Below are 57,671 nucleotides of genomic sequence, written 5' to 3'. Positions count from 1 at the left end.
AAAGCCGACTTTTACCATCACGGCTTAAACTACTGTTGTTGCGCAATGCCACAAAACTCGGATCCGTACTCGAACCGTGTTGGCTCAAAGTAGGTATTATGAATCCAGTAAGCGTTGTGGTTGACGCAAATAAAGTTAGTAGAAACGCTTTATACCGAAAGCGGATTTTTTTAGTCTGTTTAAAATTGGATAAAAAGAAACTAACTAAATTACTTAATTAACTATTACGAAAAGGTGGATCTTTGACTAAACAACCTAACAACTACAACCAACAAAGAAAATTTAATGTTTGGAAAATTTTAAAAAGATTGGTGCTAACAATCATTTTAGCGATCCGAAACTAAGTCAATAAAAGCAATCCTTAGTAACCACTAACGGTTTTTTGAGGTGCATTAACCGTAAACCTGAATTAGGTTGGGGTTATCAAATCGTCCCCCTATGGACTGCTTGGTGGGATCGGTTATGGGACTCTTGGTAACATCATGTCAGGTATTACCCTTTTTGATGGCTGTCAACTTATACACAAATCCCAACGTATCACGGTTAAGGTTTTGGTAAGTTGTACTACCAACCCCAAAGACAATGTTGGAAGAACAAAACCCACGTTGTTTGAGCTGTTCCAAAATGTACTCAATCCGCTCATAGGTAATGCCATCGCCATAAACAATACCCAACTTTTGGTTCAAAACCTTATAACCTTTTTGGTTAACAGTGGAACCAAAGTGGTAATCTAAGTAATCAATTACTCCCCAGGTAGTTTTGTCCTCGGGGTTAAACCGTTTGCCCTGACAAATAAGGGTTTCAAAGTTGCCCGAGTCAGGTCGGAGGTACAGCTTCTCCTGTCGTTGTAAAACTAAGTCCTTGAGTTGGGGTAAGATGTTATCTAGAACATGCCACATGTCATAAGAATCAATCACTAAGGACAGATTTTTGTTAGGAAACTGCTCCAATAAACGTTTAAAGGTATTCAATTCACCCTCTTGACCATCAGCACACATCACCGAGTGTTCACTAGCTAAGATCGATTTAGCAGCTACACCGCCTAAAATGGTGTCACTGCCACTAAAGTACTGCAGGTGAGCATTAGCTACATATAAAGCACTTTGAAGACTACTCATACCACGCATACTAAAATCATGACACTGAAAGTGGGTAAATTCAGTATTATCCGCGGTTTCGTTAGCATAGCGTTCCAACAGCAGCTTTAAGCTTTGGGCGACAGTTAAAGTAGTTTGGTACAATCAGATGTTTTCCAATAATACGGTTTCAAAATAGTTGACTAACCAAACTAACTCGGGAACCATTTGGTCCGAACCTGTAATAGTTACTAAGGGTGTACGGAAGGCTAAACCCTCAGAACTCTGGTGAATCTTTACCGTTAAGGGTAACTGGTGGTGTTGTTTTAAAAAGTTAGCTAAATAACAGATGTGCTGGGTAAACTCCAACCCAAACTGGGGATCACCAAAAACAGTGGTCACCTTGTCAGTGAGCGCTTGGGCCAACCCAGGATCGTTTTGGACTGCTAACACACTATCACAAAAGTTACCAAACACTTCAAGAATAATCTTTTTGGCAAACTCGTGGTTTCACACAAAATTTGGAAAACCACCACGACCACCCCGGGCTGTTAAACAACTGTATAAGTTGGTCGTGTCATTAGGATACATTAAGCGGTGTGATAGCTTATAAGCATCACAGGCCAAGAGGTGTTTAAGGTGGGTATTTATTTCACTGGGTGTTTGGACCATATTGTTGTTATGTCTTTAATGTCAACCTGATCAGGGGCATTAGTGTGCATCTCTATCCCTTGGGCATTTTTCGGAAAGGCCATCACTTCCCTAATGTTGTCCACATTGTTAATGATCATCATTAAGCGGTCTAATCCCAAACCCATGCCAGCGTGTACAGGAGCACCGTACTGGTAAGCCTCCATCACAAAGCCAAACTGTTGGGGATCCACCCCTAAAGATTGCATTAAACGGGTTTGTACTTCTGGGTCATGGATCCGAATTGAACCACTACCCAGTTCAAACCCATTTAAAACTAGGTCGTACTGTTCACTCAACGCCTCAGCCTTGTGGTTTTCAAAGTTAACCAACCACTGCGGTTGGGGATTGGAGAACATGTTGTGCGCCGAAACCCACTTCTGTTCCTTTTCGTCAAACTCGTATAAAGGAAAGTCTACAATTCAACAAAAGCTGTACTGGTTGGGTTTCACTAAGTTGAGGTGGTACTTCAACTCATTGCGAATGGCGCCTAATGCCGTTCAAGCTTGCGTTTTACTTTTGTGTGCTACCAGTAAGATGGTGCCTGCTAACGGTAAATCCAGGGGTTGTTTTAGGGAACTAGCTTTATCAGAGTAAAACTCTAAGGAAACCCCGTTGTCCTTAGCTAGTTTCCTCAATGCTTTAAAAGAAACTTCGTCTAAATAAAGATTCGGTAATTGGATCCCACCGACTATGCCGCCAGCATTAATTAAGTTAGTGAATTGGTTCGGACTGTCTTGGAATAAATCAGTGCAGTCTTCCAGTTCGAAACCATAACGTAAATCCGGTTTGTCACTGCCAAAACGGTTAAAGGCTTCAGCAAACTTTAACACTGGAAACGGTTTTTTGAGCTTAATGTTTAACACTTGGCGAAAGACATCGACAAATAACCTTTGGATTAAATCCATCACCATTTCCTTGGTGTAAAAGGCCACCTCTAAGTCAATTTGGGTGTGTTCAGGTTGACGGTCTTTGCGGCTGTCTTCATCGCGGTAAACATGGGCAATTTGGAAGTACTTTTCCGTACCACCAACCATTAATAACTGTTTATAAATTTGTGGACTTTGGGGCAAAGCGTAAAAGCTATGTTCCCTAATTCTGGCCGGTACCAAAAAGTCCCTAGCACCCTCCGGTGTGGACTTCGTGAGCGTAGGTGTTTCTACTTCAATAAACCCCATTTGATCTAGTCAGTTCCGGACGGCTAAAGTTACCTTATGGCGTAACGCCAAGCGCTTTTGCATCACCGGACGGCGTAAGTCTAAGTAGCGGTAACGCAAACGCACTTCTTCTAAAGCATCAGTTTTGTCCTCAATGATAAGAGGGGGTGTTTTGGACTTGGCAAATAAGGTAATAGTAGGATTGGTAATTTCAAACCGAACACTGTCTAAGCGTTTCAGTTTGCCCTTGACAATCACCAAGTCTTCTCTGGTTAAGTACTTGACCTGTTCCTTATTTTTACAGGTAACCTGAATAGTATTAGTCTTGTCCCCGACAATAACAAAGTTAAGTTCACCTAACTTCTTAATCCGTTTGACCCATCCGGCAATAGTAACGGTTTTATTGAGGTGCTCGGAAGTTAAATTGCCAATAAAAACCCGTTGCTTAAAGCACTTGGCGTTGTCTAAATTCATCTCAAGTGTATGTTGTTTGCTGTTCAGTAGCCAGGTCTTTAACGGTAATGGTTTGCTGTTCTAAATTATTACCACCAATGACCCCTAAAAAGCGGTAACCTAACCGTTGCGCGGCTCTGATGCCATTGATAATTCTAATAACTTTAGGATAAATAGTCACAGGATGATACGCCCTTCAACCCAATGAAAGTTGTAACAGCTTTTCCAACGCTGCTTCGGTGAGACCTATAACCAGTAATCGTGGGGGTTGATTGGCCAAAATTGCTTGCTTTTTAACCGCACTTAAACAATTAATTGAGCGTTCAATGCCACAAGCAAAACCCAGCGCTTTAGTAGGTGTACCACCTAACTCTTCCACTAGGTTATCATACACCCCACCAGCTAGTACCGTGGTGTCATCCTTAACAAATTCAAACACTACCCCAGTATAGTAGTCCAAGCCCCGGACTAGGGTTGGATTCCACTCAAACGGCACCTGTTGTTGGGTTAACTGTTGCTGCAGTCAAGTATTCAGTGCCTGCTGCTCAGCATCCAAGAACTGCTCAATTTGGGGAGCATCACTGATAAAGGGTAGTTGACCATCAACCTTGTCGTCCAAGATCCTTAGAGGATTGGTCGATAAACGGCTTTGTGATAACTCGGTTAACTGCGCCTTAAACTGGGTTAAGTAAGCTTGCAGCGCTTGGTTTCATTGTTGAATGGTAGCACTGTTACCTAAGTTGTTAAGTTTGAGGATCACTCCTTCAATTCCCAATTGCTGGATAATGGCATGACCCAACAGTAAAGTGTCGAGTAACACGGTTGGATTAGTGTCACCTATCACTTCACAACTAAACTGGTAGTGCTCGCGGTAACGGTTACTTTGGGGGCGTTCATACCGGTACATGGTGCCAATGGTAAACAACCTTAACGGGTAGTTTTGTGGTTGGAGTAGTTTGTTCTCACAGACCAAGCGCACTATCCCAGCAGTAGCCTCGGGACGCAGGGCTAACAGCCGGTTCGATTTGTCATGGAATTCATACAACTCCTTCTTGACAATATCGGCGTTGGCATTGGTGCGCTTAAAGGCTTCAGCGTATTCCAACAGGGGTGTTTTGACCTCACTAAAGCCTCATTTTCAGGCCAAATTAGTGATCTGGTGCACCGTTCAATTGAAGTAGATTAACTCCTCACCATACCAGTCTTTAACCCCGCGCGGTTTTTGCAACACACTCATCTTTGTTTAATTATAATTGGGCAACTATGAGCTTTTCCCAAGTTTTCCACCAATCCCCACGTGGTTGAATCGAAGTGATTTGTGGGCCGATGTTTTCCGGTAAAACCGAAGAATTATTGCGCAAAATTAAGCGCTGAAAGCTCGCCAAGATTCCCGTTATTATCTTTAAACCAAAGATTGATACGCGCCAACAACACCTCGTGAAATCCCGTAACGGTCACAGTGATGAAGCCATTGAAATTAATTCACCTTTAGAAATCTATGACTACCTCACTAAAGATCGTTTTGATGTGGTTGCCATTGATGAAGCCCAATTCTTTTCGAGTGAAATTGTCGAAGTGGTTAAATCACTCAATGATCTCGGCATTAACGTCATTGTTTCTGGTTTAGACACGGACTTCCGCGCTGAACCCTTTGGTAGCATTCCCCAACTGTTAGCGATTGCCGACAAGATTTGTAAGTTAGATGCCGTTTGTAATGTCTGTGGTCAGTTAGCCCAACGCACCCAGCGCATAGTGTCCAAGAGCAACGAAACCGTTTTAATTGGTGATATTGAAGCTTATGAACCACGTTGTAAGTTGCACCACCACGTGCAGGGTAAGCCAGTTACAGTTAAGACCAAGCAGTTTAAAGAACGCTTTAAGGAACTAAACGATAACAGCCACAAGCACACCTAAGATAACACTAGCACTTAGAGGTGCAGCTACCGGAATCCAACTGTACTTTAAGTTAGGATCCTTATTTTTAATTGGACTCAATCAGTAAACAATTCTCGGACCTAAATCACGGGCTGGGTTAATTGCAGTACCAGTAGCGGCACCAAAAGACATAATTAAGCCAGTAACCACTAACATTGGTACAACCCCTCGTGGTGACTGGTCAAATCGGTTGGCACCAAAACTACCAGCCACCAGTAAACTAGCAATTAAAACGCTAGTTGCTACAAACTCAGTTGCAAAGTTGCGAGGAATGTTAAAGATTGCTGGGTTAGTACAATGGGTAACCAAAACCGATTGTGGATCAGTTTGTTCAATATGCTTTCAGAACAAGAAGTTTAACAATGCTTGTGCCAACATTGCCCCAGCAAACTGTGCTACTCAAGCAAGTAGGAGTGCTACTCAAAGTAATGGAATGCTGAAGTTTACATGCAATGGATATAAAGCTTTTTGAATAGTTCCCGAAACAGCATAGAACAAACTCACTGCCGGGTTAATATTACCCGCACCCTCAAACAAAGAGTTAGCTATTAAAACACCAACTAATACAGCAATACCTCAAGCAAAAGCAGCAGTTAGTAACTTTGCTTTCGATTCTTTAACAAACATCTTATTGAGTGTTAGCTGCGAACCAGCACCGTTACCTAAAAGAATTAAAAAGAATGTGCCTAAAAATTCGGCACCAATCCAACGTGGTAATTCACTAAAATCACTTAAATTAAACATATTAGTAAAAAGAATTTTCGCCCTCTCAAAAAGTTATTTTTTAAGAAAAGCTATCAGTAAAATTATATCTCTTATTTAGAATTTTTCAAAATAAAACTGAAAACAGTAGGTGTTTTTTAAACGCTATTTTGCGCTTTTTAAAGCTTGCTTATCCTCCCATTAATTAACTTTTTAACGGGTCAATTTTCAAATAAAGCCCTTGATTTAGCACTTTTGTAAAATGGGCAAATGCAGTTGTTTGTAAATTTATCAACCAAGAAAAAGCTGTAATAAATGAAAAAAGCCTAGAAGCTCTTATTTCTATTAATTATCCCACTAGGCAACTATGATCTCGTGGTTATTGCGTATAACAGATAAGCTACTAAATCTAATGGTTTAGTTAAATCTGGGTGGTAGTGCTCAAATTCATCTAATTTTTGATCCTTTAAGAATGGATTAATTAAATCTAAGTTGCTACCTTCAGCAGCAATCTTTTGGATAGCATGGGGTACAAACAGAATCTTTTGTTCCTGCTTATTAAAGCTGTATTGTGGCGTACGCACTTGGATGTGACCATACTTCCAAGAAGGTACGACACCATCAAAGGAATAGGTAACCTTGAATTTACCCCTCCAATATCCTGGAATACTACCCCGAAAGGCTCAAGTTCATCATTTAGCACTTACCTCTACATCATAATCCACTGTTACATCAAACTTAAAACGATAAGCTGAATATTTAAATTTTTCACCAGCACCCCATTCGTGGTTTTGTCTAAAGTTATGGGAAGCAATTCAGATCTTACCCTCTTCATTATCACCAACAGTACCTGGTAAAGAAACCTTAACGTTTTTAGGTTCAGACACCGTCGAATCAGAGTACTTAGCAATTCCATCACGCAGGGAATCCTTTATGTAAATCCCTTGATAACCATAACCTGGATTGGTTACTTTACCAACATCTTTTTCGGTGGCTTTTGGACTTAAACCAAAGGCCTTACGGAATTTTTCATCATCCCTAATGTCTTGCCATTTAGCTTTCTTAAAGATCTTTTCAGTAGTATCCTTTCAACCTAATAATGTAATGTAGAAGGTTCAAGCGCGGTAATTACCAAAGGAAACTTCTAGTGCTCTAAAAAGTCCAGCGCGGGTTCTAACGTTGTCTTCTTTGGTGTAACCTAGTTTAAGACGTAAATCATTATTCGTAAAGAATTCAACAAAGGAGTCGATGCCACCAAGCGCCTTCTTCAATTCAGTTTGCGCTTTACGTAACTGTTCGTCATTTTTCGCTTTTTCTGCTTGAATTCTTTGTTGTTCTTCAAGCTCCTTTTGGTGTTTTTCCTCTTCTTCCTTACGGATACGTTCCGCTTCTTCCCACTCTGCTTTTTGTCTTTGCTTTTTCTCAATTAAAGGATCAACGTATTTTTGTTGGAACTCTGCTTCTAATCTAGGTAGTTCCAAGTCATAGATGGACTTTTCTAAATCAAGATTTAACGCATTGAACTGGTCTTGTAACAACGTGTTAGCTAAATGAGTAGCGTCAGTTTGATCGTAGTGCAATTTATCTACTTTAACCCTACTAAAGAATTGCCAGTTAACGGGGCCAATGCATTTATTGAACAGCTCGTTAAAAGTTTCTTGGGTAGAGAAATTATTGGTTCTCAAATCAACCGTAATGTTGAAAGTAACTTTTTGGTTGTTAACAAGCAGCTCTAAGTTGAGTGGTATTTGCACCGCGTAAGAAAAACGGACTTTGTCGTTTTTAATAATGTCACGTTCGCCCACCAAACTTACTTGGAAGTCATGAATTTTATGACTAACAACTTTGAAATCAGTGAAGTTTTCAAAGATTTGTTGTGGTAGGTTCAACCCGTTTTTACCCAATGCAGGAAAGAACCCTTCACCACCATATGAGCCCAAAACGTTTAGCACATTGGGATTTTCATCTTCGGGTAAATCAATTTGGTTGCCAATATTAGTGTTGAAAATTTTATTAGCTTCTTCGATCTTTTTCTGTAGCTCAACAACCTTATCTAAAAAGGATGAAATGGCATCCTTTCAACCACTTAGTAAGTTGTAGACATCAATTGGTTGAAAACCTTTAACAAAACTTTCCTTATTGGGAAACTTTTGTTTGAAACTGGCAAAACTAGTTTCTGGGGTACGCTTTTGTGCCTCTTTAATTTCTTCAGTTAAACTTTCCCCTAAATTAAGCAGGTGAATGGATTGTGTACCTTTAATTTCAGTGCTAGACTTCTTTAGTGAAAACTGTGAGTTATCAGCATCAGTACTAATAAACCCAGATAAGGGCGCCAAAGATGCGGGCAAAGATAAACCCAATAAAATTTTGTGGAGTTTTTTCATTACTAATAATTAATTGAGAAATGGATAAGAGTCGCTACAACTGTCAGACAAAATGTTTTTGTTATTTCACCTTGTCAGCGATGGCATACATTAGGTATGACACCATGTCTAAAGGCTGCGTTAAATCTGGGTGGTAGTGTTCAAAAAAATCTAAATGTTGATCTTTTAAGAACGGATTAATTATTTCAAGGTGTTTACCTTCAGCTTCAATTTTTTGTACATGACGTGGTACAAATAAAAGTTGTTTTTCTTGTTCCTTAAAACTGTATTGTGGTGGACGCACTTGCTTGTCACCATAGTTTCAAGAAGGTACTTCAACATTAAAGGAGTAAGTAACTTTAAATTTACCTTTTCAATACCCTGGGATGCTACCTCGGAAAAGAGCAGTTCATCAAGCAGCTTTTACCTCTACATCATATTCAACTTTGACATCAAAATTAAAGCGATATGCTTTATCTTTAAAATGTGCACCATTACCCCATTCCCGATTCACTTGAAAGTTGTTTGGCGAAATTCAAATTTGATCTTTTCCACTTCCATCAACTTTGCCAGGTAAATAAGTTGTGACGTTATTTGGTCGAGAAACGCTGTAAGTAGCGTATTTATCAATCGCCTCACGCAACGATTGTTTTAAGTGAATACCTTGGTAACCATAACCCGGAGTAATGACCCTGGAAGCCTCTTTTTCGTTGGCACTTTCTTTTAAACCGAAGGCCTTGCGTAAATTAGCGTCACTTCTTATATCTTTTCAATTAGCTTTTGTAAGTATCTTTGCGGTAGTTTCCTTCCAACCTAATAAAGTTAGATAGAAGGTTCAAGCACGGTAGTTACTAAAAGAAACTTTCAGTGCCTTGTATAACCCTGCACGGGTTTTAATGTCATCTGTCTTTTCAAAACCTAATTTAAAGCGACCTTCGTTTGATGTAAAGAATTTAACAAAACCGTCAAGACTATTAAGCGCAACTTTGAGATCATCTTGTGCTTTTTTGAGCTCAGCATCGTTTTTTGCTTGTTCTCTTTGTTTCTTTTGTTGTTCTTCAATTTCTTTTTGCAGTTTAGCATCTTCCTCTGCCCGTCTTCGCTATTCCTCTTCCCATTCTTTCTTTTGCTGAGTTCTTTTTTCACGAAGTGGCTTAGCGTATTCCTCTTCAAACCTTTCTTCTAAACCATCAAGGTTAAGGTCGTAAATCGATTTTTGTAAATCAAGGTTTAACGCATTAAACTGGTCTTGTAGTAGGGTGTTAGCTAAATGGGTGGCATCAGTTTGGTCATAGTGCAACTTATTTACCTTTATTCGACTAAAAAACTGTCAGTTGGTTGGTGCAGTTCCATTGTTGAATAAATCATTGAAAGTCTCTTGGGTAGAAAAGTTATTGGTTCTCAAATCAACCGTAATATTGAAAGTAACCTTTTGGTTGTTAACAAGCAGTTCTAAGTTGAGTGGTATTTGCACCGCGTAAGAAAAACGGACTTTGTCGTTTTTAATAATGTCACGCTCGCCCACTAGACTTACCTTGAAATCGTTAATTTGGTAACTCTCTACTTTAAAGTCAGTAAAGTTTTCAAAGATTTGCTGTGGTAGGTTTAATCCGTTTTTACCCAATGTAGGGAAGAAACCAAAACCGTTATACTCGCCCAATACTTCCAAAACATTCGGGTTTTCCTTTTTAGGTAAAACTATTTGATCACCTACATTTGGATTAAAAATTTCATTTGCTTCCTTAACCTTGCCTTGTAATTTAATTACTCTATCCAAGAAAGAGACCAAAGCACCTTGTCAACCACTTAAAAAATTGTAAACATCAACTGGACTTAACTCACTTTGACTGAGTAATTTTTGGTTGGGAAATTTCTTTTTAAATTGGGTAAAGCGCTGCGCTGGCGTAAATTGTTGGAGCTGTTCAATTTGCTCCATTAAACTTTGACCTAAAGTAATAGTTTGAAAACTACCTTCATGAATGGCAGAGGCGCCAGTGCGTTGTAAGGCAGTTGGAACCGGTTGCTTATTGACATCAGTACTAGTAATAAGCAAACTAGAAAACGGTATAAGTGAGACAGAAAAGGTTAACCCCAGTAACAATTTAGGGAGTTTTGTCATTAATTATTAGCAATCTCAAATAAAAAATCTGACAACTAAAACTGTTGGCAAAACCAACCAAAAGGATATTTAACTGAGGAAACCTCGCCCCAAAGTTTAACCCAAAATTTTTATTTTTGCCGGTTTAACTGTTGTTAATTTTTGAGACAAAGTTCTACCAGTTAAAAAAGACACTTTTAAACTCGTAAAATTTGCACACTAATTTTTGGCGTCTTTTTGTTTTTTGGGTAATTTAAATGATGTATGCGTAATAAAATGACAGTTTTAAAAAATCATTTATTTTATTTGGGCAGTCAACTCGCTCAGTGACCTGTTGGTGCCTACCTCTTTAAACACTTTCACCTTTTTCCAATCAATAAATAAAGGAGGTCTTTGCCATTAAACGCAAAATTTCCCTTACTTTGTTTAAGAAAAGACTAAATAAAGATAAGATTAATGATTGTTATACATGGGAAGAAGAACTACCTGATGGTAGCTACGACATGGGATTTCATGGCAATTTAAACCATATGGAAAAAGGTAAAAGTGGATACGTCACCCATAAACAACTGGATAAAAAACTAGAAGTGTTCAAACAAGATCTTCTAGTTGAACTTAGTGAAAAATTTGTAACTAAGGAAGAATTCAGAGCTCAGGGCAAGCAAATCAAAGAACTTCAAATTGAGCAAAAGGCTCAAGGCAAGACACTTCAATTAATACTCGAAGCTCTCCAGGGTATAAACAAACGTTTAGACAAATTGGAATCTAAGTAGATAAAGCACAAAGTAAAAGTACCAGCAGTTAATCTTTATTGGTTAGCTGCTGGTACTTTTACTCCTTTAAAAATCCTTAAAAACTTTTTGATTTAATTTTTGGCACCTTTTTAAAGTCTGGTCAATTTATTTAGTGGAGACAATATTATGCACAGAAATAATTTTGCATATTGATCAATCAAGCAGTTGATCCTCGTTGACAACAAAGTTGCAATTAGTAGTTACTTTTTAAATTTCACTGAAAAGAAAGGAGGTATGGCTTAATGAAAGAGAAAATTCCGTTTTATAACGAAAAAGAATTTCATGACATGGTGAAAAAGACCAAAAGGGTACTTTTTCAGGTTGATATATTATCGACAAAGACAACAACAGTGTGGAATTCTCTGGCAATTTCAACAGACAATTTAAACTTAACAAACCGGTTATACCAGTGAACACTGAATACGTAACGCGTAAAGAGTTTAACGAGTACAAAAAATCAAAAGACCAACGACTTACAAAGATTGAAACTGAGTTAAAGAGTCAGGGTCAAAGGATTCAAGTTGTTGAGGACAAAGTTGATCGACTAACTGAAGTTGTTATCGTTCAAGGCCAACAAATTAAAGAGCTTCAAGTTGAACAAAAAAATCAAGGAGAAACACTTAGATTAATTTTGAAAGCACTTGAAGGCATAAACAGACGTCTAGACAATTTGGAATCTAAATAATTCCAAATAACAATAAAAATACCAACAGTGCCTATATTGATTAGGTTTTGCTGTTAGTATTTTTATTCACACTTAGACTTTTTTTGAAATCTAAATAGTGCTAGATAAAGCGCTAATTATATACAGCAAAGAACTACCAGTTATTTGTTGGTTCTTTAGCAATCGCAAACATCAAATAGGAAACTAGATCAATTGGTGCTGTAACCTCATAAGACTGACGTTCGAGATTATGTAAGTTTTGTGATTTCAACAAGCCGTTGACACCATTACTATCACCACCAACAGCGGTAATCTTTTGAATGGAGTGCGGTACAAATAATAGCTTGTTATCTTCAGTAAAACGGTATTCAGGAGCGTGGGTATGTACCGAACCGTAGTACCAGGAAGGTACATCACCATCAAAAGTGTGGGTTACTTGGAGTTTACCCTTTCAGTAGCCCGGGATGTTACCACGTAAGGCTAAAGTTCACCAGTGGGCTGCAATCGAGCCTTCTAATTCAAAACTAACTTCAAACTTAAACTTGTAAGCCTTACCTTTGAAGTGTTCCCCCACACCAATGTGTACACCCTGTTTAAAGTCTTCTGGTGCAATCCATACTTTGGTGGTATCACTTGGATTACCATCAATGGTGGCTTTCACATTTTGTGGACTACCCGCATGGGTATTAGCATAGTAACCTAATGCCCAACGGAGTCAGTTACTCATGCGAATTCCATAGTAACCATAACCTGGTAATGATGTTTTACCAACTTGTTCTTCCGATGCTGTATTTTTTAAGCCAAAAGCATTTTGGAAGTTAACGTCACTTAATAGGTTAGTTCAGCTAGTCTTCCGAAGTAACTTTTCACTACCTGCTTTTCAACCAAGCAAGGTAATGTAGAAGGTTCAAGCGCGGTAGTTAGCAAACGAAATTTTGAGTGCTTTCACTAAACCTGCACGGGTATAAAGGTTGTCCTCCTTCGTGAAACCCAACTTAATGCGGTCTTCACCTTCAGTTCAGAATTTCACAAAGCCTTCCACACTACTTAGAGCAGTTTTTAAGTTAGTTTGAGCTTGTTTAACCGCCGCATCCTTCTCAGCCTTTTCTTTAAGTTCACGCTGAATTTGTGCTAGCTCTGCTTCTTTTTGTTTCCGTTCTGCTTCAATTCGTTTTTGTTCTTCATCCCAAAGTCGTTTTTCCTCTCTACGTTTAGCTAGTAAAAGTTCCACATATTCTTGCTGGAACTTAGTTTCCATTTCGGTTAATGGCAACTCATAGATCGACTTTTGCAAGTTTAAGTTTAAGGTATTGAACTGATCTTGTAAGAGGGTATTGGCTAAATGGGTACTGTCATTACCATCATAGTTCAACTGTTTCACTTTAATCTTGCTGAAGAACTGTCAGTTAGTAGCTGCGTTACCAGGCGCATTAAAGATTTCGTTAAAACCGGCTTGGTTGGAGAAGTTATTGGTCCGCAGATCCAAGCTAAAGTTAAAGTAAACCGGACGCTTATTGACTAAAAGTGCTAACTCTAAACCAATGTTAACGACATAACTAAAACGGAACTTGTCGTGTTGGACAATGTCACGTTCACTGGCAATGTCCACCTTAAAGTCACTAATCTTATAGTTCTCAATTTGGAAGTTATTAAAGGATTGGAAAACTTGGTCCGGGATGTTTAAACCGTTATTACCTAATGTAGGAAAGAAACCATCTCCACCGTATTCACCTAACACTTCTAAAACATTTGGGTTATCTTTCTTGTCGGGATTTTTCTTTTGGTTCGGGAAAATATCGTCAGCTGCTTTAATCTTCTTTTGCAGTTCAACTACCTTAGCCAAGAAGTTTTCTAAAGCACCTTTTCAACCACTTAAAAAGTTGTAAACATCAATTGGTTGAAAACCGTTTCTTAAACTGGCCTTATCAGGAAACTTTTGTTGAAAGCTAGCAAAGCTAACTTCTGGTGTTTGTTGTTGTACCTTAGCTAGTTGTTCCTCAATATCCTCGCCCACAAATAAGGCGCGGAAACTATCTAAGTTTTTGCTAAAAGATTTCGATTTATGTAATGCTGCAACTGGTGATTCAGCATCAGTTTTTGTAACTAGTAGACCAAACAACGGACCGAGGATTGCTGGTAAGGAAAGCCCCAACAGCAACTTGTGCAGTGTTTTCATTTAATGGTGTTTGACGAATGTTGAAGTGGCTAAAACTGTTGGCGAACCAACCAGAGAGAAAATTTAAATTGAGTTGTAACTCGCTTAGATTTTAGAAAAAGATCTTTTTTTAGGAACGGTTTTTGATCTTAATCGTTAACTTTACACCTGAACTTTAACTGCTGAAAGTGACTAAACCTTAATGTACTGGATCGCGTACAAGAGGTAAGAAATGAGGTCAATTGGGTTAGTTGATTCGTATGACAAGCGCTCTAGGTTATGGAGGTTTTGGGTTTTTAAAAGATCGTTTATACCTTTGTCCGCACCAATCGCTTCAATCTTTTGAATGGAGTGGGGTACAAACAACAGTTGTTGCTGATCGGTAAAGCTGTATTGGGGTAAATGGGTATTGACTGGGCCCAATTCCCACACTGGTACCATACCATCAAACAGATGGGTTACTTTGAGTTTGCCTTTTCAGTTCCCAGGAATTGAACCCTTAAAGGCTCATGCTCACCACTTAACAGCAATTCAACCCTCTAGTTCAAAACTAATTTCCATGTTAAAGCGGTAGGCCTTATCCTTGTATTTAGGACCAACACCGTAATGTTTGTTCCATTCAAACGGTTCGTTAGCAATCCAGACTTGTTGTTCATTATCTGGGGTGCCCGTAAACTTGGTCTGTACATTTTGCGGTACGCCCATATGGATATAGGAGTAATAGCCCAAAGCCCAGCGCAACCAGTCACTCATGCGTAAGCCATAGTAACCATAACCTGGTAGGGTAGCTGCACCCAGGGTTTGTTCTGATACGGTGTTCTTTAAGTTAAAGGCCTTTTGGAAGTGGATATCACTTAATAAGTTAGTTCAACTAGGTCTTTTTAACAACAACTCCGAACCATTCTTCCAACCTTGTAGGGTTAGATAAAAGGTTCACTGCGGATAGTTAGCGTAAGCAATTTGTAACGCCTTGTAAACCCCAGCACGAGTAGTAATGTCGTCCTGTTTGTTAAAGCCAACTAATAAACGGTCCGGACTCTTTCAGAACTTGACAAAATCAGTAATACTCTTTAAGCCCTTTAGCATGTTTTCCCGTGCTTGCTTGATCTTTTGGTAATGCTCAGCTTTGGCTTTCAATTCTGCTAACAGCTTTTGCCGTTCTAGTTCCTTGCGTTTGTTCTCGGCCGCAATCCGTGCTTGTTCCGCTTCGTAAGCAATTTTGGCCTGCGTGCGTTTGGCATACAACGGTTGTACCCAGTCGTGTTCAAAGCGCTGTGCCATTGCGTTTAAGTTCAAGCGGTAAATTGACTTATTTAAATCAAGTTGTAAGACATTAAACTGGCTTTGTAATAAGGTATTAGCTAACTGAGTTATGTCATTGCCTTCATACACTAAATGGTTAACTTTAAGCTTGCTAAAGAACTGCCAGTTAAGTGGATTAGTTTTTTCGTTAAACAATTCATCAAAACTGGTTTGATTGGCAAAGTTATTCGTCTTTAACTGTAGGTTAAAGTCAAATAACACTGGGTTACGGTTAATTTGTAATTGTAACACTAAGTTAAATTGCACCTGAAAGGCATAGCGCACTTTGTCATGTTGCACTATGTCCGGTTCACTCACTAACGCTACCTCAAAGTCTTTAATGGTAAAGCTACTTAGTTGGAAGTCACGGAAGAACTGGAACAGCTGTGGTGGCAGGTGTAACCCGTTGGATCCTAGCGTGGGAAAGAAACCCTTACCACCATATGCACCTAACACTTCAAAGATGTTGGGATTCTCATCCTTGGGTAAAGTTTCCTTTTGGTTAGGGAAAATTTGATCAGCTGCTTTAATCCGTTGTTGGAGTGCCAACACCTGGTTGAGGTACGCTGTTAAGCTACTCTTCCAACCACTCAAAAGGTTGTAGACATCAAAGGTATTTAAGGTGGAGTTGGCTACACGTTTTAGGTTGGGAAACTTTTGCTGAAAGAGCGCAAAACTAGCGGCGGGATCAGCATTACTTTGCTGGATTGGTTCTAATAACTTAACGGTATGAAAAATGCCATCAAAGTCCTGGTTAATGCTGGACCTGTGGCGCACAGTAGTTAAGCTTTCATTTTTGACAGTATCAGTATTAGTTAATAATAAGCCTAATAAGGGACCGATGGTTGTGGGTAAGGCGAGACCCAGCAACAATTTTCGGAACGCTTTCATCAATAAATAGCAATCGTTTATGGCATTAAAGTTGGGTACACTACCACTAGCAACAGAGGAAATTTAAACGAGATCTTGCAATCTCACCTAAGTTTAGCAAACCTTTTTTTAGGTTTGAACACCAAATCGGGAACTTGAAAAAGGTAGTGGTTGAAATGAACCTAGTTAACTAACCATTTAAGTTTTCAAAACGATCAAGATAGTAAACTAATACCGTCGGGTAACAGTTAAATAAAGCTGTTACCTTTTCAGTTTTATAAGCTTTGAACTAGCACATATGGTATTCGACACCGAAACCGAAAAGGGTAAACGCATTTTAGCATTATCACAGTTTTTAGTTAAGAAAAATATTCTCGATCACAACGAATTGCACCAACTCAACAACCGGATTGAACTGGTTTACCTCGAGAATGATCGCGAAAACGCCCTGTTTCTCGTGGCGCTCACTTTAAAAAAACCGTTAACAATTGACATTTGAAACGCCCTGTATGAGGGCTTTCAGGATGTGGAAGGGGCAGAACTGAGGATTACCTTCCAAGAAGATGCCACCTTCTTTAAGGACGGGTCCACTAAGTCCAGTGTCACCTTAGCCATTATCAAAGACTACTTCAAAAGCTTCTTTGGTAAGGACAAGAAGTACCGCATCCTGTTAGAGCAAGAGTTAACCCATCCTAACTTCTTGTCCTACAGTAACCATGAACTGAAAGCTAACTGCCAGTCCCAAGAATTAGACCAATGGTTAATTGAACAACGCCAAGCCTTCATTAAGTGGATGCACCAAGCTGGGTTTACCCACTTTGGTTTTGTCTCGTTGTTTAATCCACCAGCGGAAAAACAACTAAAAGTGAAATCAATGAAGGTATCCAAGTACGACAAGCAGTTTGAAACCGAGGTCTTTAGTACGGAATTTGTCCCCATTCACAAGATTAACCAACAAATGGATGAGATCAAACTAATGGGGCAAATCTTTGAGTTAAAGGACTTTCCTGGGTACAACAACCTCCGTAATACCCTTAATATTTATGTCACTGATTTCCAACTAGGTGGTTCGTTAATTTTGAAGTGGTTTTACAAGGATCCCAAAACAATTGAGGGCATTAAGATTGGTACCTGAGTTAAGGCCACGGTTAAGGTCGAACGTGATGCCAAGACCCAACTACTCCAGGGTATCATTAAGGAAATTTCCCCGATTGAAACCCCCGCTTACTATCGCCGCCCCGATCAGGACAAACAAAAACGGGTCGAATTAGTTTTCCACACCAAGATGAGTGCCTTTGATGGCATTAACAGTGTCCAGGAATACGCCCAGTTTGCCAAAGAACGCGATTGGAAGACAATTGCTGTCACTGACAAGGACAACATTCACATTTATCCCACTTTATATGAAGTGGCCAAAAAGTACGGCTTGAAGGCCATTTATGGTTTGGAATGTAACCTCATTGATGATCACATTAAGATAGTTAGCAATCCTGATAAAACCAAACTTAAGGATGCGACCTTTGTCATCTTCGACATTGAAACAACTGGGTTACACGGTCGGTATGACTCGGTGATTGAGTTTGCGGGAATTAAGGTCAAACATAACCGTGAAGTGGAACGAATGCAGTTCTTTCTCAAGATTGATGGACCCTTACCTGCAGCAGTTACCGAAATTACCAAGATTACCCAAGCACAACTAGAAGATGGGATGGAACAGCAAGCGGGGTTGGAAAAACTGCGCGCTTGACTAGATGGTTGTGTAATGGTAGCCCATAACGGTTTGAGTTTTGACTTGCCCTTTTTACAAACCCAGTTTGAAAAATACAACATTGCGCCACTAACCAATCCCTTAATTGATACCTTAGCCTTATCCTGGGCCTTAAATCCCGGGTTTGCCTCCCATACGTTGAGCAATATTTGTGCCAAGCTCAAGTTTGACTTTGATGATGAACGGTTGCACCGAGCGGATTATGATACCCAGGCCTTAAAGAAGGTCTTTGACTACTTCAAGGAACAGGTCGAACTCATGGGGATTACTAATCTCGAGCAGTTAGACCAAGAGTTAAACCAGCAGTGCCACTTTGAACTGCTCAAGCGCACTTTTACCAATACCGGCATTATCTACATTAAGAGCCAAAGTGGGTTTGCTAAACTGTATGAACTGTTATCAATTGCGCTCACCGATAACAACGCTACTCGACCCCTAGTGTTAACTTCAACACTCCAAAAGTTTGCTAAATCCTTTGTCATTACTGATAACCCGGTGCAAGGTGATATCTTTAAAGCGGCATTGACTAAACCGCTTAAAGAATTAGAAGCGGCCATTAAAAGAGTTGACTTTGTTTTAATTGCCCCACCTGATGCTTATGCTGGTTACACCATCAGGGAAGGTTTGAAAAAAGAAGCCATTCCTAACGCAATTAAGTTAGTGGTGGACACGGCCCAAAGACTCAATAAGTTAGTGGCAGTTGCCTCGGATGCTTACTTTATTCACCCCTGGGAGAATGAGTACTATAAGGCCATAGTTTGTGCCAAGGGTCTGGGTGGGCGTTGACACCGTCACTTTAACTATAAGGAAAGGGAACAACGGGTTCCCAATGTGTTTGTGCGTACCACAGGGGAAATGCTCAATGAAATGAGTTTTTTAGGCGAACAATTAGCTTACGAGTTAGTGGTCAAAAACACCAATAAGTTAGCGAAACAACTCACCGCTGATGACCTGGTACCAGTGCAAACCAAACTCCAACCACCAGTAATTGAAGGTTCTAACGAAAACCTGGCAGCCAAAACCTGGAGTCAAGCCAAGGCCATTTACGGTGATCCCTTACCTAAGTTAATAGAACAACGGATCCAGGAAGAGTTAAAAGCGATCATTGACAATGGCTTTGGCATTATTTACTGGATTTCCCATTTACTAGTCAAACAATCGGTTCAAGATGGTTACTTTGTTGGACCGCGGGGTTCAATTGGTTCTTCGTTGGTAGCTAACCTGATTGGTATCTCGGAAATTAATCCCTTAGTGCCGCATTATCTCTGTGAGAGCTGTCAGTACTTTGAGGTCAACGAAGAGGTCGATGATGGGTATGACCTCATGGTAAGGGATTGTCCAAAGTGTGGTGCCAAAGCAGCCTTTAAGGGTGATGGTCATAACATTCCCTTTGCTACCTTTATGGGTTTTGCTGGGGACAAGATTCCCGATATTGACTTAAACTTTTCCAGTGAGTACCAAGCCAAAGCCCATGCTTATGTGAGGGAACTGTTTGGTGAACAGTACACCTTCCGTGCTGGCACAATTGCGACAGTGGCCGAAAAAACGGCTTACGGGTATGCGCGCAACTACTTTGAAATTATTAAACAAACCGAATTGGCCACCGCTCCCGAAATTGAACGCTTTAAGCAAAAGTTAGTCGGGATTAAACGCACGACCGGCCAACACCCCGGGGGGATTATGATCTTCCCCAACCACAAATCGGTATATGAGTTTACCCCGTGTGGTTATCCAGCTGATGATACTTCCAGTGATTGAAAAACGACCCACTTTGAATATGATGCGTTAGGGGACACCATCTTAAAGTTAGATATTCTGGGCCAGGATGATCCGACTATGTTAAAGCACCTGGCCGATCTTACCCATGTCAATCCACAAAACATTCCCCGGTTTGACAAGAAGCTCACCGAAATGTTTTGGTCGGTCAATCCCTTAAAACTAAAACCGCACTACTTAGATGAACCCACGGGAGCGATTGGGATTCCCGAGTTTGGTACTAAGTTCGTTCGCAAGATCTTGGAACAAACCAAACCAAAGGGCTTTGGTGACCTCATTCGCGTCTCGGGTCTAAGTCACGGGAAGAACGTGTGGGCGGACAATGCGCAGAAAATCTTGAAGGACCAAAACTTAAGCTTAAAGGATGTAATTGCCTGTCGCGATGACATTATGCTCTACCTCATTCATAAGGGGATGCAGGCCAAAGATGCTTTTGAGATCATGGAAAAGGTGCGTAAGGGAATTGCTCTCAATGCCAAGGAAGTGCAATTAATGCAGAGCAATGGGGTCGAACAACACTGGATTAATTCGTGTTTAAAGATTAGCTACCTGTTCCCGAAAGCCCACGCCGCGGCTTATGTTTTAATGGCCTGACGAATTGCCTGGTTCAAACTGTACCACCCGTTGAGCTACTATGCTTGTTTGTTGAGCTTTAAACTCAAGGAACATGATGTCAGTGGTTTTAAATCAGGTGTGAGCTTTGTCAAGCAAAAACTAGAGGAGCTCAACACACTGTACCGCATTAAACGGATTAAACCCAAAGAAGCAGAACTGTTAACCAGTTACGAGGTTTATTTAGAGATGATGGCCCGCGGCATTAAACTAGAACAAATCTCTTTAACCCACTCCCACGCCACTCGTTTTGTCGAGCACAACGGCATGCTAATTGCCCCTTTTATTACGATTCCGGGGATGGGGGAAGCTGTGGCCAATTCGATCATAGAAGCGCGTAACGAAAAGCCCTTTAGTTCGCTCGATGACTTTAAAAAACGCACTAAAATTACCAAAAAACACATTGAAGCGTTTACCCAAATGCAACTACTCGATGAGTTTAGGGAGCAAGACAACCAGAAAAAACTTTTTTAGTCAATCTTTAATATAACCTTATTAAGACTATCTTTAACCGTGATCAAAAAAGTGCACCACGCTTTGATCGAAAACGAATTGACAAAGCTACGTGATAAATCTTCTTCCTCCTCGCAATTTCGGATGGCGTTAAGCCAAATCACTTCACTACTCTTTTTTGAAGTAACTAAGGAATCACCCTTAGAAGAAATTGTTGTAAAAACCCCGTTTACCAAAACGAAGGGTTATAAGCTCAAAAACGAAATTGTTCTAGTCCCCATAATGCGCGCTGGCCTGGGTATGGTTGACCCAATTGTGCGCTATTCGGAAAAGATTCGTGTGGGTCACTTAGGGATCTACCGTGAACATGAGGGCACTAATGTAATTTCTTACTATAAGAAAATGCCCGAAAACATTGGCAACTCCCACGTGATTATCTTAGACCCAATGCTAGCTACTGGTACTACCCTAGCCACAGCCATTAGTTCCATTAAAAAGAACCACCCGATTAAGATTAGTGTGGTGGCCATAGTAGCAGCACCAGAGGGCATTAAAGCCGTGGAAGCAGCGCACCCTGATGTGGACATTTACCTAGCAGCCATTGATGAAAAATTAAATAAGGATAATTACATTATTCCCGGGCTTGGTGATGCTGGGGATCGCTTATTTGGTACTAAATAAAAGATGAAAAAACTCTTAGTCATTGTTTACCCTGACATGAATGATGTGGAATACACCAACACAATGGTGGTATTTGGTTTTGTTAAAGAATTACAAACCGTGATTTATCACCCTAACTTAAGTACAGTTAAGGGCAGTAATGGGGTAACTTTAGTAAACCAGATTACTAGCAAGGTTAATCTGGAGGAATTTGATGGTGTCTTTATCCCTGGCGGTATGGGAGCTACCAAGGTATTAGACCATGACCAACAGTTACTCGACACTATCCGTTACTTTAAGGATCATGACAAGTATGTCTTTGCCATTTGTGATACCCCCAACGTGTTGTAAAAGCACGGCATTATTAGTGAAACGGAAAACTACTCCTCGTTTCCCAATCATAGCTTAAAGTGATCAAAGCACCGCAATGTTAGCCCAGTTACGGTCCACAATAAACTCGTCACTGGTCGTAGTGCTGGTTGTGCTTTGGCATTTGCAACTACTGCGGTCTGCACCTTGTTTGATGACACTAGTTTAAACGAGTTAATTAACCACCGCTTGTTCGGTAACGAAGCTAAAGACTAGTCATATCACCCGAAGCTTGGGGTGGGTTATCCCCATCTTTTTTTGATTTAGTTTGGTCTAAATCAACAACTACCGGCCGGCTGTCGGTTTTATCAGCGGCGGTGGGTTCGCCTTTTTTCGCTTTGAGCATTTCCACATCAATTTTAAAGTGGGCTGTTTTGCTCAAACCAATACTAATTAAGCTCAAAAAGATACTAACACCCACAGCGGATCAAAGTAGTGGGTAAGCGTTGTCCAGTAAACCCGTATACTTTTCACTAAGGATTTGGTTGGTCATCTGGTTAACGAGGAGTGCTAACAAGATCACATTAACCAAGATATTAGCAAAGAAAACAAATACGCCACTTAAGTAAGTCCAGGTTCACTTCTTTTGAAAATGGAACTTCTTGTAGGGATAATCCGCTAAGAACCACTTCACATCAAAGAAGTAGAAGATACTCGCTGCTACTATGCCTAAAAAGGGTGTGAGGAATAAAAAACGTGCTTGGGGCGTAGCACCAGTTAAGGTATACCGCGCCACCACAATGTTCAACATAAAACCCAACACTAAGGCTAGGTTTGCTACAAACACGTTATAGTGTTCCCTTCAATTACGTCGCATTACAAGAGTTTATCCAATAAAGCATGGGTTTGCTTCTTTTCGGGTACCTGGGAATAGTGGTCCATAATCAGTAAGGCTTCACTAATTAATAATGGTTTATCAGTCGCTTGCGCGTGTTGTTCGCTCAAAGCACAGAGAATCACGGCCTTAGTCAATAAGTCGACTTTTTTACCGGAAACCTTGTTGTACTTGCTTTGTACTTCTGCTTGGTTGCGTTGTTGTTGGTTTTCAATTAGTTCAATGAATTCCACACAACGTTCACTAAAGACTTTGACAATCTCTTTTTGCCAATCGTTGAGCGGACGTTCTGGCACATCATAGTCCAAAAAGGCCGCTTGGATTTGGTCAGCAGTTTTCGGTAAAAAGAACAGCGTGGCGAAGATAAACTCCACAATTGCAATCCGTCTTTGGGTTCTAGTTAATTTACTTGTTGTACCGTTCACGATAGCTCCCGTCAATGGTGGAAATCACAATCTTATCACCAGTACGAATGAACTGGGGCACATCTAATTCGTAACCCGAAACTAACCGAGCCCGTTTACGCGCCATGTTAGCGGTATTACCTTGCACTGCTTCTTCGGCAAATTCCACTTCAATCGGCACTAATTCGGGTAGGTTAACGCCCAAAATTTCACTTTGGTAGCTAATAATAGTAACTTCACTGTCTTCAGTGATAAAGTTCTTTTCCCACTCTAACTGCTTTTCGGGGATCTCAATTTGACTGTAGTCTTGTTGGTCCATAAAAACATAGTTAGCACCATCCTTGTACAAGAAGGTCATTTTCTTCTTGTCAATAATGACTTGTTCTAACTTGTCTCCGGTAAACTCAATCCAAACAATGGCCCCAGTGCGTAAGTTTTTGACCTTGGTTTTAACAATTCCCTGGCGCATTGCGGTCTTATTAAAGGTGTTTTCTAACACCAACAGAATCTCTTTATTGGGACCAAAAATCGTTTGTCCACTGCGTAAACTTTTCGCTTCAATCATGTCTGCCATATGCTTTATCTATCTTAATCTTAATTCTTAGGGTAACGAATGTACTTTCTTGTCCTGAGTGCCATTAAGCCACCAAACAGAAATGCTAAGGGTTGGGGCAATCAGGTATAAGCGGGTTTTTTAGCTAAATCTAACACTAGTTGTTGCCGTTTTAATTCTTTTAAAAAACCAGGTAACATAGTGTAAATGTAAATCACTATACCCGCGCCGTATAAGTTCATTTGTTTGAGCAAGTCACACCAGGCCTGGAACTTATCGGCATTATTTCAGGGCATAGTGGTGGAATTACCTGGTCTAGTGGCATACCACACTGCTAAGGGTTCACAAATGTAAAAGACACTTTGCACCTTATTGATGGCATTATGGTACAACAGACAGTCCTGGTAAAACAGCTTTTCTTTTAAAGGATCTAGCAAGTTAAAGATCTCGTGGCGGTAGAACTTAGCCAAGGGTTGGGAATGGGGTGTGCGTAGTTTAGTCTTTTGTTCAATTACCCCCGTTTTACCAAAGTATGGTTTGAGAAAACGCCTTCTTTTAGGGCTAATGTAACAGTAAAAGGCGCTCACAATCATGTCATGGCCAAAGTGAGCAGCTACGCGTTGAAAAGCGTTAGCTAGAAAATAATCATCGCTGTCTAATACAGTAATGTACTGACCCTTAGCTAACTGGTTTTGTTTGACAAAGTTGACCACACTGCCTCAATTGCCATTGGGTTTTTCCAAGTACTCAATGTTACTGTATTGTTGGGTATAGGGTTCTACGATCTGCTTGGTATTATCAGTCGAACCATCATTGACGATTAAAACTTGGGTCTTAGTAAAATATTCACCTTGTAAAAGCAAGGAATCTAATGCTTTTGGGATGTATTGACCACAATTGTAAGTGGGAATAATCACGGTGAATAAATACTTGAATTGCACAACTATCTTTAAGATTATAAAAGACTTTTGAAATGGATAAAAACACTATTCTTGAGTTTTGCTTTTTTGGTGATCGTTACCAACTAATGGCACTGAAAAACCCCAATAAGTTGGTCAAAAATAAACAGGTCAAAGCTGCTTTTAATGTTTTCATGAAGCACCGGACCACCTTAAGTGCTACTAACTATATGGCGCAAATTGTGGAAAACTTTGAGCAGTTCTTGGAATACATCCACGACAAACTGCAACCCGGTAAACTGTTAGCGCTCTTATTTAAAAACAAGCAGTTTTTGGGTTGGTTTTGTGTCGGGCAATGGGGCAACATGCCGGTATTATCGTTTTGGATTGATCCCAGTCAACAACAAAGTGGTGTCGCTTTAGAAACAATTAGTTTCTTTCTTAAGTACTACCAGCGTACGTTGCAACCGCGGGAATTAGTGTGATCGTTTTATGAATCCAACCAAAGGTCACGGCACCTCGCTAACAAACTGGGTTTTCCTTCCCTGTTTTACTTTAAGAAAGCTGAGCCCAATGCCCCGAAGGTGTACTTTGGCACCAAGGACTTTAAAGGGGAGTCAGTCATAGAAACCAAACCCTATCTTGGTTGAGGGTCAGGGTGAAAGGTTAACCAAATGTTAAAACCAACTAAGAACCTCACCGTTAACCTAATTAACATTGGTTTTGATGCCTATTCCGACAGTCAAAAAGCGCTGTTAGCTTGATTTAAAACCCACAAGTTAACTAAGGGGCAGGTGGAAGTCTTTTTTAACTATGAGTTGTGTTGTTTATGTATTAGTTACAACCACAAGCAAAGTTGGGTTGTTTACTCGTTTCAGCAGTTACTTGCTAAACGTTAAACTTAAAGTGACACACATCACCATCTTGCATCACGTAAGCCTTGCCCTCTAAACGGACCAGGCCCTGCTTTTTGGCTTCCTGGAGCGATTTTAATTCGTATAGTTGGTTTCAACTAATTACTTCTACTTTAATAAAACCACGTTCAAAGTCAGTGTGAATTTCACCCGCACACTGCGGTGCTAACCAACCCTTTTTAAAAGCCCAAGCGCGCACTTCTTGCTTACCAAAGGTAAAGAATGACCACAGACCAATCGCATCATAAGCCGTTTTAATTAGTTGGTTTAAACCTTGGTAATCACTTAAACCCAACTCCTTGAGCCAGTCTTGACGACCATTGGCATCCAAGCTACTCAACTCATTTTCTAATAATGCACAAACAGGAATGGCATGGGGTAAGTTATGTTGTTTTAAGAACTGGTTGAGCTGAGTGAGGTGGGGATTATGGTCAAGGTTGGACAAATCCGCTTCTGACACATTGGCCACCACTAGGATCGGTTTGGCGGTTAGTAAATTAAGTGACTTGAGTTTCTTTAAATCTACTTCATTCACTAGATGCAACACCATCTGGTTTTGTTGCAAACCTTGTAAAACGGGTGCTAGCAGTTGATATTCTTCCTTGGACTGCTTATCACCAGATTCGGCCTTGCGCTTAATCTTGCCAATCCGGGTATTCACCACCTCAATGTCGGCCTGGATTAACTCATTGACAATAATTTCAAAGTCAAATACGGGGTCGACCTGGTTATTAACGTGGACAATCTTCTTGTCCTCATAGCAACGCACTACGTGACAAATAAGGTCAACTTCTCTGATGTTGGCCAAGAACTGGTTGCCCAGTCCTTCTCCCTTACTGGCACCCTTAACTAAACCAGCAATGTCAACAAAGCGAAAGGTAGTGTGGGTAACCTTATCGGGTTTAATTAAACTCGCTAGTTTGTCTAAGCGCTCATCGATTACGTTAACTATCCCGGCATTCGGTTCAATCGTGGCAAAGGGATAGTTAGCTATTTCCACTTGCAGGTTGGTAATAGCACTAAACAAGGTTGATTTACCAACGTTGGGTAAACCAACAATTCCCGCACTTAACATCTAAGCCTTATTGGTTGAACCACAGAGCTGCATCTTTTCCAAGCAGCAGTCCACAATTGCTTGGGTAGGTGACTTTAACAATTTCCGTGGGTCATAGCCCTTATTGTGGGTATCTAAGTCCTTCTTGGCTTCCACATATTCCCGAATCGCTTTAGCAAACGCTAGTTGACATTCAGTGTTAATGTTGAGCTTGCTAATGCCTAAGCCAATTGCTTTTTTGACATCCGCTTCCGGAATTCCCGAACCACCATGGAGCACTAAGGGTAAGTTAGTCGCTTTAGCAATCGCTTCAATTAGTTCATAGTTTAAACCCTTTCAGTTGTCGGGGTAAAGCCCGTGGATGTTACCAATCCCAGCAGCTAAGGCATCCGGTTTTAAGGTCGCAATTTGCTTGCACTCTTCAATGTTGGCCAATTCACCTTGACCCACAATACCATCTTCTTCCCCACCTAAGGTACCCACTTCTAGTTCCACAGAAGCATTGGTTTGTTTAGCTAGTTCAATTAACTCCTTGGATTTAGTGAAGTTTTCTTGAAAGGGTAAATGCGAGCCATCAAACATAATGGAACTAAACCCAGCTTGCAACGCTGCCTTACAACCTTCATAACTACCATGGTCTAAGTGGAGTGCTACGGGTACAGTAATCTTTAAAGCATCGACTAAGCCCTTTACCATCGGTACTACCACTTGGTGTCCGGACATATACTTTAAAGCGCCCTCAGAAGTGGAGACAATAATCGGACTCTTGGCCTGCTGAGCCGCTGTTAATACTGCCTTAGCCCATTCATAGTTATTGATATTAATGTGGGGTACAGCATAGTGGTGTTGCTTAGCGTGTTGCAACATTTGTTTGATGTTTACTAGCATTATTGGTTATCGTCGCGAAAATCGTTAATGAGTCCTTGCACAATTTCATCACCGGTACTGTTGTCATCACCATCATTGCCCATAATGAAGTCATTCACTTCTTCCTCGTTTTCCTTCTTCTTGTTGGACAGGTCTTCATAACCCTCTTCAAAGATTTCCTTGGTCACAAACATTGCTTGGGAAATCTTGTTCCATTCATCAAACTTCATGAAGTCCCTTAACTTCCAGTTGCGTTCCCCTAAATAAACAAAGTTAGGGTCTTCCAAAAAGTCTTGGTAAAACCGCGAAATTAGGTTAGGTTCGTCTTGTTTGGAGATCTTAAAGTGCTTCACTACTTCCTTTCAAATAGCATCAAAGGAAAACGGTTCCGCCTTAAATTGGGTCTCAGCAATCTCCTTCGCTTGGGAGATGAGATCGAGGTATTCTACTTGCATAGTCATTAAATTCTAATCTAATTTAATTAATCCAATCTTTTAAATAAAAGTTGAATTACAGGTGCTAAGCTGATTTTTTGCAGTTGTTGTGGATCAGCTAGGTGGGTCTTACTACGTGCTTGGGCACTGAAGTTAAACAGGTCAAATATCTGGGTACTGGTATGAACTAAGATCGGCGCTAACAAGACAAAGCACACTTGGGTACAACGGACACAAGCAAACAGTAATTGCTTGAGTAAGGTGTAATCTGTTTGTTTGACTAACTCCCACGGTTTTAACTGGTCAATTAACTTGCTAGCTTGAAAGACTAGTTGCAGTAAGCCATTAATGCCCTTGTAAAACTGGAAGTTATTTCAAGCGGTGTCAAACTGAACCATCGCTTGGTCCGCTTGGTCCATTAGCTGCTTTACTTGAGGGTCTTGGACTTCGATAAAGTCTAACTGGCCGCCCAAGTACTTTTTGATCATGCCAAAGGTACGTGATGCGTGGTTACCAAAACTGTTGGCCAAATCAGCGTTGTAAATGTCCTTAAAGATCGCCATACTACAGCGGTTGTCCTTGTCCAAGCGCATTTCTTTAAGTAAGCAATAACGCGTACCATCAACACCAAACTGGGCCAATAGTTCTTCGGGGGAAATGACATTGCCCAACGACTTGGACATCTTGTGCCCATTACCATCGACAATCCAACCATGGGAGAGAAACTGGGTCGGTAGTTTAAAACCCAACTGGTGGAGAAAGATTGGTCAGTAAATGCAGTGGAAACGGGTAATTTCGCGTGAAATTAAATGAATGACTTCGTGTTCCTCATCATTATTGTTCCACCATTTGTTAAATTTAGGGTCGTTATGGGCAAACCCTAAGTTAGTAATGTAGTTAAACAAGGCATCAAACCACACGTAAATCGTTTGCTTGTTGTCAAAGGGTACGGGAATTCCCCAAGTCACGTTTTGCCGTGTTAAAGCTAAGTCATTTAAACCCCCATCCAAGAAGTTGTTCTTTAACTCAGCGGCTCTGGATTCAGGGGTAATGTTGAGCTTGTTTGTCGCAATCATTTCCCCAATCCAGTCCTTACTATCTTTAAAGGCAATAAATAAAGATGGTTCTTGGACTAGGGTTAACTGGTGACCTATTTCACACAACATTGTTTGTTTATCATAAGTGAAATAGTTCTGCTCACACTCGACACAGTAAGCACCCTCCCAGTTACTTTGGTAAATTAACCCCTTGTCATAAAGTAGTTGAAAGGCCTGTTGAACTTGGGCTTTATGACTAAGATCAGTGGTGCGGATAAAGTGGTCAAAGTTAATGTCTAACTGCTTTCACATTTGTTGAAAGTAAGCCACGTTTTGATCCACAAAGGTTTGGGGATCTAGACCTAAACTTTTGGCCTTACTTTCAATTTTGTTGCCGTGTTCATCCGTACCAGTTAGAAAGTAAGCTTCATAACCGTTTTGCTGTTTATACCGCTTAATCACATCCGCTAAGATGGTCGTAAAGGCATGGCCAATGTGGGGCTTACCCGAGGCGTAGTAAATCGGGGTGGTAATGTAACACCGTTTCATTACAGTTGTGTTTTTAAAAGGTGTTTAATGGTAGTGAGGTTATTGGGATCACTGCCACTGTGCCCGGCATTGTTAGTTACATACAAGTTAAGCGTTGGTAAAGCACGTTTGAGTTCCAAGGCTTGACTTAACGGACAGACTAGATCAAAACGGCCGTGGATTAAGTGCACCGGTTTGTCCTTTAATACCGCAACATTTTCCAGGATAAAGTTCGGTTTTAAAAAGCTGTGGTGCTTTGCGTAGTGACATTCCAAGAGCGCTAACTTAAAGGTAAAGTTCGCATCTTCTGCTTTCTCGTCTTTGACATAGCTAATCGGTGATAGTAAGGTATTTTCCCACTTAACCCAAGCGTTGGCTAACTGCGTTTTTAAAGCGGAATCGTTACCTTGCAACACTTCATAAAAGTAGTTAGTGAATTTCGTAAAGTCAGTGCGACAAGCCTGGGGAATGGCTTTCAGTAACGTTTGGTGTTCGTAAGGGTAGAAGAGCTTGCCCAAGCCCAACAGCATTTCAGCCCAGTCTTGTTCACGGCCCAAAAAGAGCGCTCTTAAAAAGACTTGTTCGACTACTTGGGGATGGGTAATGGCATACACTAAGGCTAAAGTAGAACCCCAACTACCACCAAATAGGGTCCAACGCTCAAGTTTTAAGTGTTGGCGCAACGCTTCCAAGTCCCCAACTAAGTCTTGGGTAGTGTTGTGCAGTAAGGGATTAACCGCTTTACTTTGACCACAACCCCGTTGGTCTAACAAGATTACATAGGTAGTGTCTAAGTCAAAGTACTTTAAACAACCCGCATCCGTACCCGAACCTGGTCCCCCATGAACGTAAAGTGCTGATTTTCCTTGGGGATTACCAGCAGTTCAAAAGTAGACCTCATGACCATTACCAACCTTTAAATAACCACTTTGCTTAGGACTTGTATTCATTCTTAAGTGCGTTTAAATATTGTTTTACCTCTTGATTAGGTTTAATAAATTCCTTGAGCTTGCGCAACTCTGGCGCACTGTATTCACTTGGACGGGCATAACTGATAATAATAATGAGATCCCCGGCCTTCTTGCGGAAGTTCTTCGTAAATTTAATCCCACCACCAGGGATTACTATTTGCTCGCCACTCTTAGTACCAGCACGTAAGTTGAATTCCTTAATGCCTTCTAAGGTAGGGAGTTCAATTTTCCCTCCGGTGATAGCAATCATCGGATCGACTAAAACATTGGCTACTACATTATGGTCAACCCGTTTAAAGATCTTACTCGGTAGTACCCCCACATGGACCACTAACTTGCCAACGTGACCCCCGAATTCATTACCACCATGGTCATCGACTAACGCATCACCATGGTAAATGCCAGCGGGAATCTGAATTTCCTTGGTAGTTGGTACCTTCTTGTACTTACTTCCCTTACAAGTCTTACACTTGTGTTTGGCCTGTTTACCCTGACCACCACAGCTCTGACACAACATCTGGGACTGGACTGTACCAAAGATGGAGCGTTGATTCTTCAAAATAAAACCATTGCCTTCACAACTGTTACAGCTAACCATCCCGGTTTCTCCCCCTTCAGCCCCAAAACCATCACAGGCACTACAGGTCACCCGTTTGGTATATTCAATCGTCCGAGTACAACCATTAGTCATCTCAAAGAAGCTAATGTCTACCCCCACCGCAATCTCTAAATCATAGGGCAAAACAACCCGGTTTTGCCGCGACTTTTTGCCCCTACTAAAGATAAAGTCAAACGGTGAACCCCCGTCCATGTCAAACGAAAAGCCCTCACCAAAGACACTGTTAAAGATGTCAAAGGGATTAAACCCAGTTTCATGGAAGCCAGAGGCATTTAACCCTTCATGGCCAAAGCGGTCGTACATACCACGCTTCTCGGTGTCACTTAAGACCTCGTACGCCTCATTGACCTCTTTAAACTTCTCTTCGTTTTGTTTTTGGACAGTCTCACCCTCACCCTTATGGCGGTCGGGGTGGTACTGCATAGCAAGCTTGCGGAAAGCTCGTTTGATGTCTTGTGCGGTGGCGGATCTGGAAACGCCTAACACTTCATAATAATCACGTTTACCAGCGGCCATTTATCACTTTAATCATTCGAGTGTTAATTATAAAACTGCTTTGATTTATTCAAAAAGACGTAATAATTCCTCATTGGTCAAGGATTCGAAAAAATTGACGTCTTCCACTAGCGTTTTGCTCACTAACTCCTGTTTTTCGGCCTGCACTTGACAGACCCGCTCTTCAATCGTATTTTTAGCAATAATGCGGTAAACTTGGACTGTTTTCTTTTGTCCTATGCGGTGGGCCCGGTCAGTCGCTTGGTTTTCCACGGCGGTATTTCACCACACATCAAAGTGGATTACCACTTCAGCGGCAGTGAGGTTAATTCCCACACCCCCTGCTTTCAAGGACGCTAACAACACACAAGGGTTTTTGGCATTGTTGAACTTCTCGATAATACTGTGACGGCTTTTAGGAGACTTACGGCCATCAAAGATAAAGTACTCAATGCCCTGCTCTTTAAAGGTGTCTTTAAAGTGGTCAATTACATCAATGAACTGGGTAAAGAGGATAATCTTGCGCTGGTTTTCAATCGCTTCGTGGATAATTTCTAAAGCAGCTTCCTTTTTGGCACTGTTTTCCAAAATACCCTGACTGTTTTTGGGTAAACTACACAAGTGCCTTAACTTCAAGATTAAAGTCAAGATGTTAAAGGAACTCTTGTCTTGGATTTGCTTAATTTCCTCCAAACCGCGGTCACGTTCTTCCTCATACAGCTTCTGGTGCATTGGGTTTAATTCTACGTAAATATCGGTGGTAATTTTGTTAGGCAGTTCCTTCAAGACCTTGGACTTGGTACGACGCAAAATAAAGGGACTAGTGCGCTGCATTAACAAATGGAAGCTTTGGTCGGTTTTTTCCTTTTCAAACTGGTCGGTAAACTGCTTTTTGTTCCCTAAAAAGCTTGGGAGCACAAAATCAAAGCAGGATCAAAGGTCCAACAAGCGGTTTTCTATTGGCGTACCAGTTAAGGCCAAACAGAAGTTGCCCTTCACCTTTTTGGCAGCTTTGGTAATTGAAGAGCTGTCGTTTTTAATGCCCTGCGCTTCGTCAATTACAACATAGTGAAAGCGCTGTTTGGTAATTAACTTCACATCACTGCGCAACACGTTAAAGCTCACAATCAGGATTTCGTTAGTAAGTTTTTCGTACAACTCACCGCGTTCCTTAGAAGGGATGTTAGCTACCTTGACCTTAATTTGCGGGGCAAACTTTTCAAACTCACTCTTTCAGTTCAACAATAAAGAAGCCGGAACAATAATTAAGCTAGGGAGGTTAACGTGGTTTTTGAGATAGCTGTCCAACAGCGCAAAGATCACCTGCACCGTTTTCCCTAACCCCATTTCGTCAGCCAGAATACCACCAAACTTATTTTCCTCCAAACCGCGAATTCACTTCACTCCTTCTTGTTGGTAGTTGCGCAGTGAAGTAATCTTTTTGTGTTCTAAGGAAAGGTCAAAGACGTTGTTGTTTTGGTCTTCAATCTTTTTAATGGTCGGTACATCAAACAGGTTTTTAATGTCCAAGTACTGACTAAAGATCTTGGCCACTTCAAACAAGTAATATTTCGGGAGGTAGATGTGATTACCATCACTGGTAGCGTTGCGTAAGTCAAACTGGTTTCAGAACTGGATTAGTTCTTTAGCAGCTGGTTGCTTGAGGTCATACCAACTCTCCTGGTCGATACAGACCACATTGCCCTTATGGTAAGCGGATAAGATCCGTTTAATTAATTTCAGTTCAACCGCACTAGGGGCAAAACTTAACTTAATTTGTTTGTCATCAACAGCAACTGCTTCTAGATCAGACAGGGCAAAATGAAGCGGTTTTTGGTGGAGTAAGTTATCGGATAAACTCACTTCAGCCAAATCCACGGGCATTAAGTCATCTAGCGCTGCTTTAAAGGCCTCAATCTGGTTTTTGTCCTGGATCGGTAGGTGTTCAAACTTACGGAAGTAACCCAAATCAAACTGGTCTTGGTAGAAGTTTTCCACGGCCTCTTCGTAAAACAACAAGCGGTTAAAACCACCGCGATCCGACTTTTTAGCCATGTAATAGCGGTGCGGATACACCGTGGTTGTGCCCTTATTAAAGTGGTTCTTGTACTTAAAGAAGGCATCACTGACAAACTTGTTTTTGACCGGATCGTACTCGACCTTAAAGTACAGCTTCGGTAGGTATTCCTTTTCCTTGACAATACTGTCTTCACTTTGAAAGTAGAAGTTCTTAAAGCCATCACGCTTTAGCTGAATTAAAAAGTGAAAGAACAGCGGTTCCCCAAACTGGAGTTTGTAGATGTTAATGGTGTAAGGAAACTTAAAGTCAGTGAACTTACTCAGGTACGCTGAGCGCAACACAATCTGCTTTTCCTTTTGTTTATAAGTAACAAAGTCAAATACCTTCTTGCCACTAAAACCACAAACATGGTTTAAACCATGGTGCTTTTTGGAAATCCTTAAAAAGAGGATGTTGTCAATTTTGTCATCGTTAAAGACAAAGATGGTGGGCTCCGTGTTGGCTTGTAACTCCTTTAAAAAACCCGCTAACGGAAAGAGCAAACTGTTGCGGTCATACCCCACTGTAAACTGCTTGCACAATTTATCAAAGAAGAGTAAGGTAGCGCGTTCCTCTGGTTTAAACTTGGACAATTCGACTGAGTGCAAAGTGTCGTTTTCCAAGTGAAGGAAGTACACAAAGGTCGCATCACAACAATAAAAGCGCAAGACACTCGGTTGGGGATTGTGCTTATCTAAGTTAATCGTGAACCCCAGCTTAAAGTTTCATCCCCCGGCAATAATCTCTAAACTGAGGTTTTCAATCAGCATTTCGGCCTGATCACAGTCCAAGTGAAAGGCTTCAGCTAAGTTAAAACTGCGTTTGGACTCCACTAGCATTTGGTGGTATTTGAGCAATACAGCTACAATGTGCACGCAGTTGTCAACGTTAGCCAAACAACTACACTTACACGTTAGCTCACCATCTTTAGCCGTAAAACTTACTTTAATGACCTGGCTGTTGTACAATACTTCAGCCATGCCCCGCGCCTTATTGAGGTATTTTTTGGGCAAGACTACGTTACCATGCTCAAACAGGTTTTCCGCTTCGACAAACTTTTGCGTGGTTTGTGCAAATTTCCTTATTTCAGCAATCGTCATGGTTGGATCTTACTTCACAGCAGAGCGCTTTAATCGAGCATAAAAACCGTTTTGCCGCATTAATTGTTCATGGTTACCCATTTCCAAAACTTTTCCATCATTAATCACAATTATCAGCGTCGCATTACGGATGATTGAGAGTCGATGGGATATTATAAACGATGTTTTATCCTTCATTAGTCTGCCTATTGATTGTTGGATCAATTTTTCGGAGTGTACATCGATGGAGCTCGTGGCTTCATCCAATAATAACACCGGGGCATTACGAATAACAGCGCGGGCAATAGTTAACAGTTGGCGCTCACCGACCGAGAGATAATCAGTTTTGTTGGAAATAAAGGTGTTGTAACCTTGGGGTAAACGCATAATAAAGTCATGAGCATTGGCCACCTTGCACGCCTCTATAATTTCCTCATCAGTGGCATCTTGCCGTCCCATGCGGATGTTTTCCTTAATCGTGCCACTAAACAAGAAGGGGTCTTGGAGCACAATCGAAATCTTTTCCCGTCAAGCAGTTTCACTCACCTCACTAATCTCAAAGTTGTCCATGTAGATCTTCCCAGCAAACGGTTTGTAGAACTTCATCAACAGGTTAATAATGGTGGACTTACCCGCTCCAGTAGGACCGACTATGGCCACAATGTCACCGTGTTTAACCGAGAAATCAATCCCCGTTAAAATTGGTTTGTCCGCACTGTAACCAAAAGCTACCTTTTCAAAACGGATGTTGCCCTTAATGTTGGGTAACTTAGTAATGGTGGCCTGTTTTTGGGGACTTTCTAGATCCAAGATCTTGAAGACCCTCTCGCCACTTACTATCCCTAACTGGATTAAGTTTCACAAGCTAAAGATCTGGTTTAAAGGGAGTGCTGTTTGACGTAAGGCCGCAATGTAAGACAGCATAAACGAATAGTTAATCGCACTCACCCCAAAGGAGGGAATGTTATTCACACTAAAGGCCGTGGCAATTGAGATCGAAGCTAAGTAAGTAATATTGGAAATAAAACCAAACCAGGAGTAAATAAACACCGCATAGGTATTGGCCTTAATGGTGGGGTTAACCATCGGGCGGTTGTACTTGTCAAAGTTATCAATCATCACCTCTTGCAGTTTCAAGACATGAACTACCTTATGGTTCGACAACACTTCTTCAATGTAACCCGACATGTCCCCTAAGTTGTTTTGCACCTTTGCATAAGCAGCGCGTGCCTTCTTTAAAAAGAGAAAGGAAAGGGCAATTAGAGCAATTAAGACTGTTAGCGAAATTAAGGCAATGACTGGACTTAAAACAAACAGAATCGTCGCTGTTGTCATTAAGATAAACAAACTCTGAATTGTCTGTCCACCCACTTGGGCATACAGGTTGTTAATGTTGTAAACGTCGTTGGTCAAGCGACTCATTAAATCCCCGTTGTTCTGCGTATCAAAGAAACTAGTGGACATACTTTGAATCTTGAGGTAAGCCTTTCAGCGCAACAAGGCACAGATCTCTTGGTACAGCTTTAAACCTAAATAGTTCTGCGCTACGTTAAAACTAAAGATGAGAATGTAAGCCACAACCACGGTAACACAAACAATCGTCAAGCGCTCCATGACCGGTAAGTTGTGCGCAAATACCAGTAAGTACACTGATTGGATACCATCAGTTTCGGTATTAGTGGTAGGAAAAATAAAACCCAGGCCCTGGGCCAAGAGAATCGAGTTAGTAACCCCAGTGAGAATACCAAAGATGGCACAGACCATGACATACAGCACCTTGGAGGAAGTGCGACCTTGCACGGACTTAATTAAACGTCACAAAATCTTCCAGGAATTGGGTTTTTGGTTATGCGACAGCATCGAAATCACCTCCTTGGTCTTTTTGTGCTTGCTTCATCTTGACATAGATGTCACAGCTCTGCATGAGCTTAGCATCACTGTCAAACCCAGCAATCCGACCGTTATCAATCACCATAATTTTGTGCGCGTACTTAATCGAATTAATGTTTTGACTAATAATGATCTTAGTGGTGCCCGGAAGTTCGTTGGCAATGTTTTCCCGGACCTTCTTTTCGGTTAAAGCGTCCAGCGCACTCATACTGTCATCCAACACTAAGATTTGTGGTTTAGTAATAACGGTTCTAGTAATGGCGACGCGTTGTTTTTGCCCACCAGAGAGGTTTTTGCCTAACTGTTCCACCGTATGGTCATAGGTATCGCTGAACTTTTCGATGAAGGTATCAGCACAAGCAATGGCAGCAGCGCGTTTCATGGCAGCATCCTTTTTGCTATCTGGTTCGTGCTTCCAGTCTTCCCTGGTTTCCAGGCCTATCTTAATGTTGGAAGCAATCGTGCCCTTAAAGAGAATGTTTTGCTGAAAGACAATCCCGATCATCTTGGCTAAATAGTCACTGTCAATCGTTTTAATACTTTGACCACCAACAAAGATTTCACCTTGGTTGGGTTCATATAAACCCCCAATAATATTAGCTATTAAAGACTTACCCGAACCAGTAGGTCCCACAATTCCGTAAGTCTTACCGGCCTCAAACTTAAAGTTAAGGTCTTGCAAGAAGTCCCGGTTTTCCTTGTTACCTAACCCAAAGGCCACGTTTTTGAATTCCAAGCTAGGGGCTAGAACTGTTTGATCAGGAACCACATGTTGTTGGATTTCCGGTTTATTCAAAACATCCTTAATCCGACCCAAGGCCACGCGGGAACGGGTAAAGTTGACCATTGTTAGCGAGGTCAAGATTAAACCCAAGACAATATAGAAGTTGTACTGGAAGAAAGCAAAGATGCTGGGTCTAATGGCAGCATTATCTGGTAGGGGATCCACTCTGACTGAATTATCTAGTTGGAAGACTAAAAGCAACGCAATGATGATAGTCATACTGGAAAAGAAGAAGGTAAAGGGAATGTTCAGTGTATTGACAAACAACGAATTCGTACTCGACTTAGTTCACCTTGCATTAGCTGCCTTAAACTTGAGACATTCCGTGTCCTTTAAGTTAAACGACTGCACTACCTTGTAACCCGACACATCTTCCTCCACGCGTTCGTTAATTTGGTCCACCGATTTCTGGTTGTTCTTAAATAACGGGGTCGATTTCTTGTTGAGAATCCCAATCACTAAGAAGGTCAAAGGAAAGGTAATGGCTAGCGAAATCGACATGTCAGAGTTAGTGGCAATAGCAAAGGCTAGACCCCCTATAAACAAGAAAGGTGCACGAACAATTAACCGCAAAAAATCAAAGGTCATGATTTCCATTAAGTAAACGTCATTGGTCAACCTTACCAACAACGTAGAAGAGCCATATTGGTCATGAGAAGGTGCGGTAATGTGCATAATCTTGCGAAAAATCTTCCTTCTTAAAAAGTAAGAGGTATTCCCCGCTACTATGCTGGCACAAAAAATGGAAATTAACCCAAACACTAAACCAAAGAGTGCTAACAAGATCACTGAGGTCGCTAACACTATTTGCGCTTCCTGGACACTTTGGAAACTTAACTTACTTTCAGCAATAAAATCAACAGCAACTCCCTCGCCTGATGCTTCTTTTTGTTTAAGCGTGACAATTGAGAACACTACGGCAATAGCACTGGCCAAAAAGGACGGAATAATAAGATCAATAATAATCTGTGCAAAGGTGAAAAGCGGCGCCAGAATTAAAGCTGTTCTTATTTTCCTGTTAAATTGTTTTAAAACAAGACCCATAAAAACTACTTGCTTTAATTATAAGACCGCTTAAAAACTAGCTTTGGCTAAATTAATATAATTATGAAGCGAACCTGTACGAAGATTTTGCCTGGAAGTATAGCTCAGTTGGTTAGAGCACACCCCTGATAAGGGTGAGGTCGATGGTTCAAGTCCATTTACTTCCACCAATAATGGGGATGTAGCTCAACTGATAGAGCACCTGATTTGCACTCAGGAGGTTGAGGGTTTGAGACCCTTCATCTCCACCATTAAAGATCCAAACGTCTAACTAGTCATATAAGATTAAGTTAGGCGTTTTTTGTTTAGCTTGACAAAAAACAACAACTTAAGAGATGTCCTTTGATGGCAAGCAACTAGCACACGAAATCCTTTTAACTTACAAAAACAGGGATTGAAGTCAGGTCAAATTAGTCATTCTGCAAACTAATAATGATGTGTCATCTGATGCCTTTATTCGCCAAAAAATGAATGCTTGTAATACTCTAGGGGCCCAGAGTGAACTAATTAAGTACCACGAAAGTGTCACTGAGAAAGAATTGTTAGAAAAAATTCAACAACTCAACACTGATCCTGAGGTAACAGGGATTATCTTGCAACTGCCAGTGTATCCCCATTTAAAACAAAACAAGCTCTTAAAAGCAATTGATCCTTACAAGGATGTGGATTACTTAACTGGTAACTGCCCCCTACCCATTAGGTCCTGTGTGGTGGAAGCGGTGTTAATTTTGAAAGAACACTTTCACCATGATTTCACCAACAAGCAGATTGTGGTGGTGGGTTTAGGCGTCACTGGTGGCGGGCCGATCTTTCACTATTTAAAGGAAACGGGTCATCAGGTGGTGGGATGTGACAAGCATACCCCCAACACCATGGAGCTAATTAAAACCGCTGACGTGGTGATCACAGCCATTGGCAAGCCCCATTTCTTTAAGACCACTAACTTTAAACCAGGTGTTATTCTTTATGATGTGGGGGTATCACGTAATGCCTTAAACAAACTGTGTGGTGACATCGATCCTAATGGGATAGAGAAAGTTGCCAAATGGTGAAGCCCCACACCTGGAGGGGTAGGACCCTTTACTGTGTTAGCCATTATGAAAAACCTTTGAGTCCTTTATGAAGCACATCAGCGCCGTATATAACCCTGCTTTTACTAACATTGCTTCCAAATTAAACCAAACGGAACTGTTAAAGGATGCAGCCCAGAGCTTAAACATCCAACTCGATTTCTTTACTTGCTTTGATATTAATACCAATCAGGATAAGACCAAACTACCCTTTAAGTCCAATACCATTTTGTTTTTGGATAAAAACATAGCGTTAGCGCAATGGTTAGAATCAGTTGGTTTGCGCGTTATTAACAGTTCGATTGCCATTAATAACGCGGACAATAAGGCCTTGAGTCATGCTGTTTTAGCGCAACACCCAACCATTAAACAGATTCCTACATTAATTGGCCCACAGAACTTTCGTTTAGCTTGATATCCGGAAAAGTTGGAACAATTCATCGAACAAATTAAGCGCTGTTTTCAGTTTCCAGTGATTGTCAAAAGTATCTATGGTTCTTTTGGTGATTACGTTTTTTTGTGCAAAGATGAACAGAAGTTACGTCAAACCTTAAGCGGGCTAACTGAACAGATCATTGTGCAGCAATACATTGCCACTTCTAATAGTGAAGCGGTCAGGGTAATTGTGGTCAATAACCAGGTAGTTGGGGCCTTACATACTCAAAATGAGGGTGATTTTCGCTCTAATTTAAATAAGGGAGCGGTTGGTGAACCATATCAACTAAGTCAGGAAGAAACCAAATTAGCAATTACAATTAGCCAAGCAATGCAACTCTTTTATTGTGGCATTGACTTTTTATTTGACCAGGATCGTTCGTTAATTTTCTGCGAAGTTAATTCCAATGTACAGCTCACCAAAAGCTCGATGTATTTGAAAACTAACCTCGCCATTCAACTTTTAGCATCAATCGCATAATGGCCAAAATTAAGTTAAAAAACAGAAAAGCACTCGTTGTTTACAATAAGACCGATTTTGACAAGAACAAGCACTTTGCTCAAGCACTAGTCGATGAACTGAACAAGAAAAAACTAGTTGGGCATATTTTGCTGTTAGATGATGAAACCGCTGATCACAAACACATTAAAAATGTGGAATTGATCATTAACCGTTCGCGCAGAATTGATTTTTTAACCAAACACAACTTTCTCAACAGTTTTCTCATTAATCCCCAAAATATCGTTTTGGTAGCCAATGATAAGTATGAAACTTACAGGTGGTTAAAGCAGCATAAGTTCTTGACCGTTGATACCACCATTTTTGATCCCAAAAAGATTAAGACTTTTCCGATTGTGATCAAAAAGCGTGATTCTCATGGTGGGGAAGATGTGCACTTAATTCAAAATGCGGAAGAAATTAAGCAGTTACCAATTCAAAATCCTAATGAGTGGATTGTCCAACCATTTTTGTCAATTGGTAAAGTGGAATACCGGGCTTACATCTTGTTTGGTAAGGTGTTAAAAACAATTAGAAGGACTGCTAGTGGTGATGATTTTAGGGCTAACTACTCACAAAATGCTGCTGTTGATTTGTTTAAACTAAAGTGATACATGAAGCACAAAATTAAACGGATTGCTAAAAAGCTAGGTCATGGTTACTACGCCATTGACTTCTTCTTAAATAAGTACAACCGAATAGTGGTCAATGAAATCGAGGATGCTGCTGGTGCTAGGGCACTAACCAAAATGTGTCCTGACTTAAACCTACCAAGGGTAATTATTAAATCGTCCTTAACTCACTTTAAACATCATTTAAAGCGCCAAATGATCCCTTAAGGCTTTAGCTCAGTTTTTCGGGTAAAGTAGTAATAATTCATTTCAGTCCTTAACTTTACCCTTTAGCTGAACTACCTTAACCTGAAAACCAGCATTTTTTAAAATGCGTTCCAGGTTAGCAGCAGCTACTTTACCAGCAAAATCATTGTCTAAGCAAAGCACCACTTTTTCGATCTTACTTTGTTGAAAAAACTTCATTTGTTTATCTGATAAAGTTAATCCACATAAAGGCAAGCAGTTCAAAATACCACCCTTACGGAAAGCTAACCAATCAAAATCACCTTCAACTAGGTAAATGGTGTTCGTTTCCGTTGGTAAGTGTTTTAAACCTAAAAAAGATTCACTTTTACTTGGTGGTTTATTAATAGGTAAATAAAGGAACTTCTTTTCAAAACCTACCTTCCGACTTAAAAAACCAACTAACTGGTTGTTAAAGTTGTACAGTGATAAATTTAACCACTGTTTTTCGCCCAAGTAAGCTAATCCACCACCAACTGACAAGAGGTCTTGTAAGTTAAAGCCCCTTTTAGTGAGGTACTGCATTGGACATCTATACTTCAGGTTGCGGTGATAGATGTAAAAGAGTTGTTCTAATTTTGTATTTCTAAGTTCCATTTAACTAATAAATGGTTACAAGAACTAGTAAGCGCCAAAATAAAAATACCAACAGATAACCTATAAGGGTCAACTGCTGGTATTTTTGCTTTGATTGTTATCTATTTAGATTCCAATTTTTCTAGACGCTCGTTCATTTTTTCTAGCGTCTTTAAAATTAACTGTAGGGTTTTACCTTGGGCTTTTTGTTCTACTTGAAGTTCTTTGATTTGCTCGCCTTGGGCTTTTTGCTCAACCTTAATTTCTTTTATTTCTTCGCTCTGAGCTTTGATTTGTTCTCCTTGAGCCCTAATCTGCTCGCCTTGCACTTTGACAGTTTCAGTTAATTGTTCAATTTGTTTTCCTTGAGCTTTGATCTGCTCACCTTGAACCTTTATTTGTTCGCCTTGCGTTTTTTGCAGTTCAAATAAAACATCAACTTTGTCTTCGACGCGTTTGAAATCAGCTTTGGTGGCAAAGTCTTTAAGCTTTTCATCAAGCTCACGGTGGGTTACGTATTTATCTGGTTTGGACACTTTCTGCTTTCCTTCATTGGGATCATCCGGACCACCTGGATCTTTCTGACCACCTTGTTCTTTAGGGCCTTCAGAAACATCTGGCGTATCAGGATCTTTAGGATCTTCTGGTTTATCCGGACCATTTGGCTCTTCAGGACCACCTGGTTCCTTTGGGCCTTTAGTAATACATGGTCCATCTGGTTGGTCAGGTGTGTCCGGTGTATCTTCTATTATTGTAAAGTCTTTGTCTTTAAAAAAGTACTCCTTAGCAGCTTTGTGCAAATCATTTCTTTGCTTGGTATAGACAATTTGAAAATTAACTCTTTCCTTTGTCCGGGAAAGGATATTAAATTCCTTTTGGGAAATAACTTTAGGCATTAATAAATTCCTCCTTTCTGCTCAAGGTTTAGAAAACTAAAACGTGCAACTTTGTTGCCAGCAAGGATCAAAATCATCGTTGATCTAATAAATATATTGAGTAAAGACATAATTTTTCCTTCACTAAATAAATTGACCAGAATTTCAAAAACTGCCAATAAAATTGCTAAAAATTTTTGCAATTTAAAGTAAAGAGACTTCAAACAAAACAACATCAAGAGCGATCCAAGTCACCCAAATAAATTTTTAAGAGTATTTAGAAACATAAGCGATGTATTTACATCTCTTAAATGCCTTTAAAAATAGCGAAGTGACAAAAACCTTTCAAAAGCTTTTGAGAAAAGTAAATATTTCTTAATAGTTAGAAGAAGCTAAAAAACTAAATTACAAAAAGCTCCAAACTTTTTGGCGTCTTTGTAAAACCAAGTCAATTTATTTAGTGGGAGCAGGAAGAGCTGCTGGAATCAAAAGTTTTTACTGCTCCCGGCCAACTTAATAAATTTTTAGAAAACATATTTTTACTTATACATCAAACTAACAATCTCCGTTAGCTTTTAAATCGTTAAAAAATTATTTTTAGTCATCTGCTTTTCGCCCTAAACAGATGGCTTTTTTATTTAGATGTGGATGCTTTTACTGAATTAAGTTGAAAAACAATAAAACACTAGATAAAATTTACCATTACCAAAAAGGTTCTATTGCCGTAGTTAGTTTTTCTGTACCTCAATGAAATTTAAATACCTTTCAATTCCGTTTTTATCTTCAACTTTATTGTTTAGTGCTTATGCTTCTATCCAGTCTGATCTAAGAAATCTTATTCAAGAAACCACTAAACAAGACGTTGATGTGTACAAAGTAATCAAAACTTCTGAAGGCAGAAAAAACTTAATAACTTCTCTAAAGAAATCTTACGAAGTTAATCCTGATAAAACCACAAAACTATTGTTAGATGCCTGAAAACAGAGTGCGGAAAAAGGTGAAATAGATATTGAGAAAATTAATTTTCCCGATGTTGGTATTTATGCAACAGGCAATGATCCTTTAAAAATCGAACTAAAAGTTGAATATTTCGATATGGAATATCAAGATCTTAATAATTTTTCGATAAATGCTAAGTTGAACTATAACTTTAATTGGCATGGAAATTATTCTTCCAATGGGTTTGCTGCCAAAAAAGGTGACAAACATGTTTTTGATCTTCCTCTTGCAATTAAGCCATCTTCAAAGAACCAATCTAAAACGATAAGTTTCATTACTAAGACAGGGGAAGGCGTTGACACAGAATGAATTGAGTTCCCTGTTTCACTTAGTTGATCATTGCAAGGCAAGATAAACAAAGTCAAAGAGATCTTAAGAAAATCTTTTTGGAAGGCTATGATACTAGAACAAATTCTGAATACACAGTTAATCTCTTTAGATACTTGCTTTTCTTAATTAAGTAATTTACTACGTGCGCTAATGAAATTTAAATTCTTATTAACCCCACTATTATCTTCAGTTTTATTTCTTAGTGCTTGTAGCGCCACTTTCGAAGCTGATCTCAAAAATCTTATTAAGGAAACAGATGGTAAAGACCTTGATGTTTCTAAATTAATTATTACTTCGGAAGGGAAACAAATCTTAATAGGTTATTTAAAAAAATCTTACGAAGTTAACTCTGAAAAAACTACTGAACTATTACTAAATGCCTGAAAGCAAAGTGCAGAAAAAAATGAAATCGGTATTGATTTATTTAATTGAACTAAATCGATTTTTTCAGGCGTTAATACTTTTAATAAGAAACAAAAAGTTGAGTATTTCAACATGACATACAAAGGCATTAGCGATGTTTCAGTTAAAGCCAAGTTGAACCATACTCTCACATGAAATGAAAATTATTCTTACAGAGGATTCAATATCCACAAAGGTGACAAACATTATTTCAACAGTTTCCTTACTCTTAAAGCGAATTCATATTTACCATTTACGTCAAAAAATTTTGATGTCTATTCCAAAAGAATTAGGTTATCTGTTTCGTTTCATTGAATACTAAAAGGCAAAGATGAACTTAGTCAAAAAATTCTTGACAAAACAGTTCTTAATGGTTATATTGAATACATAGTTGATAACTACCAAATTAATCTATTCAGATATTTAGTCTATTTAATTGAGTAATGGCTTAACTAAAAATTCAACTTAGTTTTGTTTTTTATTGTTCAAAATTCTTTGAACAACCTAACGTTGTTCTTCAAGATTTTTTAGTCGCCTGTTTTTTAATGATTTTTTGTTAGAAGTGGATAAAAATACCGACAGCAAACTTTTTAAGAGTCAACTGTTGGTATAAAAACTGCTTTAGTTTTTTATTTGGACTCTAAGTTGTCTAGACGTTTGTTTATACCCTGGAGAGCTTCAAGTATCAATTGCAGGGTCTTTCCTTGAGCTTTTTGTTCAACTTGAAGTTCTTTGATCTGCTCACCCTGAGCATCAATATTCTGGTTTTGAACAGCAAAACTCTCCATAACTACAGTTTGGAACTCTTTAAATTCTGTTTTAGTGACAAAATTTTTGAGCTTTTCATCAAGTTGCTTATGGGTGACGTACCTAGTGCCAGGTGTTTTCACGATTTCTTCAAAAACTCCTTTTAATCATAATTCAAGCTTGCCATCATACCTATTTTCGCATTTTAACTCATAGTCCTTAGAGGTATATTTGTTCAAAATGCTCTTAATGTCGTTAAGCGAAGGCGAGTAAGCCATTAAGCAATACCTCCTTTCTTTTTAAAGAGGTTGAGAAAACTACTACTTACAATTTTGTTTAAATAAGGATTCCCCTTTAATCAGGAACTAATTTTTTCTAGTGTATGCATTTTTATTCATGTCTACACTAAATAAATTGAATAAGTTGTGAAAAGGTTCCAACAAAAGAAGAACTTTTAAAAGTTAATCCTAAGGACTACCAAAATAACTTCTTGGCGTTATGCACAATCGCTTGTTTTATTTCAGCTAAAGGAACTTGCTTAATGTCAGCAATCGTTTGCACTGTATGAACAACGCATTCCGGTCAATTAGTTTTGCCCCGAAAAGGTACTGGTGCTAAATAAGGCGAATCGGTTTCACTTAAAAGTAGCTCTGTTGGAATAACTGATAAAGCGGCTTGCAAGTTTTTCGCATTCTTAAAGGTCACAATCCCCGGAATCGAAAAATAAACCTTTAGTCCTACTTCTCTTAAAGTTAGCAGCTTTAAAGCAGTATTGGTGTCTTCACTAAAACAGTGAAACACCACTGGTTGTTTAGGTTTTAACCTTTTCAAAACTTCGTATATCCTTTCGTGCACATCACGGACATGCAACATGTGCACTAACTGGTACTGTTCTGCTAGTTGGAACTGCATCAAAAAGAACTGTTCTTGTTGGGTAATGTAGTCCTTAGTGTAGTGGTAATCAAAGCCATATTCACCAATACAACTAATGAATGAGCGATGCGTACTTACTAATTTTTCTAGTGTTGCTTGCGCTGCTTTTAAATCAAAAAGCTGGACATCATTAGGGTGAATACCCACCCCTGCCTTGAGTAAATCAGGGTGCTGTTTAGCTAAATTCACCGCAATTTGGGAGTTAGTTAAATTAGTGCCCACAACATTGGCCTTTAACCCAATTAACCTAAAGTTGGCCAAACTCTTTTCGTGCTGTTCCAGTAGGGGTTCACAGTTTAAGTGACAGTGCGCATCAAAGTATTCCATTACTTACCTAAGCAAAAGTGCTTAAAGATTTCGTTAATCAGGTCATAGTTGGTGTTTTTACCCAAGACTTGGAGAATGTATTCGTGAGCAGCACGTAAATGAACAACTAGGATATCAAAGAAAAGGCAGTTTTGTTGTTTAATTAAAAAATGTTCTAGTTCGGCTATTGCTTTTTGGAGCAGGATCGTTTGCCAATCACTAATTAAGTAGAGCTGGTTCTGCTCCACACTGTAAAACTGGTGTAGGTATTGGGTTAATAAATCGACAAGTGGTTGGATCTGTTTTTGTTTGGCAGAAATACTTACCTGAAAGCTTTGCTGCACTAAGTCTGCTTTATTGTGGACCAAAAAGAAGTCCTTCTTCAGCTTCTTTAATCGCGCAATAATCTTGGGATCAGGTTCTGGCTGCCGGGCATCCAAAAGGTAAATTACTAAGTTAGCGGTTTTAATGGCGCCAAAGGTTTTTTGAATGCCCGCTTTTTCGAGCGCACTTTGGTGTTGGCGAATTCCCGCTGTGTCGAGGATTTTGACGAAGTGACCGTTTAGAGCAAAGTCACCCTCAACAATGTCACGGGTACTGCCTTTAATGGCGGATACTATCGCTTTATCTTGATCTAACAGAGCATTCAATAAGGAGGACTTACCAACATTAGTATTACCAATAATGGCAATCTTAAACGGATCTTTGAGCCGTTGTAACTGGTCTTGACCAACCACGATTTGGTTTAAGATTTGGGTTATTTGCAAGACTGCTTGGTTCATTGTCACCAGTTCGCGCTGTTCATCAGTGTACTCGGGGTAATCCAAGTTCACTTCCATTTGCATTACTAGTTGACCCAACTTTTCCACTAAGGGTTCTAACCTGGCATCAACTTGACCAGCTAACGCATTTAAAGCGACATCCTTTAGGGTTGTATTCGGTGAAAGTACTAAGTTATTAACAGAAGCCGCTTGGTTTAAACTCATCTTACCGTTGAGATAGCCGCGCTGCGTAAACTCCCCGGGTTGGGCTTGTACCGCCCCGTGCTTTAACAATAAACCAATAATTTCGTTGACTATTACCATGCTGCCATGGCACGAAATTTCAATCAGATCTTCCCCAGTGTAAGAGTTAGGTGCGACAAATTTAAACAGCAACACATCATCCACTTTTTTCTGGTTGTGATCAATTAACCAAACGCGTTGAATCCGCATACCCAACGGTTTGACTTCCTTATTGGTTATTTGGTTAATAATGCGATAAACATCGGGACCAGATAACCTAATAATGTGAATGGCACTGTTGAAGGGCGCAGTAGCGAGGGCAAACATGGTTTGTTTGGTGTCCATCTTATCAGTTAATGAGGTTAGCAAACAACGCTGCTTTCGGTGGGTTAAACACCAAATTTTGCACCATGTTTAACAAGCGGTCCTTTTTGGTTAAGTCCTTGGTGTAATCCACCATAAAGTTCAGTACTTGAGCCGTTTCCGTTTGGTTTAATTGTTTAAACAACACCCAAGCCTTGTGAACCGTGCTCGCTGTGTTTTTCTTATTGGTAAGTGTCGTAATAATCGTTTTTAAGCGGGTAAAACTACCGTTGTCCAATGCTTGTAACTGTTCATCTACACTAAAGAAACTTTTGAGAATCGCCTGGTCCTTACTGTCCACTTGGAACGGTAACTGGGTCGCTTTTTTGAGTACTACTTTTTGGACGCGACTCAAAATGGTGGGTAAGATCATGTTTTCGTTTTTCGTGGTAAAAACACCATAGGTATTCACCGGGTGTTCCTCAATTAAACGGAGCAAGCTGTTCATGGCCGTAGCGGTGAGCGTTTCTAAGTTTTTAATCAGGTACAGCTGTTTTTGGTTGGATTCACTTTGGCGGTTCAACACTTCACTAAGGTGCAAGGCATGTTCCCTTTTAAAGGGGTTGGCTTGGTCAAAACTGTAAAAGTTGTTGTAAGTACCATGGAGAATTTCCAAGCAACTCGGACATGTTTGACACCCCGTTTGCTGTTCACAAACGACCCGGGTTAGGTACTCCGTTAAAACTGGTTGGAGATAGCTACCCCGTCTTTGAATAATTAAGAGAGCGTGGGTTGGGTTAAACATTGGCTTAATTGTTCAATAAATTGTTCCAGACAACCCGTTTGGTTTTGCCCGTCTAAGAGAAAGACGCGTTTGTTATCAACCAAACTGTGGTAATACTGGCGCATAGTATTAAAGTCCGCTTGCTTTTTGACAGTATTGTCCAATAAATTGTCCTGACCGCGTTTGGCCATCCGGTTTAAAGCAGTCTCAAAGTCACAATCAACAATAAAGGTAAAGTCGGGCATACTATCCCCCACCGCATCAGCATTGAGCTTTTTGACCACATCAAGTCCGACTTTTTTAATTAAGCCCTGGTATGCATAACTAGATCACACAAAGCGGTCTACTATCACTAACTGTTTTTGTTGTAACGCTGGTTGGATTAACTGGCGCACGTGTTCGGTGCGCGATGCCGCAAACAGATAAGCTTCTGTAAGTGGTTCCATTGCTTCATGCAGGAGCAGTGCCCGGATTTTTTCCGCTAACGGTGTGCCCCCGGGTTCCCTGCTAAAAAGCGTTTTAAAGCCCAAAAAGCTTTGGGGAAAGCGCTGTTTAAAAGCTTCTAGGAGGACGGTTTTCCCCGCACCATCCACGCCCTCTATGGCCACAAACACGCCTTGTTTCATTGGTTTATTTTGGTTTGGTAATTTTGTCAAAGTCTAAGTATTTCAACAAGGCTTGGGGAATCATTACTTCCCCTGCCTTCGTTTGGTAGTGTTCCAAGATGGCTGCAAAGATGCGGTCAATCGCTAAAGCGGTGCCGTTTAAGGTAGCCACATAGGTATTCTTGCCTGTGGTTAAGTCCTTATAGCGGATCATTGCTCTGCGTGCTTGAAAGTCACCACAAGAAGAACAGGACGAAACTTCACGGTACTCATTGCAACCCGCCATCCACACTTCCAAGTCATAGGTTTTCTGGGCACTAAAACCCATGTCACCGCTACAGAGTAACAAACGGCGAAAGGGAATTTTGAGTTCTAACAAAATTTGCTCAGCGTCCCGGGTCATTTCTTCCAGTTCGTGAATCGCTTCACTTGGTTTACAAAACTTCACTAGTTCTACCTTTTGGAACTGGTGTAGGCGAATCGTACCCTTAGTTTGTTTACCAGCACTGCCCGCTTCCTGGCGAAAGTTCACCCCAGTAGCGGTATAGTATTTGGGGAGTTCACCCTCCGTGAAGATTTCGTTGGCATGGAGGTTGGCTAGTTGCACCTCTAGGGTCGGGGAGAGGTAGTAACGCGTGTTTTCTAACTTAAAGACATCATCCTTAAATTTGGGTAGCTGACCCGTACCAGTAAGACTAGTCTCGTTCACAATGACCGGCACGTTTCACTCCTGGTATTTGTTTTTGTTGAAGTCAATCATTAAGCTAGCAATGGCGCGGAGCAGTTTCGCTGCTTTATCAGTGTAAGCGACAAACCGTGCACCCGTTAGCTTAGTGGCCTTATCAAAGGCAACTAACTGTAAGCGTTCACACAACTCCCAGTGGGGTAAGGGAGTAAAGTCAAACACCGGTTTACGCCCTTCTTTGAGCAGTTCTAAGTTAGCAGTTTCATCCCGTCCAACTGGTACTGATTCATCAGCAATGTTAGGGAGGTTTAACAGTAACTCTTGGCTTAAGGTTTCCGCTTCCTTAAAAGCGATGTTGAGCTGTTCTAGTTTTTGCTTTAACTCCTTGGATTCCTTTAATAACTTCAGATCACCCTTCTTCTTGGCAACCTGTTTCGCTAACAGGGTTTGCTTTTGGTTGGCCAGTTCAATTTGGTGCAACAGTTTGCGCATTGCTTTATCAGCTTGCACGTACGCCTCGAACTGGCTTTCACTTACACCCCGTTCAACTAACTTCTTTTTAAAGAAGTCAAGGTTATTGCGTAATTTGTTTCGATCCAACATCGTCTGTCTCGGTTGCTGTTGTGGTTTTAATGGCTTCTTCCTTTTTAAAGATAGTAACAGTCTCTAAGCGTTCCTTCTCTTTTAGTTTGATTAGTTTAACACCAGAAGTGTTTTTTCCCTGTTCTGAAAGTTGTTCCAGACTAATCCGGACAATCTTACCAGCTGAAGAAATCATTAACAAATCTTCGTTACCAAAGACGGTCGTAGTGGTCACAACCGGACCAGTTTTAGCAGTTACTCGTAGTGTTTTAACTCCCTTAGCATTCCGCTTGGTTAAACGATATTTGTCAATACTGGTGAGCTTACCAATGCCATTTTGACCCACAGAGAGTAATAAACTCCCGTTACTGGAAGTGGACAGACCATTGACAAATTCGCCCTGGTTGAGATTAATCCCCAAGACCCCCATGGCAGCGCGGGACAGCGGACGGACGGTGTCTTCGTGGAAACGCACGACAAACCCCGCGGTCGAACCGATAAAGATGTCATCTTGACCACTGGTGCGAATAACCGAGAACAAAACATCGTTTTCCTTAAAGAGGATGGCGCGTTTACCAATACTCAAGATGTTGGCAAACTCACTTAGACTGGTGCGCTTAATGGTACCGTTCTTGGTACAAAAGAAGAAGTAACCATTTTGGTAATCATTCACCGAAATTAAGGCACAGATCTTCTCGTCCTTGTCGATCTTAATCAGGTTAACCGCCGGAATCCCCTTGTTAGTACGAAAACCCGGGGGAATTTGGTGGGCCCGGATGCGGTAGACCTTTCCCTTGTCCGTAAAGAATAAGAGGTCCGAGTGGGTCGAGCAGACTAACAGCTGGCTAATACTGTCATCGGTGTAGGTAGTTAAACCCTTAACACCCACCCCACCACGGTGTTGCAGGTTATAAGAGTCTACCCCAATCCGTTTGAGATAACCGTTAGTGGACATCGTGATTACCACGTTTTCCTGGGTAATTAAGTCCTCATCATCAATGTCTTCACTAATACCGTACAGGATTTCACTACGGCGTGGATCGCCAAACTGTTCGTTAATCTTGGTTAACTGCTCCTTAATTAGTTTGAGTTGCAGTTGTTTGTCAGCTAACACCTGTTGACAGAACTCAATTAAAGCTTTCAACTCTTGTTGTTCGGTTTGTAGTTTATTGACTTCCAAGACACTTAAGCTACGTAAACGCATGTCCAGAACCGCCCGTGCTTGGATTTCATCTAACCCGAAGCGTTCGTGGAGTGCTTCCATTGCTACCTGGTTATTAGCGGACTTTTTAATGATCGCAATTACCTCATCAATGTTCAACGCCGCAATTAAAAGGCCACTTAAGATATGAAAGCGCTCCTGGTACTTCTTGAGGTTAAACTGGGTTTTGCGAATCAGAACATCGAGTTGGTGCTCGAGGTAAACCGTTAACGCTTGCTTCATGTTGAGCAATTTAGGTGCACCCTTAACCAGTGCCAACATGTTCACGGGGAACCGCACCTGTAAACGGGTTGATTTGAACAGTTGGTTTAATAAGACTTCCGGAACGGTGTCGCGCTTCACTTCAATCACCAAGCGAATTCCTTCCCTGGATGACTCATCACGGATATCGGCAATCCCGGTGATTTCCTCAGCCTTGACTAACTCGACAATCTTTTCAATTAAACTGGTCTTGTTGACCATGTAGGGAATTTCCGTGACTACTAAAGCAGCCCGGGTTGGTAGTTGTTCAATGCTGACTTTAGAACGAATGACCACATTACCCTTCCCAGTTTCAAAGTAGCTTTCAATCCCCTTGGTGTAAATAATGTTGGCTCCGGTGGGAAAGTCCGGTCCTTTAATGACACCTAATAAATCATTAATGGTGCAGTCAGGGTTGTCAATTAAAAGGATTAAGCCCTGGATTAACTCCGATAAGTTGTGAGACGGAATGGAAGTGGACATCCCTACCGCAATCCCACTCGAACCATTAGCTAATAAATTAGGAAAGGCAGCTGGTAAAACCGTTGGTTCTTGTTCTTCCCCATCATAGTTAGCGACAAAGTCGACCGTGTCCTTGTCAATGTCACGTAACAGTTCCCCCGCTAATTTCGACAACCGTGCTTCCGTATAACGTTGTGCTGCGGGACGATCGCCATCAATCGAGCCAAAGTTACCATGTCCGTCAATTAAGAGGTAACGCAAAGAAAAGTCCTGCGCCATCCGCGACATTGTGTCGTAAATGGCCATGTCCCCGTGGGGGTGGAACTTACTCATTACATCACCGACAATCCGTGCTGACTTTTTAAAGGGGCGATCGTGGTGCATGCCCCCAGTGTAAGCACCATAGAGCACACGGCGGTGCACAGGTTTAAGTCCATCCCTCGCATCTGGGAGCGCGCGAGCCACTATCACCGACATCGCATACTCCATGAAGGAACGTTCTAGTTCACTGGAGAGGGAGATGTTTTTAATTGCTGATTGTGCTAATTCCTGACGAATTTTGTCAATTTGATCTTGTTGCTTTGCCATTAGATATCAATGTTCTTTACGTTACGTGCGTTTTGTTCGATGAATTCCCGTCTTGGGGGAACTTCATCGCCCATTAACAAGGAGAAGGCTTTATCAGCAATTGAAGCATCTTCAACGGTTACCTTTAGTAAGGTACGCACCTTGGGATCCATCGTGGTTTCCCACAGTTGGATGGCATCCATTTCCCCTAAACCCTTGTAGCGTTGTAAGTTGTATTTCAGATTAGGGTGTTGTTGCTTCCACTCCTCTAGTTGGACATCGGTTTGCATGTATAAGTCCTTATTAGAGTAAGAGACCTTATACAGTGGGGGTTGGGCAATGTAAATGTTGCCCTGTTCCACCAAGGGATACATAAAGCGAAAGAAGAAGGTTAAAAGGAGGGTACGGATGTGCGCCCCATCGACATCAGCATCGGTCATGATAATGATCTTGTTATACCGCAGTTTTTCCAACTCGAAGTCTGGTTTAATGCCACAGCCAACGGCCATGACTAAAGCCGAGATTTCCACATTATTAAAGATTTGTTCAAAGTGGGACTTTTCCACATTGAGGATCTTACCCCTTAATGGTAGGATCGCTTGGAAGTAACGGTCCCGCCCCGTTTTAGCCGTACCACCAGCGCTATCTCCCTCGACAATGTACAGTTCACTAATTGAGGGATCACGGGTGGTACAGTCTGCTAACTTACCCGGGAGTGAACCACTGTCAAAGGGAGATTTCCTGCGGGTCAGTTCCCGTGCTTCCTGACTACGGCGCCGTGCTTCTTGCGCTAACAGCGTTTTGCGAATAATGGCGTTGGCTTCCTGGGGGTTTTCCAACATAAAGCGCTCAAAGATTTCACTAACAATACTGTTAACTAGAGGACGCACTTCGGTGTTACCCAATTTCTTTTTGGTTTGACCCTCATACTGGGGGTTGGGGTGCTTAATTGAGATAATGGCCGTTAACCCTTCACAGATGTCATCGCGGGTAATCTTTTCATCCGTTTCCTTTAAGAACTTGTTTTCGACAGCAAAGCGGTTAATGATCTTCACTAAGGCATTGCGAAAGCCTTCAACGTGGGTACCGCCTTCAGTGGTATTAATGTTGTTACAAAAACTAAAGATTGATTGGTTATACGTCTTGTTGTACTGAAAGGCCACTTCCACCTTAATTGTGTAGCTCTCATCACGGCTAACTGATTTAACAGTATCGGTTTTTTCACCAAAGATAATGTCCTCAAATAAAGGTTCCTTTTCGTTGTTGAGGTGGTGGATGTATTGGACTAAGCCACCATCATACTTCCAAGAAAAGCTTTGCGGATTTTGACGGCGTTCATCAACAAAGTCAATTTGGATCCCTTTGTTGAGAAAGGCTAATTGTTGCAACCTACTAGCAATTACCGTTTGTTTGTAATCACTCTTTTCCATCACGGTAAAGTCCGGGACAAACTCAACCTTGGTACCGTGTTCCTTGTCACACTTACCTTCGTTGACAAGATCACCAATCACTTCCCCACCGTTGTGGAACGCTAGGAAGTACTGTTGGTGCTCCCTGGCTACCCATACCTTAAAGGAGGAACTTAAAGCATTAACAACCGAGGCACCCACACCGTGGAGTCCCCCTGACACCTTATAGCTATCGTTGTCAAACTTACCCCCAGCGTGGAGTACCGTAAACACTGTTTCAACGGTGGAGCGGTTGGTCTTAGGATGGATGTCAACGGGAATGCCCCGGCCATCATCCTCCACAATGGTGACAAAGTTGTCTTTAAGGGTTAGTTTGACAGTACTCGCAAAGCCACCCATGGCCTCGTCAATTGAGTTATCAATGATTTCCCAGATCATGTGGTGCAACCCTTCTTCGCCGGTGGAACCGATGTACATGCCGGGGCGCTTACGCACGGCCTCTAAGCCTTCAAGAATCTTAATGCTACTGGAATCGTAAGCTTGCGTTTTGTTATTGTCTTCCATTTAATGTGCACGTTGGAAAGTTAAAAGCCATAAGCAAAATTTATGGCGAATCCAAACAATTATACCACATTAAAAATTAAGCGATTTTAAACAATAAACTCGTGTGTTTTATAGTCAAAAACCCACTTATTAGGATTGTCTTGTTTGTCCTGCGGCACGAGGAATCACAACTTGGTTTTGTCCTGTTCAAAATGACTGGAAAAGATGCGTAAGCGCTTCTTAATTTTGTCGACAATCCGCATTCGCACAATCAGATCACCGCGTCAACCCAAGGCCCGATTACCCTTGCCAAAGAACTCTGCCACCTCACCGTTTTTAATGTCTCAAAGAAGCCGGAAGGAATAGTTCTTGTTGAGTTCGTACCACATTTGTCCAGGGTAGTTATTGGAAATGACTTTGATCTTTAAAGGGAGGTTGACCACCCCACCTTCACGCACTTCTTTGGGGGTTAATTCGATTTCGACATCAATGTTGAAATAGCGCTTGGCCTCTAATCAACCTAAATAGTTGTACTGCTCTTTTAAAACATCGTTAAGCTTCTTGCCCTTTAAGAAGGCTTGCTTGATCGAATGACGTCTAAGAAGTGTGTCTTCCAAGTCAAAGTCCAACTTGCCCTTGGAGTAAAGTTGGTAAAAGGCCAAGGATACATCCTTGTCTAAAAAGGAAGAATACTTATTGTTGGTAGGGGTTGGCTGGGTGTATTCCCTGTTGCGGATAAAGTCAAAGTCCCAGTTGTGGTGGAACTGTAATTCCTCCATAAACTGTTCGTGTCACTTAATCGAGAAGTCCAGGCGTTTAACTCGGTCTTCAAATTCACTAAAGCGTAGCATAGCGTCATACTCCGCTTTTTGGGTGGTATCGCTTAAAACGGCATAGGCGTTATTAATCTTGACAAAGGTATCTGCCCCTTGTTTATTGATGTCAGGGTGATAACGTTTAGCTAAGCGTTTGTAAGCTGTTTTGATTTCCTGTAGTGTAGCAGTTTGGGGCAGCTCTAGTAAGTCATAAAGCGTCATTAGTTACTTGGAAGGAACTAGGATTTCTTTAAGTTCAGGTTCGTTGTTCGAACTAATTAAAAAGTATTTGTTACTGCCCTGGAAGTAAAGCTCAATTTCATCAGTATCAAATGAGTCAATGTGTTCCAAGAGGGAAAGCGCATTAACAGCGATGTTGAGTTTGTGACCTTCGAACTTAAGGCAAGTAACTTCTTCTAAGGATGCACCAATGTTTTGAACGTTGGAATTAATTTTGAGGTGGGAGTTGGTTACTTGCATGTCACAGAGAAAGAAGCGCTCGTTTTGAGCTAACGTCAAGATTCTTTGTAATGCATCTTTAAGTTCGTTTTTTTGAATGGTTACTTTGGTTTCTGGTTCAAAGTCAAACAACTGCATTACCCGCGGAAAGCTTTCGTTAATTGAGGTGTAGTTAATTAAGAAGTTATCTAACTTAATCAGTAATTCGGTACTTAAATCATCCTTGTGTTCTTTGCGGAAGAAGATACTGATTAAATCACCACCTTCAGGGTTAAAAGAATTGATGAAGCTCAAAAGATTAGTTTCGACAATGAAATTAAATGGATCGGTTTTTTGTTTGATTTCATAAACAGAGAGCTTATAAGAATCCGATGCCTCTAAAAAGATTTGTTTACCATTGGAACCGTTGAAGTTAACCCCGTTGAATTTTCTAGTGGATTCTCTAAATGTAGAAACAGCATGGGCAATCTTTTTAAGTCCTTTAGTTAAAAGGCTGTGTTGGATTTTAAGTTCATCAAATTCCTTCAAATCAACGTTTTGGTTGAAACGGATTCTGGGGAATTCTTTCTTATCAATCGTGTTAAGGTTAATGTTTGTTTTTTTTGTTTTGACTAAAAGAGTTTGATCTTTCTCTTGAATAATAATGATGTCTTCTTTAATTCCGTTAATGAGTTCGCTAAAGATTTTGCCTTTAACAATTACTTCACCTTCTTCAAGTACATCAATGTTTTCGGCTAAGGTACATTTAGCAGAAAAGTACTCGTTGTTAGCATAGAAGTTAATTTCCTTTTCTGTAGCCTCTATTAATAAATAAGAGTGGTATGGTTTCATCTTATTGTTAGATACGATTACATTGTTGAGTTTTTTGAGGATTTTGTTCAACTCATTCTTATTAATCAAAACTTTCATGCCCTTTTTATAGTTTTTTTCTTTTTGTTTTGTTTATTTGATTTTATTTATTATGGATGGCCAAATGTCACTAATTTTGTTAATAAAATCACTATAATTAAGTATAAATACTTAATTATAGATTAATTTGGCTTTTATTTCTGGATGCCTATTATATATAATGTCATGGTAGCCTTTCTTATATATGTACTATGTACATATATAGTAAAGGGCCAGAACAAACAACTAATTTTCTTCATTGTTTAACCATCTTGGTATTAAAGGGATATTAAGTTAGAGCTAAGGGAATAGTGTTGGAGAATACTTTGAATAATACCCTAATAATACTAACCACTTTAGTATTGTCATAATATCACCTATAGGTAATGCTTTAGTACCTTAATAAATATTAAGAATAATATTAGCCTAATACTATAGATAATATTAAGATAATATCTGCATAGTATTAGCATAATACTAAATAAATACTAATAATATTAAGCTATTAGTAGGTAAATAATATTAAGATAATATTATGTTAAAGAAAAAGTTTCTCTATACTATATAGAAGATTAGTATTTAATAGTAAACGGTAAACAAATTTGTTTTCCATTTTCCTATATACCACTTTCTTTTTCGCGGTTGGGCACATTTTAATACCACGTTGGTAGCATCTTAATACCCTGATGGTATTAATTTCGTCGGTAAATA

46 protein-coding genes, 2 tRNA genes and 1 pseudogene (1 of these 49 running past the window's edge) are annotated in these 57,671 nt (G+C 40.4%); 14 read left to right on the top strand and 35 right to left on the bottom strand.

Going from position 1 to position 57,671, the window contains the following annotated elements:
• The 4 genes from F539_RS00255 to hisS form a co-directional block, all read right to left on the bottom strand.
• On the bottom strand, positions 1 to 52 hold the 5' end (the start) of the coding sequence (locus F539_RS00255; protein WP_231113981.1) for a DUF240 domain-containing protein. Its footprint begins 1,670 nt before the window's first position; 52 of the gene's 1,722 nt are visible here — the first part of the coding sequence; its start codon is at positions 50 to 52; the stop codon falls past the left edge of the window.
• A gap of 340 nt (positions 53 to 392) precedes the next feature.
• Entirely contained in the window at positions 393 to 1,748 is a 1,356-nt protein-coding gene (locus tag F539_RS00250; RefSeq protein WP_010874404.1) for a nicotinate phosphoribosyltransferase, read from the bottom strand.
• Positions 1,724 to 3,397 (bottom strand): aspartate--tRNA ligase, encoded by a 1,674-nt coding sequence (aspS, locus tag F539_RS00245; RefSeq protein WP_010874403.1) that lies wholly within the window; start codon positions 3,395 to 3,397, stop codon positions 1,724 to 1,726. Before aspS ends, F539_RS00250 begins: the two co-directional genes overlap by 25 nt.
• A complete protein-coding gene (hisS, locus tag F539_RS00240) occupies positions 3,369 to 4,613 on the bottom strand; it encodes a histidine--tRNA ligase (RefSeq protein ID WP_010874402.1) in 1,245 nt (414 codons plus the stop codon). Before hisS ends, aspS begins: the two co-directional genes overlap by 29 nt.
• 26 nt (positions 4,614 to 4,639) lie before the next feature.
• Between hisS and F539_RS00235 the strand changes: the two genes are divergently transcribed.
• Positions 4,640 to 5,290 (top strand): thymidine kinase, encoded by a 651-nt coding sequence (locus F539_RS00235; protein ID WP_014325306.1) that lies wholly within the window; start codon positions 4,640 to 4,642, stop codon positions 5,288 to 5,290.
• Here the strand turns inward: F539_RS00235 and F539_RS00230 are convergent.
• From F539_RS00230 to F539_RS00210, 4 genes are all read right to left on the bottom strand, one after another.
• A complete protein-coding gene (locus F539_RS00230) occupies positions 5,261 to 6,055 on the bottom strand; it encodes an MIP/aquaporin family protein (protein WP_014325305.1) in 795 nt (264 codons plus the stop codon). The genes F539_RS00235 and F539_RS00230 overlap by 30 nt on opposite strands.
• A 323-nt stretch (positions 6,056 to 6,378) precedes the next feature.
• Positions 6,379 to 8,397, bottom strand: a complete 2,019-nt coding sequence (locus F539_RS00225) for a DUF240 domain-containing protein (protein WP_014574850.1) — start codon at positions 8,395 to 8,397, stop codon at positions 6,379 to 6,381.
• Between the two features lie 61 nt (positions 8,398 to 8,458).
• Positions 8,459 to 9,019 carry a DUF237 domain-containing protein gene (locus F539_RS00220; protein ID WP_014325303.1) on the bottom strand — a complete coding sequence of 187 codons (561 nt, stop codon included), beginning with the start codon at positions 9,017 to 9,019 and terminating at the stop codon, positions 8,459 to 8,461.
• 459 nt (positions 9,020 to 9,478) lie between these two features.
• Positions 9,479 to 10,495 (bottom strand): DUF240 domain-containing protein, encoded by a 1,017-nt coding sequence (locus F539_RS00210; protein WP_014574849.1) that lies wholly within the window; start codon positions 10,493 to 10,495, stop codon positions 9,479 to 9,481.
• 401 nt (positions 10,496 to 10,896) lie between these two features.
• Between F539_RS00210 and F539_RS00205 the strand changes: the two genes are divergently transcribed.
• Together F539_RS00205 and F539_RS00200 are read left to right on the top strand one after the other, a co-directional pair.
• Positions 10,897 to 11,247, top strand: coding sequence for a DUF16 domain-containing protein (locus tag F539_RS00205; RefSeq protein ID WP_010874395.1), 351 nt, complete (start codon positions 10,897 to 10,899; stop codon positions 11,245 to 11,247).
• 263 nt (positions 11,248 to 11,510) lie between these two features.
• Positions 11,511 to 11,953 (top strand): annotated as a pseudogene (locus F539_RS00200) (DUF16 domain-containing protein).
• Between the two features lie 133 nt (positions 11,954 to 12,086).
• Here the strand turns inward: F539_RS00200 and F539_RS00195 are convergent.
• Together F539_RS00195 and F539_RS00190 are read right to left on the bottom strand one after the other, a co-directional pair.
• A complete protein-coding gene (locus F539_RS00195) occupies positions 12,087 to 14,108 on the bottom strand; it encodes a DUF240 domain-containing protein (RefSeq protein ID WP_014325298.1) in 2,022 nt (673 codons plus the stop codon).
• A gap of 171 nt (positions 14,109 to 14,279) precedes the next feature.
• Positions 14,280 to 16,280: a DUF240 domain-containing protein gene (locus tag F539_RS00190; RefSeq protein WP_010874392.1), complete on the bottom strand. Its 2,001-nt coding sequence runs from the start codon at positions 16,278 to 16,280 to the stop codon at positions 14,280 to 14,282.
• Positions 16,281 to 16,557: 277 nt separating this feature from the next.
• Between F539_RS00190 and polC the strand changes: the two genes are divergently transcribed.
• Genes polC through F539_RS00175 form a run of 3 tightly spaced genes read left to right on the top strand, consistent with a single transcriptional unit; the run spans position 16,558 to position 21,879 of the window.
• Complete coding sequence (gene polC / locus F539_RS00185; RefSeq protein WP_014574846.1) at positions 16,558 to 20,889, top strand: DNA polymerase III subunit alpha; 4,332 nt, start codon at positions 16,558 to 16,560, stop codon at positions 20,887 to 20,889.
• Between the two features lie 39 nt (positions 20,890 to 20,928).
• A complete protein-coding gene (gene upp / locus F539_RS00180; protein ID WP_010874390.1) occupies positions 20,929 to 21,549 on the top strand; it encodes a uracil phosphoribosyltransferase in 621 nt (206 codons plus the stop codon).
• A gap of 3 nt (positions 21,550 to 21,552) precedes the next feature.
• On the top strand, positions 21,553 to 21,879 hold the full coding sequence (locus F539_RS00175) for a DJ-1/PfpI family protein (RefSeq protein ID WP_010874389.1): 327 nt from the start codon (positions 21,553 to 21,555) through the stop codon (positions 21,877 to 21,879).
• A 223-nt stretch (positions 21,880 to 22,102) separates the two neighbouring features.
• Here the strand turns inward: F539_RS00175 and F539_RS00170 are convergent, their stop codons facing one another.
• Genes F539_RS00170 through F539_RS00155 form a run of 4 tightly spaced genes read right to left on the bottom strand, consistent with a single transcriptional unit; the run spans position 22,103 to position 24,630 of the window.
• Positions 22,103 to 22,714: a DUF5453 family protein gene (locus F539_RS00170; RefSeq protein ID WP_010874388.1), complete on the bottom strand. Its 612-nt coding sequence runs from the start codon at positions 22,712 to 22,714 to the stop codon at positions 22,103 to 22,105.
• Complete coding sequence (locus F539_RS00165) at positions 22,714 to 23,157, bottom strand: DUF1948 domain-containing protein (protein WP_014574845.1); 444 nt, start codon at positions 23,155 to 23,157, stop codon at positions 22,714 to 22,716. Before F539_RS00165 ends, F539_RS00170 begins: the two co-directional genes overlap by 1 nt.
• A complete protein-coding gene (gene efp, locus F539_RS00160; protein ID WP_010874386.1) occupies positions 23,138 to 23,710 on the bottom strand; it encodes an elongation factor P in 573 nt (190 codons plus the stop codon). Before efp ends, F539_RS00165 begins: the two co-directional genes overlap by 20 nt.
• Positions 23,711 to 23,730: 20 nt before the next feature.
• The gene (locus F539_RS00155; RefSeq protein ID WP_014325295.1) at positions 23,731 to 24,630 is read right to left on the bottom strand and encodes a glycosyltransferase family 2 protein; all 900 of its coding nucleotides are present in this window, start codon (positions 24,628 to 24,630) and stop codon (positions 23,731 to 23,733) included.
• A gap of 32 nt (positions 24,631 to 24,662) precedes the next feature.
• Here F539_RS00155 and F539_RS00150 point away from each other — a divergent pair, with 32 nt between their 5' ends.
• On the top strand, positions 24,663 to 25,487 hold the full coding sequence (locus F539_RS00150; protein WP_014325294.1) for a GNAT family N-acetyltransferase: 825 nt from the start codon (positions 24,663 to 24,665) through the stop codon (positions 25,485 to 25,487).
• Here F539_RS00150 and ychF read toward each other — a convergent pair.
• The 9 genes from ychF to F539_RS00105 are packed head-to-tail and all read right to left on the bottom strand — an operon-like array spanning position 25,477 to position 38,363.
• Complete coding sequence (gene ychF, locus F539_RS00145; RefSeq protein ID WP_014325293.1) at positions 25,477 to 26,577, bottom strand: redox-regulated ATPase YchF; 1,101 nt, start codon at positions 26,575 to 26,577, stop codon at positions 25,477 to 25,479. The genes F539_RS00150 and ychF overlap by 11 nt on opposite strands.
• Positions 26,578 to 27,444 (bottom strand): class II fructose-1,6-bisphosphate aldolase, encoded by an 867-nt coding sequence (gene fba / locus F539_RS00140; RefSeq protein WP_014325292.1) that lies wholly within the window; start codon positions 27,442 to 27,444, stop codon positions 26,578 to 26,580.
• Complete coding sequence (gene rpoE / locus F539_RS00135) at positions 27,444 to 27,878, bottom strand: DNA-directed RNA polymerase subunit delta (RefSeq protein ID WP_014574844.1); 435 nt, start codon at positions 27,876 to 27,878, stop codon at positions 27,444 to 27,446. Before rpoE ends, fba begins: the two co-directional genes overlap by 1 nt.
• 26 nt (positions 27,879 to 27,904) lie before the next feature.
• Positions 27,905 to 29,443 carry a methionine--tRNA ligase gene (metG, locus tag F539_RS00130; RefSeq protein WP_014325290.1) on the bottom strand — a complete coding sequence of 513 codons (1,539 nt, stop codon included), beginning with the start codon at positions 29,441 to 29,443 and terminating at the stop codon, positions 27,905 to 27,907.
• Positions 29,443 to 30,372: a prolyl aminopeptidase gene (gene pip, locus F539_RS00125; RefSeq protein WP_010874379.1), complete on the bottom strand. Its 930-nt coding sequence runs from the start codon at positions 30,370 to 30,372 to the stop codon at positions 29,443 to 29,445. Before pip ends, metG begins: the two co-directional genes overlap by 1 nt.
• A complete protein-coding gene (locus F539_RS00120; protein WP_010874378.1) occupies positions 30,356 to 31,528 on the bottom strand; it encodes a DnaJ C-terminal domain-containing protein in 1,173 nt (390 codons plus the stop codon). The genes pip and F539_RS00120 overlap by 17 nt, the downstream gene beginning before the upstream one ends.
• A gap of 45 nt (positions 31,529 to 31,573) precedes the next feature.
• Positions 31,574 to 34,666, bottom strand: coding sequence for a DEAD/DEAH box helicase (locus F539_RS00115; protein WP_014325288.1), 3,093 nt, complete (start codon positions 34,664 to 34,666; stop codon positions 31,574 to 31,576).
• A 9-nt stretch (positions 34,667 to 34,675) separates the two neighbouring features.
• Positions 34,676 to 36,580: an ABC transporter ATP-binding protein gene (locus F539_RS00110; protein WP_014325287.1), complete on the bottom strand. Its 1,905-nt coding sequence runs from the start codon at positions 36,578 to 36,580 to the stop codon at positions 34,676 to 34,678.
• Complete coding sequence (locus F539_RS00105) at positions 36,492 to 38,363, bottom strand: ABC transporter ATP-binding protein (RefSeq protein WP_014325286.1); 1,872 nt, start codon at positions 38,361 to 38,363, stop codon at positions 36,492 to 36,494. Before F539_RS00105 ends, F539_RS00110 begins: the two co-directional genes overlap by 89 nt.
• Before the next feature lie 93 nt (positions 38,364 to 38,456).
• On the opposite strand from F539_RS00105, the gene F539_RS00100 reads away from it, so the two are divergent.
• From F539_RS00100 to F539_RS00080, 5 genes are all read left to right on the top strand, one after another.
• Positions 38,457 to 38,533, top strand: a tRNA-Ile gene (locus F539_RS00100).
• Between the two features lie 5 nt (positions 38,534 to 38,538).
• Positions 38,539 to 38,614 (top strand) — tRNA-Ala (locus F539_RS00095).
• Positions 38,615 to 38,698: 84 nt separating this feature from the next.
• Positions 38,699 to 39,508 carry a bifunctional 5,10-methylenetetrahydrofolate dehydrogenase/5,10-methenyltetrahydrofolate cyclohydrolase gene (locus F539_RS00090; protein ID WP_014325285.1) on the top strand — a complete coding sequence of 270 codons (810 nt, stop codon included), beginning with the start codon at positions 38,699 to 38,701 and terminating at the stop codon, positions 39,506 to 39,508.
• Positions 39,483 to 40,349 (top strand): RimK family alpha-L-glutamate ligase, encoded by an 867-nt coding sequence (locus tag F539_RS00085; RefSeq protein ID WP_010874373.1) that lies wholly within the window; start codon positions 39,483 to 39,485, stop codon positions 40,347 to 40,349. Before F539_RS00090 ends, F539_RS00085 begins: the two co-directional genes overlap by 26 nt.
• Complete coding sequence (locus F539_RS00080; RefSeq protein WP_014325284.1) at positions 40,349 to 41,206, top strand: ATP-grasp domain-containing protein; 858 nt, start codon at positions 40,349 to 40,351, stop codon at positions 41,204 to 41,206. Before F539_RS00085 ends, F539_RS00080 begins: the two co-directional genes overlap by 1 nt.
• Here F539_RS00080 and F539_RS00075 read toward each other — a convergent pair.
• Positions 41,183 to 41,821 carry a DNA primase-like protein gene (locus F539_RS00075; protein ID WP_010874371.1) on the bottom strand — a complete coding sequence of 213 codons (639 nt, stop codon included), beginning with the start codon at positions 41,819 to 41,821 and terminating at the stop codon, positions 41,183 to 41,185. The two genes, F539_RS00080 and F539_RS00075, sit on opposite strands and share 24 nt — an antisense overlap.
• A 101-nt stretch (positions 41,822 to 41,922) precedes the next feature.
• Positions 41,923 to 42,696, bottom strand: coding sequence for a DUF16 domain-containing protein (locus tag F539_RS00070; RefSeq protein WP_014325283.1), 774 nt, complete (start codon positions 42,694 to 42,696; stop codon positions 41,923 to 41,925).
• Between the two features lie 726 nt (positions 42,697 to 43,422).
• Between F539_RS00070 and F539_RS00060 the strand changes: the two genes are divergently transcribed.
• The gene (locus tag F539_RS00060) at positions 43,423 to 44,130 is read left to right on the top strand and encodes a lipoprotein (RefSeq protein WP_010874369.1); all 708 of its coding nucleotides are present in this window, start codon (positions 43,423 to 43,425) and stop codon (positions 44,128 to 44,130) included.
• A gap of 24 nt (positions 44,131 to 44,154) precedes the next feature.
• Positions 44,155 to 44,850 (top strand): lipoprotein, encoded by a 696-nt coding sequence (locus F539_RS00055; RefSeq protein WP_010874368.1) that lies wholly within the window; start codon positions 44,155 to 44,157, stop codon positions 44,848 to 44,850.
• A gap of 185 nt (positions 44,851 to 45,035) precedes the next feature.
• Here the strand turns inward: F539_RS00055 and F539_RS00050 are convergent, their stop codons facing one another.
• The 10 genes from F539_RS00050 to dnaN form a co-directional block, all read right to left on the bottom strand.
• Positions 45,036 to 45,431 (bottom strand): DUF16 domain-containing protein, encoded by a 396-nt coding sequence (locus F539_RS00050; RefSeq protein WP_010874367.1) that lies wholly within the window; start codon positions 45,429 to 45,431, stop codon positions 45,036 to 45,038.
• 196 nt (positions 45,432 to 45,627) lie between these two features.
• On the bottom strand, positions 45,628 to 46,413 hold the full coding sequence (locus F539_RS00045) for a TatD family hydrolase (RefSeq protein ID WP_014325282.1): 786 nt from the start codon (positions 46,411 to 46,413) through the stop codon (positions 45,628 to 45,630).
• On the bottom strand, positions 46,413 to 47,741 hold the full coding sequence (gene mnmE / locus F539_RS00040) for a tRNA uridine-5-carboxymethylaminomethyl(34) synthesis GTPase MnmE (RefSeq protein ID WP_014325281.1): 1,329 nt from the start codon (positions 47,739 to 47,741) through the stop codon (positions 46,413 to 46,415). Before mnmE ends, F539_RS00045 begins: the two co-directional genes overlap by 1 nt.
• Position 47,742: 1 nt before the next feature.
• Positions 47,743 to 48,504 carry a DNA polymerase III subunit delta' gene (locus F539_RS00035; RefSeq protein ID WP_014574840.1) on the bottom strand — a complete coding sequence of 254 codons (762 nt, stop codon included), beginning with the start codon at positions 48,502 to 48,504 and terminating at the stop codon, positions 47,743 to 47,745.
• Complete coding sequence (gene tmk / locus F539_RS00030; protein ID WP_010874363.1) at positions 48,477 to 49,109, bottom strand: dTMP kinase; 633 nt, start codon at positions 49,107 to 49,109, stop codon at positions 48,477 to 48,479. The genes F539_RS00035 and tmk overlap by 28 nt, the downstream gene beginning before the upstream one ends.
• Positions 49,110 to 49,113: 4 nt before the next feature.
• The gene (gene serS, locus F539_RS00025) at positions 49,114 to 50,376 is read right to left on the bottom strand and encodes a serine--tRNA ligase (RefSeq protein ID WP_014574839.1); all 1,263 of its coding nucleotides are present in this window, start codon (positions 50,374 to 50,376) and stop codon (positions 49,114 to 49,116) included.
• Positions 50,348 to 52,867, bottom strand: coding sequence for a DNA topoisomerase (ATP-hydrolyzing) subunit A (gene gyrA, locus F539_RS00020; protein ID WP_014574838.1), 2,520 nt, complete (start codon positions 52,865 to 52,867; stop codon positions 50,348 to 50,350). Before gyrA ends, serS begins: the two co-directional genes overlap by 29 nt.
• Positions 52,867 to 54,819, bottom strand: coding sequence for a DNA topoisomerase (ATP-hydrolyzing) subunit B (gene gyrB / locus F539_RS00015; RefSeq protein ID WP_010874360.1), 1,953 nt, complete (start codon positions 54,817 to 54,819; stop codon positions 52,867 to 52,869). The genes gyrA and gyrB overlap by 1 nt, the downstream gene beginning before the upstream one ends.
• A gap of 86 nt (positions 54,820 to 54,905) precedes the next feature.
• Entirely contained in the window at positions 54,906 to 55,835 is a 930-nt protein-coding gene (locus tag F539_RS00010) for a J domain-containing protein (protein ID WP_010874359.1), read from the bottom strand.
• A gap of 3 nt (positions 55,836 to 55,838) precedes the next feature.
• On the bottom strand, positions 55,839 to 56,981 hold the full coding sequence (gene dnaN / locus F539_RS00005) for a DNA polymerase III subunit beta (protein ID WP_014325278.1): 1,143 nt from the start codon (positions 56,979 to 56,981) through the stop codon (positions 55,839 to 55,841).
• Positions 56,982 to 57,671 lie beyond the last annotated feature (690 nt).

This window comes from Mycoplasmoides pneumoniae FH (genome assembly GCF_001272835.1).
In the GTDB taxonomy this organism is placed as follows: domain Bacteria; phylum Bacillota_I; class Bacilli_A; order Mycoplasmatales; family Mycoplasmoidaceae; genus Mycoplasmoides; species Mycoplasmoides pneumoniae.
Note: the sequence above shows the minus strand (reverse complement) of the source record. Positions and strands in the feature narration are given on the sequence as shown.